The organism is Streptomyces sp. NPDC048254 (assembly GCF_043201895.1).
GTDB lineage: Bacteria > Actinomycetota > Actinomycetes > Streptomycetales > Streptomycetaceae > Streptomyces.
In genome coordinates this window covers 1-57,506 of record NZ_JBICZJ010000009.1, presented here as the reverse complement: position 1 = coordinate 57,506, position 57,506 = coordinate 1, and the positions used below count along the sequence as shown (strand labels likewise).

Genomic DNA, 57,506 nt, shown 5'->3' with positions numbered 1-57,506 from the left:
CCCCGCGCACCACCCTCGCCGCGATCTCGGCCACCTTCGCCGTCGGCACCGCGGCCATGGCGCTGCCCGGCCTCCCGCCCGGCGCGCTGCTCGCCGCCGTCCTGCTGCTCGGCCTCGTCGCCGCGCTCGGCGGCGGGGTCCGCTGGGGGCTGCTGAACGAGATCCTCGCCAAGGACGGCTATCTGCCCGGGCGTTCGATGTTCAACATGATGAGCGGCCTGGTGCAGATCACCGGTTACGCCGCCGGTGGCGCCCTGCTCGCCGCCGTCTCCCCACGCACCTGCCTGCTGCTCGCGGCGGCCCTCTACCTGACGTCCGCCGTCGTGGTCCGCGTCGGCCTGACCGACCGCCCACCCCGTGCCGCCGGCCGCCCCTCGGTCGCGGAGACCCGCCGCACCAACGCCCTGCTGTGGTCGTCCCGCCCGCGCCGCCTCACCTATCTCGGCCTGTGGCTGCCCAACGGCCTGGTCGTCGGCTGCGAGTCGCTGTACGTGTCGTACGCCCCGTCCGCCCCAGAAGCGGCCGGCACCCTCTTCGCCTGTGCCGCCCTCGGCATGCTGGCCGGTGACGTGACCGTCGGCCGGCTGTTCCCGCCCGCCGTCCGCACCCGCATGGCCACCCCCCTGCTGCTGCTCCTGGCCACGCCCTACCTGCTCTTCTTCCTCCACCCGCCCCTGGCACTCGCCGCGGTCTGCGCCGCCGTCGCCTCCGTCGGCTTCGGCGCGAGCCTGGTCCAGCAGGAGCGGCTGATGAGCCTGACCCCCGACGAACTCGGCGGCCACGCCCTGGGGTTGCACTCGGCGGGGATGCTGACCGTGCAGGGCGTGGGTGCGGCACTGGCGGGCTCGGTGGCCCAACTCACCTCGCCCGCCAGTGCGATGACGCTGATGGCGCTCGCGTCACTCGCCGTGACGCTGACGCTGGCTACTGCCGGTCGGCAGGAGCGGAGGATCCCGGCGACGGTTCCCGCGGATCCCGCGGGGCGGTGACCTCGGCCGCCGGCCCGAACCTGTCCGCGACGGCGGCGATCTGCTCGATCCCGGCCTTCAGCGCGGCCTGCCCCTCCGGTGCGTCCAGCTCCCGCTCGTTCTTCTCGACCTCCTGGTCGAGCCGCTTGGTGGCGCGCTCGAAGTAGCGCAGCAGCTCGACCGGGAAGGGCATCACCAGCGTGGAGTTCTTCTCGGCGGCCACCTCGACGACGGTCTGCAGGAGCCGCAGCTGCATCGCCTCGGGCGAGTCGGACATGATCCGGGAGGCGTTGGCGAGCTGCTGCGCGGCCTGGAACTCACCGTCCGCGGTGATGACGCGGGCCCGCCGCTCCCGTTCCGCCTCCGCCTGCCGGGACATGGACCGCTTCAGCGACTCCGGCAGCTGTACGTCCTTGATCTCGACGCGGTCGATGTGGATGCCCCACTCCGCGGCCGGGCTGTCGATCATCAGGGCGAGCCCCTCGTGCAGCCGCTCCCGGTCGGTGAGCAGGTCGTCGAGGTCGCTCTTGCCGATGATGGACCGCAGCGACGACTGGGCGACCTGCCCGACGGCGAAGACGTAGTCCTGCACCTCGATGGCGGCGCGGATCGGGTCGGTGACCCGGAAGTAGACGACGGCGTCGACCTTCACGGACACGTTGTCCCTGGTGATGCCCTCCTGTGTGGGCACCGGCATGGTGACCACCTGCACGTTCACCTTGCGCATCCGGTCGGCGAAGGGGATGAGGAAGGTGATCCCCGGGTGCCGGTAGGCCGGCAGCGCCTTGCCCCACCGGAACACGACCCCGCGCTCGACCTGGTTGACCACCCGCATCCCACTGCGCAGCACGAGCAGGACCAAAACGACGACCAGTACGACCCCTACGACGGCGCCGTCCATCGGCACTCACTCCATTCTCCGACGAGATCCGGACAACGATCCGGCAAGGATGAGGACACCGGCGGGAGCTCACGGGATGCGGGGGCCGGCGTCAGGAGTGCGTAAAGAAAACGAGCGGGATCGTGCCGGGCCTAGAGTGACGCCGGACGGTACCGGTGGGGGAGATCGTCCGGACGGCCCGGCGACGGGCCGGCGAAGGGGGCGGACGAGTCGTGGCGGCGCAGACGAGAACCCGGACGGGAAGCCGGTCGGAGATACGCGGGGCACGGTTCACCGGCGTTCTGCTGCTGGCCGGTTCGGTACTCGCGGCAGTCGTCTGCGCCTACCTGGCCACGGTGATGCTGCCGACCACCCTGGACCAGTACAGGGAGTACAAGGCGGCCGCGGCCTGCCCCGACACCCGGCCGGCCCGGGGCTCGCAGAACTGCGTCCGTACCGTCACCTTCACCGTGCAGCACACAGTGGTCCACGACGGGGGGCGGGGCGCACAGTACCGCGCGACCCTGTCGAGCCCGTCCGGCGGAAGCAGCCTGGTCGCGTTCGGCGACCCGGGGCCGGTGCTGAGCGAGCTCCGGGCCGGGGACCGGGTCAGCGGCACGGTGTGGCGCGGTCACGTGATGCGGATCGCCCGGGACGGCGAGGAGCAGGCCACCGCCGACGAACCCCGTGACGAACCCCAGATGTACGCCGGCCTCGCCGTGACCGTGGGGCTGCTGGCGGCGCTGAGCCTGTGGTTCGGGGTGGTACGACTCGTCCGGCCGCGGAACCCGGAGCCGTACACCTGGCGGCTCCTGGGCCGATGGCTGCTCGCGACCGTCCTGGTCGCCGGGCTCGTCTGGGGCTACGCCGCCCTCTGGTTCCACATCCCCTGGCAGGCCGTGCCCCCCGTCGCCGTGGCCCTCACGGCCGTCGTCGCCCGGGCCCTCGTCACCGCCCGCCGGGCGGAACCGTGACCGGAGCAGCCGCCGCCGAACCCGGCGGCGGCCCTGGCACACCTAGTCGACGTCCACCGGACCGTCGTCCGACTTCCGCGCCTTGCTGGAAGGCAGCTGGAGCAGGCTGCTGCTGCCGTTGCCCTCGCTCTTCTCGGGGCGGTGGCCGTCGGACTCCTGTCCGCCCAGGTTCTGCCGGACCGAATCGAGGATCGTCAGGCCCTGGGAGACCAGCCCTGCGGCGATCTCGCCGAGGCCGTCCGCGCCGTTGAGGACGTTCACGTTGGCGCCGGCCAGACCGCCGGCCGCCTCCTTGACGATCTGCGGAAGCTGGTCGATCAGCATCCGGTCGAGCGCGACGCGGTCGTACGACGCCGCGGCCTCCGCCTGGATCTTCATCCGCTGCGCCTCGGCGGCCGCGAGGATCCTGACCCGCTCGGCCTCGGCCTCGGCGGGCCTCACGACCTCGGACACCAGCTGCTGCTGGCGCAGCTTGGCCTGGCGCTGGGCCAGCTCCGTCTGGGCGGCGAGCACCTCCTGCTGGGCGTGTGCCTGCGCCAGCGGTCCGGCCTGCGCGGCCTGCGCCTGCGCGCGGTCCACCTCGGCCGAGTACTCGGCCTTGACGATCGCGGTCTGCCGGGCGTACTCGGCCTGGTTGCGGGCCGCCACCTGCTCCGCCTCGACCGAGGCCTGGGTGGCCTGCGCCTGGGCGATCTGCGCCTGCCGCTGGATGGCCGCCTTGTGCGGGGCCGACATCGCGTCGATGTAGCCGACGTCGCCGTCGTCGATCGACTGGATCTGCAGCGAGTCGACGATGAGGCCGATCTTCGCCATCTCGGTCTTGGAGGTGTCCAGGACCTCCGCGGCGAGCTTCTGCCGCTCGGTGACGATCTCCTCGACGGTCATCGAGCCGATGATGGCCCGCAGGTGCCCGGCGAAGATCCGGCCGGTGAGCACCGACATCTGCTCCTGGTCGGAGAGAAAACGCTGGCCCGCGTTGATGATGCTCTCCTGGTCGTTGCCGACCTTGAAGGCGATGACCGCGCGGACGTGCAACGCGATGCCCTGTCGGGTCACGCAGGTCTCGGTGACCTCGGACTCACACATGGACAGGGTGAGGAACCGGACCTTCCGGAAGACCGGCAGCACGAACTTGCCGTGCCCCGTCACCACTCGGAACGGCGCGCCCCCCAGTCCCCGCCTGCCCCCCGAGATCAACATCGCCTCGTCGGGAGCGGGGACGCGGTATCCGAACATGCTTGTACTCCTCAGCCGGCCTCGGCTCTGTCGCCGAGCGCGTCCAATGGATCCACCCATTCGATGACACAGACCTCGCGGCATCCACGTGATTCGATCACGAGCACCGTCGCGCCCACCGGCAGGGGATCCTCCGACCAGGCGAGGAAGGTCTCGGAGCCGCCTCGGACCCGTACCAGGACTTCGCCGGGGCCGGCGGAACCACGGGTTCCTATGAGTACCTGTCCCAGGCAGCCGATCACGGCATCGTCCCGCGGCATCACCGGCCGCCTTCCTCGTGCTGGCCCATGATTCCGACGATAGACCCACTCGGCCCGGGACCCAACGCCCAGGTAACTTCGGCCTCCTCACAGGAACGCCGACGGCTTCGGCACCGGCCGGGCCGCGCCCTACCCGCCGGCCTCGTCCTGGCTGTCCTGGCTGTCCTGGCTGTCCCGGCCGTCCTGGCCGTCCTCGAAGACGAAGAGCGGTTTGGCGCCGTGCGCGGGTGCTTCGGCGAACGCGATCGCCTCGGTGAGACGGTCGAGCGGGAAAGGCCGGCCCTCGGGGATGCTCAGCACTCCGTCGGCGACGAGACCGCGCACCTCGGACAGCGCGCGCAGCGCGTCCACGGGTGACGTGGTGCCGAACCAGCGGTTGAGCCAGAAGCCACGGACTGCGTCAGGAAGGCCCGCGCCCCGGCCTGCAAGGCGTCCAGGACCTGCCGGTCGTCGGCCGTCGTGGTCAGCACCACCACGGCGACGTCGGGGTGTTCGGCGGTGATGCGGGCCGTCGCGGTCACCCCGTCCATGCGGGGCATGCTCAGGTCCATGAGGACGGCGTCGGGCGCCAACTCGGCCACCAGGGCGACCGCCTCCTCGCCGTCGGCGGCGCCGCCCACGACCTCCATGCCGGGCATGAGATCCAGCAGGGTCATCAGGCCCTCGCGGATGACGGCCTGATCGTCGGCCACCACGACACGCGTACTCACCCGGCCACCTCCGCGTGCACCCGCCAGTCCCCGTCCACCGGCCCGGCCGTCAGATCCCCGCCGATCAGCAGCAGCCGCTCCCGCATCCCGGCCAGGCCGTAACCGCCGCTGACGGTTAAGTTGCCCGCATGACTGACAGGGATCCGCTCGTACCGGCACTCACCGGCCTGCTCGTCGACGTCGTGTGGTGGCTGGAGAGCTGCGGGGATGAGGAAGTGGATCCCGACTCCGCGGTGAAGATGATGGAGGGCGTGGGAGGGGTGCTCCTGCAACTGCCCTCAGACCTACGGCGGAGGCTTGTGCAGGTGCTTGCGGACTTGGCCGAAGCGGAGCAAGACCCTGCGCGGCGCGAGTTCCTGGAGTTGTTCCCGTTCTCCATCGGCATGGCCGAGGAACAGGAGAGCTGAGGCGTCCGGCCCGAGGACGGCCCGAGGACGGCCAGGGAGGGCACTCGTGCGTGAGCACCGTATTAGGGGTTCGATCCACTCGAGTTCGGATTCGACTCGCGAACCCGCTGAGACGGTGTCTGCTCGAGACTCATGGAACAGAAATTGCGAGACCATCAGAAATCCGTGTGGTGACGCACTTCGAACTTTCCTAGACGCGCACGCGGAAACGGCCGCGCCAACGGAAGAACACTCCGTGCGACGCTCTCGGAGATCCCCTCATCGAGCAATTTTTGGTACGCCACGAGTGCCGCGCGATACCCTCGCACTAGATCCACCTGAACTGACCTTGCGACCTGTGGCAAAATGTAGCAGCGGTCAGCACTGAACTCTACAAAAGTCAGTCCCTCGCGAGATAGGTAGTCGTCTCCCGTCAATGCTGCGAATTTCAGCTCAAAACCTGTTTGTGATACAGGGGTCATCCAAGAGGCGCGGATCGATTGAATCTGATTGTCATCAATCATGATGCCGTCAGCCCCCGTAACCGCATCAAGAATCGGCTTCAGGACATTGTCGAGGTCAGCCACTAGATGGGTCTGGTAGCGGCGAGACTCCTCAATGAACCACACCAGGGACGCTTCGACATCGTGAGTAAATACACCTGTTGTGGCCTTCTGGACAGCTGAACCGAGCGCGTCCTTGAAGCTGGCCTTCCGGACAGGATCAGCCTGGAGTGAAATGGGGTCTACCGCGCTACGAATGTCGACCCGGCCATGATCGCGAAACTCCTGCACATCGAAGTCGCCCTCGGTCACCACTGAACTGGACATGGACGGCATTTTCCCAACGCCGGGCGATCATCACAAGCGCCGAGGACCGTGGGCAGCGGAAGCCGCTAAGCCCGGCCAGCCGACGCCGCCGCCGCCAGTGCGACTACCGGAGTCGGCACGCGCAAGCGTGGGCGACTGGGAGCCTCCCCACGAGTGGTGGACACGCTGATACTTGTCTTCGGCCTGTAGGGACCGGCGAGTCTCCCCGCGGACAAGTCGGGCGTGATCCCCTCAGGAGCCATCGGTATATCGTCCCCTTGGAGGTTTTACAGAGATGCCGCGGGTAGGGGCGCCGTCGCGAACACCACGATACCGCCGCCCGGACCAGCGGAATCTCTTAGTGATCGAGCGATGATCGGTCGTGGCGACGGACCCGCGAGGGCGGTTTGCCGTCGGAGGGCTGAGTAGTGCCCCACGCGCTCGGCTGAGAATTGACAGTTTGTTACTCGCTACCACTGGGTTCTCTGGTACGCCTGGCCGAAACGGTCGAAACCTGACAGGGCGCACATGCCACACGCCTCCGAATTCCGGACCGAGACGTATTTGCGTTAGAGCGCACTCCAACTCCTAGGTTCGGAAGCATGCGATACATCAAACTCGGAACCACCGGACTGGAAGTCTCCGCCATCACCCTCGGCTGCATGAGCTTCGGCGAGCCGGACCGGGGCGGCGAGCCCTGGTCGCTGGGCGCGGACGCCAGCCGGGACATCATCAAGCAGGCCCTTGAGAGCGGCGTCAACTTCCTCGACACGGCCAATGGGTACAGCGCCGGAAGCAGCGAGGAGATCGTCGGCCAGGCGGTCAAGGACTTCACGCGGCGCGAGGAGGTCGTTCTCTCCACCAAGGTCTGGATGCGGATGCGCCCCGGCCCGAACGGCGCCGGGCTGTCCCGCAAGGCGATCTTCGCCGAGCTCGACGCCTCCCTGAAGCGACTGGGGACCGACTACATCGACCTGTACCAGATCCACCGCTGGGACTACGACACCCCTATCGAGGAGACCCTCGAGGCGCTGCACGACGCGGTCAAGTCCGGGAAGGTCCGCTACATCGGAGCCTCTTCCATGTACGCCTGGCAGTTCGCCAAGGCCCTGTACCTGGCTGACCTGAACGGCTGGACCCGGTTCGTGTCGATGCAGGACCACTACAACCTCATTCACCGAGAAGCAGAGCGGGAGATGCTCCCGCTCTGTGCCGACCAGGGCGTCGGCGTGATCCCGTGGAGCCCGCTGGCGCGGGGCAGGCTGACGCGGGCCAGGGACACCGCCACGGCGCGTGCCGAGACCGACGAGGGCGGCAAGATTCTCTACCGCGACGGGGACCAGGCGGTGGCCGAGCGCGTCCACGAGATCGCGGGCAAGCGGGGTCTGTCCGCGGCCCAGGTCGCCCTGGCCTGGGTCATGCGCAACCCGGCGGTGACCTCGCCCATCGTCGGGGTGACCAAGCCGGCCCAGCTGGCCGACGCGGTCGCCGCGGTGGACGTCGAACTCGGCGAAGACGAGGCCGCCTACTTGGAGGAGCCCTACCAGCCGCACGAGGCCGCCTACCTGGAGGAGTCCTTCTACAAGTCGCGGCCTGTGGCGGGCTCCCGGTAGTCCGCCTTCGACGAGTCCTTGGCCTCGGCTTCACAGCCCTGTGGTCGGCCCGGCGGTGCTTGCGGGCGGTCGCGCAAGGAGCCTCGACGCGCAGGCGTCTGGACGGGGTGAGCCGTAGCGTGTGAGGCAGCGGGGGAGGTGCAGTCGCAAAGGCGGAGGGTGATGGCGGGGATGGATTACGCGGCGCTGTTCGCGGCCACGCCGAGCCCGTATCTGGTGCTGGGCCCGGATCTGGTGATCGTGGAGGTCAACCGGGCCTATCTGGAGGCGACCGGCCGCACCCGGGAGGACCTGCTCGGGCGGCACATCTTCGACGCCTTCCCGGACAACCCGGCGGACCCCGAGGCCGACGGGGTGCGCAACCTCAACGCCTCCCTGCACCGGGTCCTGGTGTCGCGGGAGCCGGACACGATGGCTTTGCAGAAGTACGACATCCCCGTCGCGGGCCGGGCCGGGGCGTTCGAGGAGCGATGGTGGTCGCCGATCAACACTCCGATCCTCGCCCGGGACGGCAAGGTGGAGTGGATCATCCACCGGGTGGAGGATGTGACGGCGTTCATCCAGGCCCGCATGGCCGGACAGCGGCCGCCGACCGGGCAGCAGCTGACCGAGCGGGAGGCGCTGGAGGCCGAGCTGTACGCGCGAGCCCGCGAGCTGCAGCGTCTCAACGAGGAGCTGCGCCAGGCGCACACCCGCGAGCGCCAGGTGGCCGTCACCCTGCAGGAGGCGATGCTGCAGTCACCGGACCTGGCCCACCACCAGGACGTCGCGGTGCGCTACCTGCCCGCGACGGGATCGCTGAACGTCTGTGGTGACTGGTACGACGTGGTCGACCTTCCCGACGGTCGCTTCGCGGTGGCGGTCGGTGACGTCGTCGGCCACGGCCTGGAAGCCGCAGCCGTCATGGGCATGCTGCGCAGCGCACTGAGCGCCGCCATCCGGGCGCTGGAGCGTCCGGCCCTGGCGCTGGAGGCGCTGGGGCTCTACGCCCGGTCGGTCGAGGGTGCGCTGAACACGACCATCGTCAAGGCGATGGTGGATCCCCGCAGCCACCTGATCGTCTACAGCAATGCGGGTCATCCCCCGGCGATACTGGTGCACCCGGACGGGGACTGCGAACTGCTGGATCAGGCCACCGACCCGCCGCTGGGCGCCCGCCTCCAGCACGTCCCCCGCCCCCAGGCGGACGTGTCCTACACGCCCGGCGAGACCCTCGTGCTCTACACCGACGGGCTGATCGAACGCCGCGGCGAGGACATCGACGCGGGCCTGAAACGCCTCACCGACTCCCTCGGTCGCTGCGCCACCCTCGCCCCGGAAGCCCTGGCCGACGCACTGCTGGCTCGCCTCGGCCTGGCCGGTGGAGCCCGCGACGACATTGCTCTGGTCGTCGTCCGGCTCTGACGGGATCCCCGATCATTTCGGGGCCGGTTGGCGCGCTGACCTGAGCATACGGCTGGGGATTCCCCTCGTCGGGCCCGGCCGGGGGTGTGACCGCGGCCTGCTGCATTGGCATCACCGACGTCACCGGGTCGGGGGGTTGCGCCGCCGACCGGCGGGCCGGACATCCCGGATAAATGCGATCATCACGCCAGGTGACACGGCAACTCCGAGCCGTCACCACACCTGGCGGGAGAAGCGATCGATGAACCTCACTCTGAAGCGCCTGCTCGGCGCTACCGCGGCGGCCACGGTCGCGGCGGCCCTGCTCGGCACCGGCGCCGGTACCGCCGGCGCCGCCGACAGTGCTCACTGCGACCGCGCCGAACAGGACATCTGGAGCGACGGGCTCAGCCGCAACGTGACCGGCCACCGCTGCAGCATCCCGACCGACAGGAACCGCTGGTACACCATCGAGATCGACACCCTCGTACGGACGCGCTACAAGGGGAGCACTCCGGACGGAGGGGTCGACCGGACCGAGACCCTGCACGACAGAACCATCAGGTGCCTGGGTTACACCTCCAGCAACGGCACGGTGAACTGGTTCGGATGCCCACCCGCCTGACGCACCCGCCAATGGCTCCGGTGCCGACGCCCCGCCCCTCGGCCTGGTCGGACCTTCCCGGACACCGTGGTGCGCACTCGCCGGCAGTCGCTTCGACGACTGGTCTGTGTACGCGGCTGCAGCTGGCTCCGAGCCAGGGGCGGCGGACGCGGCGGCCTCGGCGGCTGCCATTCCGCGCGTCGAGGCCTCACCGGGAGCGGCGCAACCCTGGCACCTGAACCGTGAACATCGCCCACCCCCGCGTCCGTCGGGACCCGGCCGACGGCAGTCGCCCCACAGGCAGGGCCGCCTGCGGACGGGCCGTCCACGGTCCCGCGGGGGCGGGCATCGAAGTATCGGACTGCTGGCCGGAGTTGGACGTCCGCCTCCTGCTCCCCGGGTGGTGCAGGACGCCGGCGATCCGATGGGGCAGGAGCTGAGATCCAGGTCACATTGACGATCGACTCACCCCACTTTCATAATGCGGTTATGCATAACAGCGTTATGGACCCCGGTGGCTCCGGTGAAGAGCTCGTCGTCGCCTTGGAGCAGCTGGTCCGGTACGTGCGTCAGGTCAGCACGGCCGGAGGTCTGAGCTCGGCGGCCTCGTCCGTGTTGGGCCGCCTCGGTCGCGAGGGACCCCAGCGGCTGACCGAGCTGGCACGCGCAGAGGGCGTCTCCCAGCCCGGAATGACACAGCTGGTCACGCGTATGGAACGCGACGGGCTGGTACGCCGCATCGCGAGCACCGACGATCGGCGCGGCGTGCTGGTCGAAGCGACCGACGCCGGAGCCGACGTGGTCAGAGAGCGGCGTGCCGAGCGTGCGGAGGCTCTGCGCGAGCTGGTGGAGCGGCTTGCTCCGCAGGAGCAGTCCGCGGTGGTCATCGCCCTCCCCGCGCTCGCCCGATTGATCCAGGCCGAGGCCTCCAAGTGACCGCCGGCATCGATGAGGGACAACCTTCGGACAACCTTCCAGGAGAAAACAGTCAATGAGCGCAACGCATGGGACAACAGCGAGCCTGTTCAAGCAGCCACGTGCTGTTTGGGCCGTGGCGTTCGCCTGCGTCATCTCGTTCATGGGCATCGGCCTCGTCGACCCGATCCTGCCTTCGCTCGCGAAGAACCTGCATGCCACACCGAGTCAGGTGTCGCTGCTGTTCACCAGCTACCTGGTCGTGACCGCGGTCGCGATGCTCGTGGTGGGGTGGGTCTCCAGCCGGATCGGCGCCAAGCGCACGCTGGTCATAGGCCTGGTGCTGATCGTCGTGTTCTCCGCGCTCGCCGGCGCCTCCGGCTCGATAGGCGGCATCGTCGGCTTCCGCGCCGGCTGGGGCGTGGGCAACGCCCTGTTCATCGCCACCAGCCTGGCGGTCATCGTCGCCTCGGCCAGCGGCGGCTTCGGCGGAGCGATCATCCTGTACGAAGCCGCACTCGGTATCGGCATCGCGGTCGGTCCACTGCTCGGCGGTGAACTGGGCACCATCAGCTGGCGCGGACCGTTCTACGGCGTCGCCGTGCTCATGGCCGTCGCCCTGATCGCCACGATCGCGTTCGTCCCCGCGCTGCCCAAACCCGAGCACCGCACATCGCTGGCCGCCCCGCTCAAGGCATTGCGGCACCGCGGACTGCTCACCATGGGCATCATGGCGCTGCTGTACAACTGGGGCTTCTTCACCATGCTCGGCTACGCGCCGTACCCCATGGAACTCGACGCCGAGCAGCTCGGCCTGGTCTTCACCGGCTGGGGCCTGCTGGTCGCCGCCTTCAGCGTGTTCGTCGCGCCCCGCCTGCAGGCCCGATTCGGCACCGCCCCGGTGCTCTACGCCAACCTGATCGGGCTCGCCATCGTCATGACGGTCATCGCCGTCGGCGTCGACACACCCGTCGCCGTGATCGTCGCGGTCATCGTCAGCGGCGCGTTCCTCGGCATCAACAACACCCTCACCACCCAGGCCGTCATGCTCGTCTCACCTGTCGAGCGATCGGTCGCCTCCTCGTCCTACGGCTTCGTCCGGTTCATCGGAGGCGGCCTGGCCCCGTTCGCCGCCGGCAAGCTCGCCGACGCCACCGACCTCAGCGTCCCGTTCTACCTCGGCGGTGCCGCCTTCATCCTCGCGGGCTTCGTCCTTGCCTCAGGCCACAAACTGATCACCGCCGCGGAGAAGAACGAGGCCCACAGCGAGACGGTGCGCCCGACCCTCGAGCGCGTCGGGGCCACCCCGGAGCCCGGGTACCGACCGGTCATCGTGGCGGTCGGCGCCACCGAGGACGCCGCCCAGGTCGTCGACGCGGCCGCCGCCATCGCCCGCGACACCGGCAGCGCACTGGAGGTCGTCCACGTCCGTGAGACCGCCGTGATCGAGGAACAGGCCGTCGACACCGAGGACGCCGACCACGCACGCTCCGCGGTACTCGCCCACCTCGACCACCTCGCCGCGCACAGCATCACCGCCACCGGACAGGTACTCACCGCCATCGGTGACCACGCCACAGCCGGCAGGGTCCTCGCCCAGCACGCCGACGACGTCGAAGCACACACGATCGCGATCGGCCGATCCCCGCGCGGACCGGTGGCACAGTTCGCCGACGGCAGCTTCACCGCCGCACTCACCCACGCCGCGGCCTCCACCGTCGTCCTGGTCGAACCCGGTCGGACACCACACCGGTTGACGGCAGCGTCACTGGAGGAACTGCGCACCAGGAGCGCGTAGCGGCGCATGGGACAAGTCGACGCGTCCCTACGTCTTCGAAAACCAGGGCGGCCAGTATCGGTTCGGCCTGCCGCAGAGCTGAGACGGGAGGAGGTTGTCGTGCTGATCGCCGTGTCACTGGCCTGCGCCGTGCTTGCGGCCGCGAGCAACGCTCTGGGAAACGTGATGCAGCGTCGGGCCGCCCTGATCGTCCCGCAGTCCGACAGGTTCCGGATCGGCCTGATGTGGGACCTGCTTCGTACGCCCGTCTGGCTGCTCGGCATCGGAGGCGTCATCCTCGCGGCGCTCTTTCAGGGCGCCGCACTGGCCACCGGCCCCCTGGCCGTCGTACAGCCGGTCTTCCTGCTGGAGCTGCCGTTCACCCTGCTCGTCGCAGGTATCGCCTTCCGTCACCCGATGCCCCGGGCGACCTGGCTCTCTGTCGGCACGATCGTCGTCAGTCTCTGCCTGGGGCTGTTCGCGGCCGCACCCAAGGGAGGCACCCTCCAAGCCCCCGCCTCGCGGTGGACAGCGGTGATGACCTGCTGCCTGGGAGCCATGGCGGTGCTGTGCGCCCTCGCAGTCAGGCGCCGTGTGGGCCCAAGCCGCGCCGCCTGCATGGGTCTGGCCGCTGCCATCGGCTACGCCCTGACCGCCGCGTTGATGAAGTCCTCCACCGACACCCTCAGCCGTGAGGGTGTCGCCGTCTTCTTCACCTCCTGGCAGACCTACGCCTTCGCCGCGACGGGGGTGTGCTCCTTGTTCCTGCTGGAGAACGCCCTGCAGTCCGGACCGCTGATCGCCTCACAACCGGCCCTGACCCTCGGAGACGCCCTCGTCAGCCTCGCCCTGGGCATCACCCTCTACGGCGAAACCCTGCGCGGCGGCTGGTGGCCGGCGCTCCAACTCCCGTGCCTCGCGCTCGCTGCGGCGGGCGTGACCCGGCTGTCCCGTAACCCGACCTTGTCCGGCGACCCGGCCCGCACGTCGGACACGGCCACGCCGACGGCCCACGAGACCGCGACGACGAGCGCCCCGGACCATACGGCGGCTCATGCCCGCGACGGCCATCATGCGCTGGGCGACATGGGCACGGTCACCACCGTCGTGTCCTCGCCCGTGTCCTCGGTCCGCGAGCCAAGGCCGATCACACCACCTGGATGAATCAGGGCGCCCCTGCTCAGTACGGCAACCGATGCCCGGCCGGGCGGGCCGAGCGCGTGTCATGCAGCAGCCGGTGGACGGTGGGTCGGAGCCCGGCCGACGGAGCAGACGAGGGCTCGCGCGGACCGGTTGGTCAGCATCCCACCCCCCGCGCAACCGGAACGCACTTGCAGTGAGTCGAAGGAGGAAACCATCGATGCCCGTATCCCTCACCGGTCCCCTCGTCAGCGCTCCGAGCGGGAGGTCGACGGCAGACGGCAGTACCGGCCGGCACCGGGAACAGCGCACCGACGAAGACCAGCTGCCCGATGCCGCATGCGTGGCCGGCTTCGAATGCGCCCTGGAATTCCGCCGTCGCATGTACTCAGGCGCGTTGCGCATGACCCGTAATCCGGACGACGCCGAAGACCTGGTGCAGGAGACCTACGCCAAGGCGTACGCGCACTTCGACCAGTTCCAGCAGGGCACCAACCTCAGAGCCTGGCTCGACCGCATCCTGATCAACACCTTCCTCAACACCAAGCGCAAGGCACGGTCTGAGCCGGCACGCAGCCGCATCGACGAGATCGAGGACTGGCAGCAGGCCCACGCCGAGTCCCACATGCCGCGCGGACTGCGCTCGGCCGAGGCCGAGGTGCTGGACCGCCTGGGCGACCCACACGTCCGGGCAGCCCTCCGCGCCCTTCCCACCGATCAACGGGTGACCATCTACCTCTGTGACGTCGAGGGCTTCACCTACCAGGAGACCGCCGACTTCACGGGCGTGACCAAGAACACCGTCGGTTCCCGCGTCTACCGGGCCCGACACCACCTGCGGCAACTGCTGCAGGACTACGCAGGCGAGCAAGGACTCGTTCAGAAGCACACCACGCGCCGGCATGGCCAGGCCGCCTGAGCCCCGGTGGGGGCCGACCCCCGAGTCGATGCCTGTACGCGGAAGGGCAGGGCGACCGCAACCCGGCCGGGCGGCATGGTCGGACCGCCCGATGGTTCCCGGCGGGGCGGGCCTCGCCGCGTGATGAGGAGGGCTCGCCCACCGGGCCTCGGCGGACATGAGCGCGTCGGCGAACGTCTTGACCATCGCGCGCAGCAGATCGGGACTCGCCGCGGCGAGGTTGTCCTCGGCGAGGGCGTGCAGGGGCAGACTGTCGGGTGCGGTCATCGTGCTGATCTCCTTCGGGCTTCGACACCTCGAAGATCAGCCGGTGGCCGTTCGTCTATGCGGGCCTCATCCTGATGCCGGAGCAAACCCCCGGATCAGGTCGAACCCGTACACCACTTCCCTGGACGCAACCCGGCCGGGGGCCGCTCATTCCGGGGAACCTGCAGTTACTCGTTGCGGCTTCTGCTGATCAGGGCTGGGGTGTCACCGCAGTCCACTGAGACTGAGGCGTCGTTCCCTGCGCCGGAGCGGGACATACGAGCGTGGTGCCGTTGGCCGCGCAATGCAGCGTGTAGACCGAGCCGCCCTGAGTGATGATCTTGTAGAACGCGTCACTGCCTTGAGAGTCGACCGAGACGCCGCAGACCGGGGAATCCGTGGGAAATCCGGTGATCGTGCTGAGATCGGTCCAGCCGGCCGCGTTGGCCGGGCCCGAGACGATGTTCGGGTTGTCCGGGTTGGTGTTGGTGTTGGGGCGCCTGCCGGCGAATGGCACCCCATCAACGAGTGCGGCGAGGAATTGCTCCATGCCGTCCGGCTTCGTCGAATCGACACCGGTGCCACATGCAGTCGCAGTTGCGGTCGCCGTGGTGGTCGCGGTCACCGTCGCGGTCGCGGTTGCGGTCTTCGTTACGGTGACGGTGGGTTTCGGGTGGGTGGTGTCGCAGTCGTCGCCGCCCCCCTGTTGGCGAGGCTTGTGGTGGTCGCAGTGGGGATCGGCGGCGTATGACACGCCAGTCTGGGACGCTACGCCGGCGGCCACCGCCACCGCGGGGGTCCCTACCGTGACTGTAACCGCCGCCGCGATCGCGGCGAGCCTGCGGACCCTGTTGGAGCGGCCGTGACCGGCCGGCCCGAGTTGCGAGGTCGTTCTGTGTTCAGGACTCATGTGGGTGCTCCTTGCTACTAAGTCCCGGGTGATCCCCGAGGCCACATGCGGAGCTTCGCCTGGGTGCATCGGAGCACCGGTCTGATAGCGGGAAACACGCTTGTAGATCAATAAATCGGACTAGCTGACATCTTCCGAATGGGGCGTTTTCTGTGGACGGTCTGTGTGCGACGGACCTGGCCGGTGCTCCGCCATAAACGCCCGCCACTATGTCTTCACCACCCGCACGAACCGGCCGGTCGAGCCGCGCAACGTCTGCCGCTCCTTCACGCGTGTCGCCCAGTCCGCCGGCCTCCGCGTGATCCGGCTGCGCGACGCACGCCGTGCAGGACACCCGGCGCGAGGCCGCGAGCCACATGGATCGGTTGCTGAGGAAGAGGTGTCCCGGTCGTCAGTGACTGCCCTCGTTGCTGTCAGACGTAGATGTCAGAGACCCCCCACCCATCAAAACTGGTATGCGGGGGCCTCTGAACTGGTGCCCCCGGCAGGATTCGAACCTGCGACACCCGCTTTAGGAGTTTTCCTTGGGTGGGGCTGTTACATGCGGAAACGTCGGCTTCGGGGTATCTGGCCTGGGAAAACACCCCTCCGTGGTTCTCGCGTGTTCACGGGGTTTCCCGGCCTCATGTGTGCTGAATCCGTTCCGGTAGGCCACTGGGTTGGGTGTGGGTGCCGGATGCTAAGCCTCATCGACGCGGAGGACCGGGCGCACTCCGTAAGAAAGTGTCGCTGTCGCTCGGCGGGCAGGGTGACGGATGCCCCGCTCTCGTTCCAAAGCTGTGAGCGGGCAGGCGGGAACCCGTAGCCTGGGGCCAGCAGCAGTACGCAGCCTGTTCAAGCGGACGGGATGCCGATGACCACAGCCCCGAGCGGCGTGCCTCACCCGCCGCCCCCGTCGTCGCACCCGCTGCGGACCATCCGTGACATCCGGGAGTCCCTGCCTGAGGATCAACGGCGGCACTTTGACGCAGAGCTCGCCGACACGGAGATCGAGGCACTGCCCGAAATGCTGCACCGCTGGGTGGCACTGAGCAACGACGGCTTCGAGGAGTTCCTGCTCTCCCGGCCCTTCGAGGGGCTGGAGTTCGGCGCCCGATCCTACGACGAGCAGACGGACGCCGAGTGATCTACCTGTTCGACACCAACGTCGTTGCCGAGCTCACGACGCGGGCGAAGCCCGACCCCCGCGTCCTGTCCTGGTTCAGGTCCACGGCCCGACCCAACCGCTTCCTGAGCGTGATCACCGTGGCCGAGATCGAGGCCGGCGTTGCCGCCACCCCGGATCCCGTGCGGCAGGCCCGCTACGCCCAAGCTCTCGCTGTGGTACGGCACGAGTACCGTGACCGCATCGCGCCGATCGGCGAGCCGGAAGCGGCCGCCTACCTCACGATCCACAAGACCCTCAAGGCCGCGGCACCAGCATTGACCCGCCGGACGCCCTGATCGCCGCCACTGCCCTGGCCAACGGCTGGACAGTGGCCACACGCAACATCAAGCACATGGCCCGAACCGGGGCTCTGGTGGTCAATCCGTGGGAGCAGCAACTGTAGGTCGCCGCGGCGTCGGTGCCGAATGTGGCGCTGCTATTACCGAGGCCCTTCCGCCCCCCGAACGGAAGGGCCCCTGACCAGGTGTTTCTCTGTGCCCCCGGCAGGATTCGAACCTGCGACACCCGCTTTAGGAGAGCGGTGCTCTATCCCCTGAGCTACGAAGGCGGGGATCTGTCGGAAAATGTGTCTGAAATTCGCCCGAAGCTGGACGAATGTCATTCTGCTGGATCCCGACAGGCCTGCGGCAGCGCGGCCTGCGAGGGCTGCGCCACCGCCGCCAGTGTAGCGGGTGGCCTGGTGATGGCAGGCGACTCTTGGACGGTGAGGCCGGCTGCCCTGGTTGGGTAGGAGGTCGGGCGGGCGGGGCTCGGCCGCGACAGGGTCTTGGTGGAGTGTTGAGGCCGAGCCCCGGCTGTGTGTCAGGCGGCGCGGCGTCCGGTGATGCGCGCGACGCAGCGGGCGACGGAGTTGCTCACCCAGGCATAGCCGATGTAGATGAGGAGGGCCGCCTTTGCGCCGTATGCGGGGACGCGCTCGTGTGGATATGACTGGTCAAGCCGGGAATGCTGGGACTCACTGTCCTGCCGGAATCCTTTGAGGCGCCGCCCTGCCGGAGTTTCGGGTGCGATTTGACGCAGGTGTTCGGTGCGATTGAATCGCTTTCGCTTGGTGGAGGGGTCGGTTTCCCGGTCTTCCTTGGTCTCGTCGACGCGGATACGGACAGCGTGGGGTCCGTGCGGGCAGGGGATTTCCAGACGCTGGTAGAAGCGGGCCTGTGCGCCTTTGCGGAATTCAAGCTCGCGGACCGGAAGGGGCGTGTAGAGGGTTTCGCCTTCTACGGTGATGTGCCGCTCGCAGAATCGGCCGGCGGCGGCGTAGAGATCGTGGTCGGGGCGACCTTCTTCACATTTTTGCTTCTGGAGTGGCTGGGGTACGAGGCCGCTGTGCTGCCCGGTGAAGACGACGAGTCCCTCGGCGATGAGCGGTGCGCGGTGAACTCCCCGCAGGGCCTTGTCATAGGTGATGGCGCGTACGCCGGGGGCCTTGGCGAGGATTTCCTTGACGAGTCGCACTGCGGCTTTCCCTTCGTCTTCTCGGTGGGGGTCGTGTCTGCGCGCTTTGTGGCGTACGGATTCCAGGGCGAGGATGACGCGGCTGTGTGGGATGTTCGCGGCCCGGACAGCGATGGAGAGGAATTTGTTTCCGTAGACCGGGCGGCCGCCGCCCTCTGTCGTGTGGTGGGCGTCGGGGTCTACGCGGTGCCGGCGGATTTCGCCGGTCTTTTTGTCGGGTTCTTCCAGCATGGTGTGGTCGGACGGTGGAGTAGCGACGGTTGCGTCACCGTGGAGAACTTGTTCGCGGGCTGGGTAGATCCAGTTGCCTCGCGGGCTGACGGCGAGCATTCCTTGGGCGACGGCCTGTTCAATCCATTTGCCCCGGCTGATGTCGCGTACGGCGTCTCCGGCTGCTTTGAGGTGGCGCTGGAAGAAGTAGTTCCACTGGCTGCGGGTAGGACCGGTCGGTGGGAGTGCGGCGGCTTCCTCGGGGTCGATGAAGTCATGGATTGCGCGCCGGATGGGATCCCACCAGAGGGGGCGGGCGAGGTGCGCGGCGGTGCTGCGGGCGGAGCCGAAGACGGAGATCGCGCAGAGGAATACGAAGTAGATGTACGACGGGTAGACGGGGGGTCGGCCGACTTGTCCCTCTTCGCGTGGTGGGAGGGCTTCGAGCGCGGTGGCGTAGAGGTCGGGGTTTCGGATGAGGTACTCGAAGCGCAGGTCGATCGTGAGGGGCGGGGCTTCGGGGCTACGTGGTGGCGGGGCATCGGAGGCGGAGCCGAAGGCGTCGTCGGGGATGGGGCCGAGTACGTAGCTCGGGCCTTCGGTGGTCTTCTTCTTCGCCGTGCGGCGTCGGCGCTTGGGGGCGCTCATGCCGTGTCCGCTTCGTCGGACTGCCAGTCCAGGGAGGCGAGGGCGGCGGCGCTGTCGAGGGAGGACAGGCCCAGGCGGCGGGCGACTTCCGAGAGCTGCCCGGTCTCCTCGATGATGCGCCGGGCGACGTAGCGGGTGACGTCCTTGGGCTCGATGCGGCGCTGGGCGGTGGCCAGTCCGCTGCGCCGGGCGATGTCGCCGAAGCCGGAGCAGACGCTGGCCTGCGACCGGTAGGCGGACGACGCTGCGGTGACCAGTCGCCGTGGAGAGCCGGTTTCGGCGCCGCGCAGCAGGTGGGCGCGGCGCAGCCACAGCACGCGTGCGCCCCATTCGTCCAGGGGGCAGCAGCGGCCGCGGGTGCGGGTGGCGCCGTCGGTCCATACCTCGGCTTCGAAGAGGTCGAGGAGGTTGAGCTCGTCGGTGGTCGCGGCGGCGATCTCGGCGCTGTGCAGGCCCGCCAGCAGCAGGGCCAGGAGGGCGGCGTGACGGGTGTCCGGCATGCCGCGCTCCGAGTGGAAGCGGAGCAACTGCACGTCAGCGTCGCTCAGCTCGTTTCCCCTCTTGCGCGGGCTGCGCGGAATCGGCGGGAGATCCACGAGCGGCGCGGCCGTGGTGATTCCGAGCGCCCGTGCCTCGGCGAACAGGGCCTCGAGCGCGGAACGGCGCTGCCTGCGGGTGCCGGCGGCCGGGTTGAGGATGATGCCCTGATGGCGGTCGTGGCCCGGCGCCTGGATGAAGTACAAGGCGAGGTCCGCTGTGATGTCGTCGAGCCGGGTGACGCCCTGCGCGGCTGCGAAGCGCAGGAGACGCTCGACGATCTGGGTGTAGAGAGTGACGGTCTCGAGACTGAGTTCTCCGGCTGCGGCGCGCTGCTGCCAGACGCGGGCAACGCACAGGAGCACATCTTTGATCTTCGTTTTGGCCACGGAAGCCTTCCCGGTTCGTGACCGTGCCCGGATAACGGCACGGTGGATCACTGACATGAGGCGGCGCGGGCCCGCTACCGTGGGCGGTGCCCCTCGCCGTGTGTGAGGGCATGCCGAAGCCCCTCGTACGCGCGGTCCGTCCGCGCGGCGTGGTGTGGAGGCGGGGGTCCGGCAGCGCCACCCGGCCAAGGGAATGAGGCGCTGTCGGACCTGCTCTTTCCCGCGTTGGTCTTCTAGGGCATGGGGGGCCTCCTCAGCTTGGCGAGGATCACCGCCAGGTCCCGGATGTGGCCGTGGAGGGCTGTTACCTCCTCGGACGACAGGCGTGCCAGGTCGGCCAGCAGTACCGGTGGGCTGAGCAGGTTCATCAGGTCCTCGCCCGTCGGGGGCGCGGAGTTGTCGGCATGTGGGCGCGGTGCCGGGATCCCGCCCGCCGGTGCCACCGGAGCGTGAGCCTCCTCAGCGTCCGTACCGGCCACCTGGTCCTCGTTGGGCGTGAGGGCCTGGGTGCGCGGCTTGGGGACTGCGGGATTCTCGTGCCAGCTCAGGTAGCCGCCGTCTTCTGGGAGAAGCATGCCGACTGCCACCAACAGGTCGACCAGCACCTCGACGTGCCGGCGTCGTGACTCGCCGACCTGCGAGAGTGCCATCAGTTTGCTGACGAGACCGACCCGCAGCGCGGGCCCCTGTGCAAGCCGGGAGCGGGCGCACCGGGTGAACCAGGCCTTCTCCCAGACCTCGCGCAGCGCTCGCCGCCCGTTGCCTTCGCTCTGCCCCCAGGCCTTGGCCACGGCGGCGGCCGCCTTCGTCGCCCGGTAGGCGCCGCGACCCGGTGCCCGTTCGACCAGGCCGCATGCGGACAGGAAACTCATGACGAGTCCGCAACGCTGTGCCGAAATGCCGGTGAGCGCCTCCAGGTCGCGAGCGGTGAACGGGCCTTGGGCCGAGCAGGACGCCCGGGTGATCGCCAGATGCTCACCCGCCAGCACACGGTCCGTCGGCACCGGCTTCGCGGGCGACGCGGAGGCACCCTTGCGAGTGCTCACCACCACGCACCTCCTTCCTTGCCGGCCCGGCTGATGACGTCGCGGGACAACTTCCGCGTACGAACGCGGGCGTAGTCCCCAACAAGCCATTGCAACTCAAGTAGCATGCAGGGTGGGTGGACGCACCTCGGCGACCACTCCGTCACACTGGTCGCATGCCTGGAGGAACCAGACGTGGCAAGAAGCCCCGTGAATACGTCGAAGACGGCGTCTGGCCGTACGCGGTGATGGACGAACTGCTCGGAGCGCGGGTCGCGCAGGCTGTCGCCCGTGCGCTCGCCGAAGCCATGGAGCGCCAGAAGATCAGTGCCAACGCGCTGGCCCAGGTGAGTGACGTCAACCGGCAGGTCATCGCGAACGTGCTGGCCGGTGCCGTATGGCCCGATCTGCTGACTGTGGCGAGCCTGGAAGGGGCCCTGGGGGAGCGGCTCTGGCCCGATCATCTGAGCTGGCCGCGAGACGACAACGGGAAGCGGGCGCAGCCCCTGCCTGAGAAGATCAGGCGGCAGCGCGACCTGGAGACGGTCGAGCGCGAGGAGCGCCGACCGCACACGAGTTAAGTGAATGGGCATGGGTGTTCGACCCTTCGGGGGGTGAGGTTGGCCGAACGCCCGACGAGCGCCACCGGAAGCCGGTAGCGTCGAAAGCGGCGGCCTGAGGGGCGCCGACCACCGCCGTGTCCGAGGCCGATAGGGTTCCAATCCACGGGCCAAGGCGCGGCGGCGGTCATTTATGGGGTTGTGGGCTGGGCGACGGCTTCAGGGCCGCAGGGCGGTAGTCGTCAAGCCGCCTGCCAGGGGGCCGCTAGCTGGTAGAAGACCTTCTTCTTGCCCCGCCGGTCGTTGTCGTCGCTCTCCTGGCGCGCCAGCGCTCCCCGGTCGCACAGGGTTTCGAGGACGGCGCGATTGCGGCGTACCGCGTCGCGGGGCTCACCGAGTTCCTCGGTGACGGCTTGTACGCTCCAGTGCCGGCGCGCGTCAGACGAGATCACCTTCATGATGGTCACGGACCGCTCGCCACCGATGAGTACGACCGGATTGCCCTCGGGCGGTGCCGCCGCTTCGCTCGCGCTGCCTTCCGGAACGGTGGGCGCGGCGGAGGCATTCTCCCCGTTGGGGACCACGTGCAGGTGCGCGTTCGGGGACCGGCCGCGGGCGGCCCGCAGCTGTTGCCCTTCCCTCACCGCCGAGTGCAGTGAGTCGAGCACCTGTTGGGCCTTGTCGCGGTTGTCGCACGCGCATTGACGGTCCGACTCGATCTGGGCGATCGCAGTCCGGAGCCTGTGCAGTTGTTCGTCGTGGGACTCGATGAGGGCATTGCACTCGCGGAGCATCTGCTCCATCTCCTGAGCCACCCAGTCTGCCGAAGGCGGGCGGCCATCGTGCTGACTCATGCTGCCACAGTAGCGGTGAGGCAGGCGCGCCGTCTGCCCTTCGCGGAAGTGGAAGGCTGACACGGCCTCCGCGGCTCCGGAAGCCGGCGTAGGCGGGAAACCACGGATGGTTTGGCGCCCTGCCCCTTCAACACTGTTGGTCTTAAGCGTCATTCGTCATTGGGGTTGCTCACCCAACCTGGTCTTTTGAGCCACACACTGCCTCCCTGCCTGACACATGGGAGCAGCGGAGCGGACCTGCTTACACAGTGATGAGTTCGAGGTTCTGCTCGGTGATCTCCTCGTTTCCGGTGAGGATCGCCTCGATGGCCGCGGAACGCACGAGGTGGGCAAGGGCTCCTGGCCAGCCGCCGGTTATGGCGTGCAGCTCCTGTGCCAGCCGCACCAGAGAGCCAGGCTGGTGGTGGCGCAGATCCAGGGCCTGGTCCAGGGTCTCCACCATCCGCATCCAGCCTGTCCCAAAAGGGACAGGGGCTGCCCGCAGGCGAGTCAGGCGACCCTGGCTGGTTAGGAAGGCGCTGCCGGGCGAGTTCCCCTGCTCTTCGACTCCCGCATACACGAACGTGGCCGGTACCTCATCGGCCAGACTGCGCAACTGGTCAACTGGCCCTGTATGGCGGGGAGATGAAGGCATTGCAGTGAAGGCGTCGTCCACCAGGACCACGCTGGTGCCCGACGAGAGCAAAGCGTTGCGCACGCTCTCGGAGACCGAGGCCGTGCTCGTCCTTTTCGGCAGGCGGGGGACGGACAGAAGCTCTGCCAGTTTGAGGAACACCGTGCGGGTGCTGTCACTGGGCTGGATGCGCAGGTAGACGGCCGGGACGCGGAGGAAGTGGTCAGGTTGACGGGAACGGTCGGCTTGCTCGAAACGCCGCCCCAACTCCTGCAGTGCAGTTGTCTTCCCGCTGCCGGGCGGCCCGGTGATCAGGAGGCCGTGATGGCCGCCGACTCTCGCCTGGTTCATCACGACAAGCCGCTGTCCCAGCCTTAGAGCGTCCTGAAGGAACGGTGTCAGCAGCAAGGGGAGTTGGGCGTGGTAGGCCAGACGCTCCTGGTCGTGGTCCAGGAGAGGATGTGACGGTGGCATGAGGTTGATCGGAGGGCTCCAGCCCGTTCGGTAGACCGCGCTCTCGTCGCTGGTGCGCAGAGAGTGACGACCACTGAGCTCAGCCCTGGCCAACGGAACCCGGATCCACCCCGTGTCCCCGGTCTGCACCCACACCTGGTGCACGTCGTGTGGATCAAAACGCACCTGTACCTCGGGAGTTGGGGCACCCGATGCGCGCGCGACGGCAGCCCGCAAAGGGTCGAGGTCAGGGCAGTCGTAGCGATGACCCCCGACATATACGCCGTTCAGGGAAACCCGCCGCTTCACACTCGGCAGGAAGGAGCGGACGGCATTCGCGTCGGGAGGCAGGTGCACCCACCCCAGACGCGCGACACACGCGTCGTACGCCGCACTGGGGGTCGGCTGTGCACCTCGGCCGGCCACGGTACGAAGCTCGTGTTGGGGTCGGTGTTGCCAGAACGACTCCACCCACCGTTCGGCACGTGTCTGAAGCCAAACGATCAGTGACGCCTCATCAGAGATCCGGTCGGCTTCAAGGAGCGCCAGTTCCGCGTTGAACAGGGAGACGAGCTTTCCGACAACGCGTTCACCCCGCGCTTTTCCCGTGGGTTCCGGGGTCCTGACCGTGATCCCCAAGTGGCGGCAGGCGTCTGTGAACGCACGTGGCCGACGGAGCAATCTCCGGTCGAGCAGCAGCGATTCGGGCATGATCAGAGGCATCGCCTCCTCGCGCATGCCCGGATCGGAGTCTCGCAGAGTGGGTGGATCGCACAGGCGAGCCAGAAGGAGGGCGCCGTCCAGCGGTCGTCGAGACGAGTGGACCATCACCGTGCAGACAGACATGGTCAGTTCGTCCACCGCGACCGTCATGAGCACGGGCTGTGAGGCAAGGCGAGCGAGAGGTTGGGGGATTCCGAGGGCGACGGTGTCGACGTAGATCCGCTCACCGGGGCGGGAGCACCGGATCCCTTCCTTGCCCGCAACTGAAACGCCCCTTACCCGGCCGTGCTTCGAGGTAAGTTCCTTCACCAGCCGCTGGAACGTCGAACGAGACGGCAGCTTCACAACCCCCGGGCCGTAGAGCGACGCCAGCATGGTGCCGGTGGCCCGCCGGTAGTCCTCCGCCGAAGTGGTCCGCCGGTACCAGGTGTCGTCGACGACGATCATCGTCAGTACTTCCAGCACGCGCGGGTCCTGCCGAGACCCCGGGGCACGCTTCCTGACCGCCCGTCCGTCGATCAGCCCCTCGATGCCCAGTGCCTGGTAACGCTGACGCCGACGCCTCACGGTGCGCGCCGAAGCCCCGGACACGTCCTCCGTGGCGAGTTCGGCCGCCTTGGCCGCCTCCCGCTCCCCCAATGGGTGGACGGCCGGGTCGAACTCCGGACGAGGCCTGGCGTGGTCATCCGCCCCGGGCGGCAGGCCAGTGATGACCTCCACGATGTGCCGTTCCCACCACCGAGCCCGTTCCAGCACTTCCCCCGTTGCCGGCAGGGTGCGTAGGGAACGAGAACGAGGGCCGCGCTCCAGCACCTCGAAGGTCTTGGACGACACCAGTCGCGGCACCGTAAGCCAAGCCAAGTCGCCTAGAGGGTCGGCGATTTCGACGCCTCCGTGGCCGAAGCCGGACACCACCCAGGCGCGGTCCTCGAACCGCACCCGGTCCCCCACGCCCAGACGTGGAGGCCACGACACATCCATCGTCCTTCCTCACCGGGTGCCAGATGGACTGACGGCCCGCACCCCACCATGTGCCACCTTGTGCACAAGGCGAGGGTGCAAGAATAAAAAGAATTAAGCAATTTCGTCGACGCAATTCTGACGGTGCAACGGCCGCGATGTGCGTTCCACCGCCGTCCTGTCCGAGAGCGGCCGAGGCCGGAACTGCGGTCGGGGTCGGCCGCCTTCCCGTCACGTCGACCGAACCGCGAGCACACCTGCGAGACCGAGACCGGTCCGCGCGAGGAGGTGAGGGAGGCGGTCCCCAACTCGAGCTTGTTCGCTGCCTCCTTCCGACCTGGATCGGTTCAAGATCTCTACCGAAGCCGGAGTTGTTCAACGTGCCGGGTCAGACGTTGCCTCGCGAGCCAGGCAACGATTTTTGGGTCGTGGTGATCGAGGAACAGCGAGGCGCCGGTGTCTAGGGCGGCGATGGATGCCATCTGGTCGTCGGTCAGCTCGAAGTCGAAGACGGCGATGTTCTCCACCATGCGCTCGGGTCGCACGGACTTGGGGATCGCCACGACGCTGCGCTGGACCAGCCAGCGCAGAGCGACCTGGGCCACTGACTTGCCGTGCTGCTTGCCGATCTCGCTCAGCAGCGGGTGAGTGAACAATTCGTTCCTGCCCTCGGCGAGGCCGCCCCAGGACTGGATCTGTACTCCGCATTCGCGCATGAGCCTCTGGTCGGCGGTGCGCTGGAAGAATGGGTGGGTCTCGATCTGGTTGACTGCGGGCGTGATGTCGTTGTTGATGACTAGATCGACGAGGCGGTCGGGGTAGAAGTTAGCGACCCCGATCGCCTTGGCGAGGCCCTCGCGGTTCAGCTCCTCCATGGCGCGCCACTGCCCGTAGACGTCGCCGTAGGGCTGGTGCATCAGATAGAGGTCGAGGTAGTCCAGGCCGAGCTTGGCGAGTGAGGCCTCGGCGGCGCGCCGGGTGTTCTCCTGGGCAGGGGCATCCTGGACCCACAACTTGGTGGTGACGAATAGGTCCGTGCGGGGGATGCCGCTGCTCTCGATGGCGCGGCCGACGGCTTCCTCGTTGCCGTAGTAGGCGGCGGTGTCCAGCAGCCGGTAGCCGGCGGCCAGGGCCTCGGAGACGGCCTGCTCGGTCTGTTCTGGCGGAATCTGGTAGACGCCGAAGCCGAGGACCGGCATCTCCACGCCGTTGCTCAAGGTCACGTTCTGCATCAGGTTGTCCTTCAGTTCGGGAGTGGTCAGCGTTCGAGGAGCCGCATGCTGGCCTCCGTGTGGGTAGCCCCGGCCACAGCCGGGAGGCTGCTCAGCCTGGCGAGCTGATCGGCGGTCAGCCGGAGGGCGTCGTCGGCGGTGTTCTCCTCGACCTGGTGGGCGCGCTTGGTGCCCCGGGATGGGGACGATGTCCTCACCCCCTGGGCTAGCAGCCAGGCCAGGGCGACCTGGGCGGGCGTGGCGTCGGCCTCGGTGGCGACGTGCCGGATGGCGTCGCCTAGGTGCAGGTTGCGCCGGAAGCTCTCGCCGGTGAAACGGCGGTCGACGCTGCACAAGTCGCCCTCCGCGCAGGCGGCCTCGCTGCGGATAGCGCCGGTGAGGAAGCCGCGTCCCAGGGTGCGAGTGGGACGAAGCCGATGTTCAGTTCGCGCAGCGTCGGCAGTACCAAGGATTGGCGAGGTCGGTGGGGTCGATCAGTTGGGCGGGAATCGGTTCCGGATGGTGGCGCAGGTCGTCCAGGAGGGGGCGGCCCTGCTTGATCAGGGCTCTGATCTGGTTCTCGCGACGCGGAAGAGGTAAGCGGTCAGGTGCGCAGCGCCACTTCCTGCCCGACCCACCCGCTTGTCCGCGGTGCGGTCCTGGCTGAGGTGACCTCGGTTCATGGAGTGACCGGACGGCTCCGGTGGCGGCTCAGCCCCGAATGAATCCCTTGGTGCGCATGAGGAAGTGCGCGAGATATCCGTCATGCGGGATACCGGTGTCCGTCCAATAGGTCGGGTGGTCACCGACGTAGACATTGGCGATGGACGGCTCGTCCACGAGCGCGTCGATGAGCTGCTCGTCCTCGGTGTGAACGCCCAGAACAAGGGTGTCGCGCAGAGGAACGATTCCCGCCTCACGTGACCAGGGGGCGACCCACACGCAGGGGAAGGGCAACTCGACACCCGCCCTCGGGTCGTCCGGGCGCTCCAGCTGATGCACCACCGGGCGGAGCACGGCGCTGCCGTCACTGAGTTCCTCCACGAACCCGGCTCCCCCCAGATGAGCCCGTGCACCCGCCGCCTTGTCCAGCACGAACTTCTCCAACGCCAGCGCGACAGGGGACGCTTGCACCGGGAGCACAGCCTTCTCGTCCTCGGGGGGAAGGTTGGGCAGGAGGGCAAGGCGGTCGGCGATGGCCTCGGCCACGGGCACCGGGTCACCCTCGACGAGAACAGCGGTGGCGTTCACACAGCCGGTGCCCCCGTGGTGGCTGATCGAGTCGACGATGGTGTCCAGGCGCTCAAGCCAGTCCGTCGCCGCGGTGAGCAGGATCTTCGAGCGGCCGGGATTCAACGGCAGAACGAGCGGGTCATCGGCGTACTGACGGATCACCTCGTCGCTGCCGTAGGCCAGGTCGGCGCCGCGCAGCAGGCTCTCGGCGGCAGCGTGGTCAGTAGGCAGCAGCACTACGTGGTCATCGCCGAACCCGGCCATGCGCAGGGCCGTCACCAGCCGGTGCGGGGTGAACGGCTCGCGTCGCGATGGCCGCACCGCCACCCGATAGCCCAACGCCAGGGCCTCCGGCCACAGCGTGTGGGTGCCGGGGTGGTTCCCGGCGGCATGCACGGCGAAGACCTCCCCGCGCCGGGACCACACGGCCCTGCCCACGCGGGTGAGCGGATCGCGCCAGTCGCCGGCCGCGCCCCAGGGCCGAGCATGCTGCAGGTTGTTGTACAACTGCTCGGTGCGGCGCATCGCGGTCGCGGTGGCGGCCCGCACTACCTGGATCGGTACGCCGCCCACCCGGCTCACCGCGTGCTCGTACTCCGCGACCGTCTGACCATTGATCGTACCGGTGGCGAACAGCCGCCCGGCGTGGGCAATGGCGGCGACCCGCTCATCGAGCGGAAGCGGCGTCGCCCTGCGCAGCGCCGCCATGGCGCGGTCGACGTACACCGTCGGCGCCAGGCTCAGCTCAGCCACGGGCCGTCCACTGACATCCGCCACCGTGGCCCGATTGCGGGAGCGGTAGGGGCCGGCGGGGCCGAGCACATCCAGCTGAAGCAGTTCCGTCATCAGTAGACCCCCTCGACAACCGCCTCGTTCTCGAAGTGGGAGACGGGCGCGATGTCAGCGACGGCATCGCCGATGTTGCCGGGCAGCGACTCGACGCGGGTGGCCAGGTCCCGTTCGAGATTATTGGGGAGGAAGAGCGCCTTGGAGACGTGGTTCATCACTACCTGCCCCCGTTCTCCGTAGGGCACCGGTCGGCGGGTCCGCGGGTCCACCACCGAAAAGTTCACGTACGGCGAAAAGGTGTCGAAGACGCAGGTGTCCTCCTCGCCCGCAGGCACGCGCTGACCGGCAATACCGAGGATCATCGTGCTGCCGTAGTGGCCGTACAGAACGAGGCCGGGGAAGATCTCGGCACGGTACAGGTGATGGGTGTCCGGGTCGAGCTGGGTGCCGCCCCAGCGGATCGCACGTACCTTCTCATTGACGAGCGCAACGAGCTCGTCGCGCCGCACCAGCCGCTCCAGCAGCGGGGGAGTGATGGTCAGTACGCCGATGTCCTGCGTGCGCAGCACGAACTCTGCCTGGTCGATGACGTGTTCGGCGTAGGAGTCGGCCTGGTCCTTCTTGCCCGTCGCGATCAGCTTCTTTACCCAGCGTGGGTCCAAGTCGACCTGGAAGCCGTGACGTCCGTGCGTGGCCGCCGAGCGTCGGAAGATCTCCCCGACGATGTGCGGGCCGGACGGTATGAGCCCGAGCCAGTCAACGCCGCGCGGGAAGCCGTGTTCGTCGAGGTTGGCGTTGCTCCAGGCGATCAGACGGTCCAGCCAGTCCTGGGGGCACACCACGCGCTTGGGCGCCCCGGTGGTGCCGCCGCTCTCGTAAACGCCTGCGATCTCGGGAGTCGGTCCGTACCCCCGGGGGATCAGCGCCTGGGCCGATACCGTGCGCATCTCGTTGGCGACGTTCGGGAAGAGCCGCAAGTCGTCGAAGGTCCTGACATCCCGACGCGGATCGAAATCAAGTGATTTGGCCCGCTCGAGCCAGTAGGGCGATCCGGTATCCGGGTGGAAGTGCCACTCCAGAACGGCCTGGAGGTACTCCTCCGGATCGGGCCGGGTGTCGTACGGGAGGTCAAGTACCGGGTTGGCTGTGGTCGACACAGTTTCTCCTTGGGATGGCGCGATATGGGAAGCGGCCTCACCACATCACTAAACGGGGGGAAACCCCCAGTGCTGACTTAGCGCGGATGATCGCCCTGAATTCCGTGCACGATCTTGGGCACCGCGAAGCTGACACGGATGTCGGCCGAGCGCCCGATCAATTGCGCGGCCCGGTTGATTGGCAGGTCGGCCGCCGGACGCCGTTCCCACACCATGACCCCGCCCCAGCGATGGTGTTCGTGGTCGGCCAACCAGTACTTGGATAGCAGACCGGGACAGGACGCCCAGTCGTCGGTGCCTTGAAATATGTCAGTCTCCATGTCCTGCACGGACGGATCACCCGGACCCAGGTTCCACCAAGAGACGATCATGATCGGTGTGCCGCTCATAACGCCAGGTGCGTCAGTCTGCATTACCAGTCGCCTTGTCGGTGATTAGCGATTGACGAAGCTAGTGGTTCGGCGGTGGGGACGAGGCCGCCTATTGCTCAGCGCCGATGACGCCGGCAATGGTCATTTCGGTGATGAAGACCGGGGAGGGCGGCTCGAATCCGTTGCGCTCGAGATGCGCGAGCAGTTCCATGATCTGGAGGGAGTCTAGAGGATCGTTGTCGGCAGTGCCGGGGAATAGCTGCCGAGCGAGATGGAGCGCGGCATCAGGGCTGTGCGATTCACTCATGCGATCTCCCTAAATTCGATTATGGGTGGTTCGAACCCTCTTCCAGAGCGGATAGCAGAGCATGATCGATCTTCGTAGTCAAGAGCGGGCAGGGCGATGAATTTTCTCGGATGACGAGACGTCACATTCTCGCCGGGATGGGCGCGTTGCCCGGTCTGTGGGGTTGATGAAACGACCACCTGTCGGACGACGGCACATACGGCACCGGTAAACCCATAGGGCTTGAGCTTTACCAAACGTTCACAACCTGTCGATTTGAAAGACATCGTTGACAAGCGCTTTCCACATGGCTTAGCTATGTCCTGTCATGGACTGTGCGGCCGAAGGGGTGTTTCGGAAGTTGCAGGAACTGGAGGGGTTAGTACTGCAGCCGCAGTTGCGGGGGGCGGTGGCCTCGGCGGCGGTAGTGGCTGAGGCGGGCAGCGTTGATGGCGGCGTTGCCATCGTGACCAGTGCAGGATGTAACCGGCTTCGTGCCGGACAGCGTGGGCGAATCTGCCCAGCAGGCGGCGGATCTCGTTCACGCTCAGTCGGATCAGAACGCGGCCGTCTTCCCCTTTTCCTGAGCGGTGGTCCGGACCGCGCTCAGGTACGCGGCAGTCGTCATGGCTATGGTGATGTGCCGGTACCAGGTCGGGTTTCGGCGTACTTAGTGGTGGCCGAGGCCGGCCTCGTTCCTCGCCGCCTGGAAGCACTCCTCGATCGCCCAGCGGGCTCCGACGGCTCGCACGATCTCAGCCAGCGCCGTGCCTCTTGGGACGTGGGTGAGGTGGTAGGCGCGCTCGCCGTCGGCGAGGCTGCGGCGGATCAGTAGGGCGTCTTCGAAGTTGTCGTCGCCCGCGCGGCCCTCATCGATGCTTGTAGGAGAGGGCCAACATGTAACTCACCGCTGCTCGGCCAGCCGGCCGCGCAGGATGGCGTCCTGGCCGTAGACCTCATCGCCCGTCACCCAGCGAATCCGCAGCTTTGCGGCAAGGGCCCGCTTCTGCTTTGCGCGGGCCAGCGCGGGCTTGGTGTGGAAGGTGACGTCGGCGCCGAACTTCGCGTCCGCCCTGCGGGCCGGATTCTCGATCCACGAGATGGGCAGCTACTACTCCCGGTTCGATCAACACCCGCCCCTTCGCGGAGGCATAGGCCAACAACACCCCCAGCCGACAGTTGTCGATCTTCCCGGAGATGCCGTTGTACTGCCTCTGTACTCCGGCCGACCGGGCGCCCTTCTTGATGAAGCCGGTCTCGTCCACGGCCAGTAGGGCGTCCTTGGCGCCCAGATGCTCCAGCACGAAACCGCGAACCTCGTCACGGACTGCGTCGGCGGACCAGTAGGCCTGGCTCAGCAGCCGTTGCGTGCCGTCCGGGCACAGCTCTCCGGCCTGCTCGGCCAGCGTCTAGCCGTTCTTACGCTCCAACGGCGTGAGCAGCCCGTGCAGATTCTCCCTCGCCCGCCGACGCGGCTCCGACCTGCGGAAATCCCCACCGATCCGAGCATGCAGAGCATCCAGGCCGGCTACCCAGCGGTGCACCTCATCAACCGTGACGTCCCCACGCACGCACATCTCAACGAACAGCCGGACCAACCGTCACATCAACTGCGGCTGCAGTACTAAGGGGCAGAGAGTGGACAAAATCACTATTGGCTTCGAAGGTGAGCGCGATGCGATTGCCCCTCTCACGTGGGCGCAGTGGAGGACTTGGCAGGGTTCGCGCCTCAAATACCGATCGTTCGTGTACGTCCAGCCTCTTCCGCAGGGAAAGACTCTTCGTGAAGTAGGTGACGCCGTCAAATGGGCCTACGAGGAGTTCGAGTCGCTCCGGACGATATTTCCAGCGGATGCCGACGGGGAGCCTTATCAGAGAGTGAGTAAGAAAGGGTTGGTGGACATTCTAATTGTCAAGAGCGAGGAGTCCGCTATCGAAACCGATATAGAAAGCATCACGCGACAGTTCCGTGGCGAACGCTTCGATACTACGACGGACTTCGGGGCTGTGTTTGCAGTGGTGACCTCCGCAGATGATCCAACTCACCTTATATGTGCAGCTTCACACCTTGCGGTCGACGCTCACGGGCTCATGGCACTGAGGAGAGCGCTCGATGTTTATTTTTCTGGGGAGCACGTCGAGCCGTTTACATCTCAACTCCAACCAATAGAGCGCGCGAGGCTTGAACAATCGGAGAAGGGGCAGCAGAAGAGTGCCCGTGCCCTGGCATACTGGAGGGAAGTGCTGGAGAGGTTCCCACGGGACGGCGAGACCAGTCGGTCGGCGGTGATGAATTCGTCTGCTCTGAAGGCCGCTGCTTACGTCATCTCGAAGAATCATAGGGTGAGTACGTCTGCCGTATATCTGGCCTCAGTTGCGATAATTGCCGGTACGCTTATTGGCCGAAGTAGGATTTCTTTCCTATTGCCATCTTCTAATCGTTGGACTCCTGAGGAGCAGTCGTTCGTCGGTGAACTTGTGCAATTCTCCCCTGGGGTAATGGAATCGCTCGGTGGCGCCTTCGGGGATGTAGTCCGTGATGCTTCGCAAGCAAGTATCAGGGGTTACATGTCCAGTCATTATGACGAACGGGCCCTTGCGGGGATGCTTCAAGATATGGATGAATCCAGAGAGTCCAGGAGGGCCTTCGATTTCACATTCAATGATCTAAGAGGCTCTACGGAACCGGAGGATTACTCCGGGCTGGCAGGTAATCTCCGCGACGCCATGGGCCAGACGCAATTCGAAATCCGGGAGCAGCTGTATCGAGGGCAAGGGCGTTTTCTGTCAGTCGCCCTCGATGGAGCGGGAGCAATCTCGATCGTTATTCATGATTCGCACTTCGAGGAGATGTCCGCCCGGCGAATATTGCTGGCGATTGAGGACCTGGTGGTGGGAGTAGCCATGGGGGAAGCCGAGCCGATCGAGTGCCCTATGGATTTCGCCAAGAACTACCTCGAGCGATCAGGTGTCACCCCGTAAGGCATGCCTGTGAACGAGGCGGCAAAGAACTGAACGACCGCCATGGCTTCAGTGGCCGGTTGCGCGGATTCACAGCTGATTCAGATGAGCGGAACGTTCGGCTACCTGTGATTCCTGAACGCCGACATCTACTGCTGAAACACGACCAAGTTCGCCGCTGCCGGCCTCGAAGTGAAGAGCCTGACAAAGGCATTCGATGAGCTGCGCGCGGTCGCCAAGCCAAGGTGACGCACGAGAAGGCCGGCCGCGCGGCGTACTCGAAGAGTCGTCGGCATTTCACCCTAACGCTGAATCAACCAATCCAGGCTGACGTATCTGCTAACGGCCGCTGACCTGTATATGCCTAGCGTCTCGTGATCCTGCTCATGCCAGTTCGAGTTATTGACGAGTTCCTGTCACCGCATTCTGGTGCGGCCTACGCTCATGCTCGAATGCACCGTTCTCGACTCACCGCTAATCCGAATTGGAGATAACTAGCGAAATGTCAGGCTACATTCTTGGGCTGAGCGGCGGCCCGTTCCGCGGGCATGAGACGTATGGAATGCCCGATATCTACTTCCATGATGCGAGTGCTGTGATCCTGGCTCCAGACGGCGAGGTGCTGTGGGCCGCTGAGGAGGAACGGCACAGCCGCGTCAAGAAGACCACCTGGTTCCCCGCGAACTCGATCGCCGTCGGAATGCGGACGCTCGGGCTCTCCGCGAGTGACATCGATGCCGTCGGCTACTACTTCGATGAGCGGTTCTGTGATCACAGCCTGAACGACATCTACTTCTGGCGTTCCGACGTACCCCGCCGCGCGGCGCGCGAGCTGCTTCATGAACGGCTCTCCGAACTCGGCATCGCGGTCGCCGAGGCGGACCTGCAGTTCGTCGATCATCACTCCGCGCACGCCGCTGCGACTCTGCACGGGTCCGGTTGGACCGAGGACTCGCTGGTCGTCGTCATGGATGGTGGCGGCGGACGGGACTCGACGACTGCCTTCCATCAGCGCGACGGCAGTTTGCACCGTGTGGGCCGACTGCCTCTCGAGAAGTCGTTCGGCATGATGTATGCGTACGCGACGCACGCGCTGGGTTATCGCTGGGGTGACGAGTACAAGGTCATGGGCCTTGCGCCGTACGGCGATCCGGCGCGATTCACCCACCTGCTCGAGAGGGTCGCGCCGATTGATCCTGTCAACGGCGTACGGCTCAACGCCGAAGCGTTCCGGCACGGGTTGGTTGAAAGTGGATGGAAGCTGCGGGCTGCTGACGATCCGTTCGACCAGATCCACAAAGACTTCGCCGCCGCCGTGCAGCTGTGGCTGGAGACCAACGCCCTTCGGCTGATCAGGCACTGGCGCGACGAGACACGCACGACACGCCTGGCTTTCTCCGGCGGCGTCGCGCACAACTCAACATTGAACGGCCGGATTCTGAGCTCTGGACTCTTCGATGCGCTGTATGTACATCCAGCCTCGCACGACGCAGGCGCGGCGCTCGGGGCCGCGCTCATCCGGCGAGGCGACTTCCGCTCACCGTCCCCGAGGCCGTTCAGCCCATACCTCGGGACAGCATATGACGTCGCGGACATCGAGCGCGCGGCGGAAGCGTTCCGCCCGCTCATCACGGTTCGGCCGGCCACCGACGCGGTGCGCGAGGCAGCGGCGCTGCTCGACGACGACAAGATCATCGGCTGGTTCCAGGGGCGCAGCGAGTTCGGGCCACGAGCACTGGGCAACCGCAGCATCCTGGCCGATCCGCGGCCGGCGGTGAACCGCGATCGCGTCAACTTCGCCATCAAGAGTCGCGAGGGATTCCGGCCGTTCGCCCCGGCGACCACACCCGAGGGCGGCGACAAGTACTTCGAACTCGGCGGAGCCGACACGTCCTTCGCCTACATGTCGCACGTGGTGCCGGTGCGGCCGGAGTTCAGGACGTCATTGGGAGCCACCACCCACGTCGATGGGACCGCGCGCCTGCAGATCGTGGACGCTCAGCAGAACCCGCGATTCCACGCACTGATCGACGCCTTCGCGGAGCTGTCCGGGGTGCCGGTCGTGCTCAACACCTCGATGAACAACAGTCACGAGCCCATGGTCGAGACACCTGTGGACGCGATCCGGTTGCTGCTCACAAGCTCGCTCGATGCGCTGATCCTCGAAGACCTTGTCGTCACCCGGTCGGCGACGACGGACTTGGCGGACTTCACGATCGAGCTACCGGTGCATGTTCGGCTCGAATGGCGGCTACCGGAGCGGCAGTGGTTCCTGCTGGACACCGCGGCACGCACCTATCACCGGCAGCGGCGGATCAGCTCCGCGACGGCCGCCGTGATCTCGGAGCGATCGGCGATCACTACCTCGGTCACCGACGAGACCCGCGAGTTGTGGCGGCTGCGCTGGATCGACGTCGTGAAGACCAGTGCCGCGAAGGAGGGAACGACCGGCGCCAGGTAAGGAACGACGCATACTCATGGAGGAACCAAGCTGATGGTGCACGGACTGATCGACTGGCCCGCGGAAGCCGCCTCGAAGTACGTCAAGGCCGGCGTGTGGCGGGACGAGAATCTCTACGAATGGCTGGTACGGGGTGCGGACAGCTACCCGGAGTCGCTGATCTGCGACGGCGAGCTGCGGCTGACGAGACCCGAGTTCGTCGCCCTCGTCGACCGGATGGCGAACGCCCTGCATCGGGCCGACGTCCGGGCCGGCGAGCACGTGGTGCTGCAGATGTCGAACCAGATCAGTGGACTGGCCTGCATATTCGCCTGTACGAAGATCGGCGTCATCCCACTGCTGGCCATTCCTCAGCTCGGAACCCATGAGCTGCTGTCGTTCATCGACAGAATCGGTGCGACCACGCTGGTGGCCACGCCGGACTGCCTGGAGACCTGTCGGGCCGCCGGAGCGTCGAGGCCGGCCGTGCGCAACGTTCTGAACACCGTCTCGCTGCTCGAAGAGCCGGACACCGAACCAGAATCCGGTTTCCGACGCACAGCGCCGGACTCGGTCGCGGTACTGCTCGTGTCCGGAGGAACGACCGGCCTGCCCAAGATCGTCCCTCAGGTCCACCGGGCCTGGCTGTACCTGGGGCGGTGCGTGGCAGATCGCTGTCGCTTCGATCCGCGCAGCGTCTATTTGGTCGCGATGCCTCTCGCGCACGGGTGGGCGATGTGCAACACACTCGCCGTCCTCGACGCGGGCGGCTCCTTGATCATCTCACCGACACCGGCTCCGACGGTCGCTTTCAGCCTAATCGCGCAGTACGGCGTCACACGCACCGGCCTGATCCCGCCTCTGGCGGCGCTGTGGACCGACGCGGCTGTGGGAACGCCCCATGACATCTCGTCATTGCAAACGGTGCTGATCGGCGGCAGCAAGCCGTCGGCCGACGTGCTGAACGGATTCCGCAAGGCCTTGAACTGTGGCGTCCACCAAGGGTTCGGGATGACGGAAGGATTGTGCGGCGTTCAGCCGCCGGACCTGCCGCACGACCAGATGGTTGCCAACCAGGGTGTTCCCCTTTCACCCCTGGACGAGCTGATGGTGATCGACGAGGCCGGGGATCCGGTCGGGCCCGGCCAGGTCGGCCAGTTGCTCACCCGCGGGCCTTACACGATCCGCGGATACTACGCCGACGGCACGAGCAACTCCACGGTGTTCACGGCGGACGGCTGGTACATGACCGGTGATCTCGTCCGTCTGGACCGTGACGGTGCGGTGTCCTTCGAAGGACGCATCAAGGATCAGATCAACCGCGGTGGCGAGAAGGTGTCGGAGCGCGAGGTCGAGGAGCTGCTGCGCCGGCATCCCGGTGTCCGCGACGTTGCCGTGGTGGGAGCGCCGGACGACCGGTTCGGCGAGGCGGTGGTCGCCTTCGTCGTCGGTGACGAGTTGCATCAGTCCGACGTCGCGGAGTTCCTCGTTGCCGCAGGGGCAGCCCGGTACAAGATCCCGACGACGATCCATCCGCTGACCGAGATTCCCCTGACGCCTGTCGGCCGGGTGGACAAGTTGGAGCTGCGGCGCCGAGCAGCATCCCCGAAGCCTGTCGGCGGCAACCGCGAATGACCCGAACCACGACCTGGTCCGGGAGCCACGCCGCCTGATCGGCGTCGCCCGCGGAATCCGGAATCCGTACTTCGGCGATATCCCGACCACCTGGGTCGATCCCTTGCAAGCGCACGACGGCTACCTGTCCGAGTTTCTCATGGCGACCCGCGGCTATCGCGAGTCATGACATCTGACGAAGGAAGACGACATGCTGCCTGACGAAGAGCGCGCTCGTAACCGCGACGTCGTACGACGTTACCTCGCCTGTAAGGGCGAGGAGCAGCGACGAGCCCGCTATGAATTGTTCGCGGCCGACGGCCAAGCCGGCCTCTGGACGAGCGACAAGCCTGATCCGATCGCCACACACGGAAAAGAGAAACTGCGGGACCACGGCGTCTGGTCCCTGCAGTGCTTCCCGGATTGGGAGTGGTACAACGTACAGATCTTCGACACTCAGCACCCGACATTCTTCTGGGCCGAGTGTGACGGGCGCGGTGCCATCCGGTTCGAGGGTTATCCGGACGGCCACTACGAGAATCACTTCCTCCACTCGTTCGAGTTCGACGCCGACGGCTTGATCCTCCGGCAGCGCGAGTTCATGAATCCGCTGCGGCAGTACGAGGCACTCGGCATCGCCGTACCGCAAATTGTCCGGGCCGGTATCCCGACCTAGAGAGGGAGTGCACAGAATGCAGCCCATTCCAGCCTACGAGCTGCCACGATTCCGGTCCGGTGGTCCCGGCGACCGGTGGCAGGTGGAGTCGCGGAGCGCCGCCCTGCTCGTCCACGACATGCAGGATTACTTCGTCAACGCGTTCGAGCCGCCACTGCGCACGGCATTGGTCGACGGCGTCGCCCGGGCGATCGGCTGGGCGCGCCAGGCGAAGGTCCCGGTGATGTACACCGCGCAGCCCGGCAGCATGTCTCCTGATGAGCGTGGACTCCTTTCGGACTTCTGGGGCACCGGTATGGCTCGGCGAGCCAACGACATCTCGATCGTCGACCGGGTCCGGCCGGACGGCTCCGAGCCGGTCTTCACGAAATGGCGTTACAGCGCGTTCGTCGGGAACGGGCTCGAATGGGCTTTGCGTCGACAGGGCATCCACAATCTGGTGATCGCGGGTGTGTACGCCAGCGTCGGCATTCTCGCGACTGCTCTCGACGCGTTCAACAAGGACATCCGGCCGTTCGTGCTGTCCGACTGCGTCGCCGACTTCGACGCCGACGGCCACACTGCCGCACTCGACTACGTCGCGCGGTATTCCGGCCGGGTGATCAACCTGAACGAGTTGAGCGCCAGTGCCAACTGACATCGCCGCAGTCGTCTCCGGTCACGACTACGCGCTCCTGCACCGGCCGGAGTCCGGTGACGACCGAGTGACCTGTCTGATCGGCAGCGCATCCGTACATGAGTCGGTGAGTTCGGCCGCGTCGGCCGCACAGGCCCGGGACCTGCCGAGTCTCCTCCTGGTGCCGTTCCGCCAGCTGACCGAGCGCGGCTTCGACGTACTCGATGACGACGAGAATCTGCTCCTGCTGACCGCCCGCGAGCTACACACGTTCTCGCCGGCCGACTTCGAGAGCCTGTCTGGCGGGGCGAAGCCCAAAGCCGAGAACGGCACGTTCCTGGACACCGACGCGGAGTACCGCGCAGTGGTGCAACGGATCATCACTGAAGAAATAGCCCACGGCGCCGGCTCGAACTTCGTCATCAAGCGCACCTATTCGGCCGACCTCGACGGGGTCGACGATCTCGCGATGCTGACGGCGTTCGCTGATCTGCTCCGGAACGAACGCGGCACCTACTGGACCTTCCTGGTCCGGACCGGCGACCTGTATCTGATCGGCGCCACCCCCGAGCGTCATGTTTCAGTGAGCCGCCGGCGGGTGACGATGAACCCGATCTCCGGAACTGTCGCGCGGGGCATGGCCGACCCCGACACCGAGAAGGCGCGGCTGCTCGGTTTCCTTGCCGACCCCAAGGAAGCCGACGAGCTCTCCATGGTTCTGGACGAAGAGCTCAAGATGCTGGCGTCCTTGTGCGAACCGGGTTCCGTGGCGGTGACCGGTCCGGGTCTGCGGCACATGTCGCGGGTCACCCATACCGAGTTCACGATCGAGGGTACGACCGGTCGTCCGCTGGCTGACGTCCTCGTAGACACCATGTTCGCGCCGGCCGTGACCGGGAGCCCGATCCGTAACGCGTGCCGGGTGATCGCTCGGCACGAGCCGCACGGACGGTCTTACTACGCCGGCTATCTCGGACTTGTCGAGCCTGCGGGCGACTCGACGTACACCTTCGACTCGGCCATCAACATCCGTTCGGCACAGGTGCGGTGGCATGGTGACGCGTGGAGGATGCGCACCGACGTGGGAGCGACACTCGTACGCAACTCGTCCCCGCAGCGGGAACTTGCCGAGACACAGGCCAAGGCGGCCGCCATCCTGAGTGCTGTGTGTGCCGAGACGGTAGTACCTGGGGATCTGGGACCGCGCCGGTTCGATCGCCCCGAGCCCCCCGCCGCGGACGATCCCGATCTGGTGCGAGCCATCGGCCAACGACGCAGCGACATCAATCCGTTGTGGTTCGGCGGGGCCACCGCCGAGTACGGTGTCGCCGCCCGGCGGGCGGTCATCGTGGACGCCGAGGACGACTTCAACAGCATGCTGGCCCATCAGCTCAGCGCGTTTGGATATGCCGTCGACGTCGTGCCCAACGAGCACGCTGTCAGAGCGCTGGACGACGACACACTTCTGATCTTCGGCCCTGGCCCCGGCGATCCGTGCGACGAAAGTGATCCGAGGGTCGCCGTCCTGGAGCAGGCGCTGACGAAGGCCCTGACGACTTCGAGGCCGTTTCTCGCGGTGTGCCTCAGCCATCAGATCCTCTGCCGCATCCTCGGCTTCGGCATCCACCGGCTCGCGGTGCCGAACCAGGGAACAGCCAGAAACGTGGACTGGTTCGGCAGCCGCAGACGCCTCGGCTTCTACAACGCCTTCGCGGCCACGCCCGGGAAGACGACCGACCCGCGATACCCCGTCGAGGTCGCCACGGATTCTGCCGGAGACATCACCGGATTGACCGCGGAGACCTTCGTATCCATGCAGTTCCATCCCGAATCCGCCTTGAGTGTCGACGGTACGACCGTCCTGGCTGATGCCCTGGCCCGGCTGGAGCGCCGATGATCCGTCACCCCTACCTCCTGATCGACGTCTTCGCGAGATCGGCGTTCCACGGCAACCCGGTCGCGGTCTTCTTCCCCGAGACCGACCTGTCGGACCGGGTCATGCAGGCGATCGGGACCGAACTCAACCTGTCCGAGGTCGCCTTCGTGACGCCGACCGGGTTGCCAGCCTGTTTCCGGGCGCGGATCTTCACGCCAACCCAGGAGCTGCCGTTCGCCGGCCATCCGATGATCGGCATTCTGGCCGCTCTGCACACCCAGTTCGACGTTGCGGGCGATGTTACGGTTCGCGTTCCGCGCGGCAAGGTGGCCGGATGGGTGGAGCCCCGAGGCGAAGAGCTCTGGGCCGGATTCACTCTGCCGGTACCGCGGCCGTCTCCGGCGGAGATTCCCGCGGCCGAGATCGTCGCGGCACTGGGTGCCGCGAACATCGCTCCGATCGAGCTGTACGACGTCGGTGCCCGGCACCTCGTGGTCGCGCTCGACAGCCTGGACTCCCTGCGGGACCTACAGCCGGATCACACCAGGCTGGCGAAGTTCCCCGATGTTGCCTTCAACTGCTACGCCGGCTCGGGGACGACGTGGCGCAACCGCATGTTCTCTCCGGCGTACGGCGTCGTTGAGGACGCCGCGACCGGGTCGGCCGCGGGTCCGCTGCTGGCGCACGCCCACACCTACCGGGATGCGCCGACCGGTCGTCCGTGCCGGATCGAGCAGGGCGTCGAGCTCGGCCGACTCGCTGAGATGCACGTACAGCTCGAACCCGTCGGCGACTCGCTGCAGTCACGAACCTGGGGCCAGTGCGTGACCGTCGGCAGCGGAACACTTGAGTATCCGGAGGACTGGTGAGCGCACGGCACGAGAGCCTGTCCGGCCTGCACGACGTTGCCTTTCCGGAGTGGGACAACGATCCGCCGCCGGAACCGTTCGAGTTGCTCTCCACCTGGCTCGACGAGGCCGAACAGCAGGGTTGCGCGGAGCCACGCGGCGCTGCGGTCTCCACCGTGGACGGGAGCTTCCGCCTGTCCTCACGAATGATGACGATGGTGGAGCTGACCGCTCGCGGGGCGGTCTTCGCCACGCACACCACCAGCCGCAAGGCACACGACATCCGCGCGACGAAGTCCGGAAGCGCCTTGTTCTACTGGCGCGAGATTGGCCGGCAACTGCTCGTCGCGGGGACCTTCGAGCTGGTCGACGAGCAGAAATCGGAGTCGCTGTGGCGCAACCGGCATCCGGCTCTGCACCCGATGAGCAGCTTGTCCCGGCAGAGCGAGGTACTGACCGACCCCACTGAGCTGCGCGATCGGGTCCGCCTTCTCGAGGCCGACGCGCCACAGCGACCGGCCGTGATCGCACGACCGGCCAGGTATGTCGGATATGAGCTGTGCGGCACGCACATGGAGTTCTGGTCGAGTGCCTCCGACCGCCTCCACCGGCGACTTTCGTACAAGTGGAGTGGAGGTCAGTGGTGCGTGCGCAGACTCCAGCCGTGACGACGGGAGCACTCCCGCTGCGGCTCGACACCAGCCGCACCTGCTACCTCTACGCGGCGATCGCTTCGTCCGTCATGGGAACTCTCGGACATGTCACGTGGCTGGAGGAGCGCATGCTGGCGACACGTGGCTGGTACAACGACCACGGCGAGGCCTACACCGACTTCCCGCGGCTGGGTGAGTACCGTGACGTCCTGACCGAGGAGCTGTTTCGTCAGCACGAGATACCCGACAGCGAGAGCGCGGCGGAGCTGATCGTCGAGTCGATCCGCGCTGGTCGGTACCTCACAGTGTTCCTCGACCGATCACAACTCGGCCCGTTCTTCGGCCGACAGTTGCCGAGCTTCCCGCACGAGATCCTCATCTTCGGAGTGGACGCGGACCGCGAAGTGGTTCATTCGGTGGATTACGACGCCGCCGGACGCCTCGCCATATGCCGGTATCCGCTGGGAGCGGTGGCTGCCGCCATGCCGGACGTACAGCGCCTCAGCGCTCCCGGTGACGTCCTGTATGTCGCACAAGCCTTGTCGCCTGGTGAGCCGCCTGTCCCGCGCGACGTCACCCGGGCGGCCGCCGCGGTTCAGGCGTTCGCCGAGGCGGCGGTCGTCCATCCGGGGGCGGTGCAGTGGTGGCAGCCTGCCGACCTGCACCCTGTCCAAGACGCCGAGTATCTGTACGGGTGTGATGTCATCGACCAGCGGCTGTGCCTGGACGATGCGTTCTCCAGCGCCGACATGCACCTGCAGAACGTGCAGCTGGTCCTCGAACAGGCGGTGGCCTGCCGGAAGCTGATCGCCAGATACATCGGCGCGGCGTCGTGCCCGGTGCTCGCCGCACACGATCAGGTCGTCCAGGAGATGCGGGCGCTCAAGATGTCGGTGCTCGCCCATCGCCTCAAGGGCCTCCGATTGCGCAACGATCCCCGCCCCGATCGATGGAAGGCGGCGGTCCAGCGCTCGTGCGCGCACTTCGCCGAGGTCGTCGAAGCGGCCGCGGGCGAGAACGACCCTGCTGCCTTGGCCAGGAGCCACGCGCTCGGTTGCCGGCCAGGTGTCGCGGGTCAGGACGTTGGTGACGGCGCATAGTGATGGGCGAGATCGATGGCGAGGTTGCGGAGGTGAGCCCTGGCTTCGGCGGGGCCGTGCACAGTGATGGCGCTCCCGAACGGCAGCAGTGCGCGTACGTCCTCCAGATGCAGAAAGCGGATGGTCACCTTGCGGCCGGTGGCGGATTCTTCCTGGTCGTCCCGGACAAGTCGTTGGCCGAAGATCCGTTGCGCTCGCTCGATCTGGGTCCGGTCGATGGTGGCGCTGACCTCTGTCGCGTGGTCGTGCTCCCACTCGTCGATGAGCGCTGCGGCGACGGTGGCCAGGGTCTGGCTCTCGCGGATCCGTCGTGGTTGGTCGACTTCGTTCCACGTCGTGATCCGTTCGAGCCGGTACATCCGGGGCACTCGGGCACAGTCGGCGACGAGGTACCAGCTGCCGGCCTTGGCGAACAGCCCGTAGGGATCCACGACCAGGGTGCGTGGGCATGACGCGCGTGGGCTGTCGTACTCGATCCGTAGTCGGCGGCCTCGCCGCACTGCGCCGATCAGCGAAGCCGGAGTCGTGCCGGAGGCTCGTGCCTGACGCCAGGGACGGCTGTCCACGTGTACGACGTCGGTGAGCGGCAGAAGTTCATGAACTCGACGTGGCTGTACGGCGGCGATCTTGGAGAGCGCGCGTCGGCTTTCGACCGATGCGTCGAGCTCCGCACGTTGCTTCTCGTCCAGCCCGGTGAGCGACAGATGATCGCGCTCGTCCGGTGTGAGCCGCGTGGGGTCGAGTCCGGACCCGGGCAGCATGGTCACGCCTCCGAGGCGGCCCCGGTGTGCGGTCACCGGCAGACCGGCGTCGCGGAGCCAGTTCAGGTCGCGGGTGATGGTTCGAAGGGACACGCCGAGCGCCGAGGCGAGTTCCTGTGTGGTCACGCCGTCCCTCGCATTGAGGAGCAGCATCAGGTTGAAGAAGCGATCTGGGGTCACACACCCGATCTTTACAAGAATTGCGACACGATGCGGCGCATATTCCGGTCAGGCTGGGGGCTGCGTACCTTCGACCTGCCTGTTCGCCGAGTGGGCGCGCACGCACCCCGATCCAGAAAGTTGCTCGCGATGAGTGCCAACACGACCGACGCCGCATCACCGGTGGCGTACCACCCAGGCTCTGCCGAGTACGACGAGCACCGTGCCGGCTTCCAGTTGCGGGACAAACATCAGCCGGCTCTGGTGGTGGCGGCACGGGACGCCGACGACGTCGTGGCGGCCGTCCGGCACGCCGCGGGGGCGAGTATGCCGATCGCGGTCCAGGCCACAGGACATGGACTCGCCGACCCGCTCGCCGGTGAAGGTGTATTGGTGTCGACGCGAAGGATGGACGACGTCGATGTCGACCCCGACGCCGGCACCGCACGGGTGGGCGCCGGAGCGCGGTGGAGCGACGTGATCGAGGCCGCTGCACGCTACGATCTGGCACCGCTGTCCGGGAGCTTGCCCGGTGTCGGCGCTGTCTCTTACACGCTCGGCGGCGGCATCGGGCTGATGGCTCGTCGCTACGGCTTCGCCGCGGACCATGTCACGCGCTTGGATCTGGTCACCGTCGACGGCTCCCTGCTGACAGTTTCGGAGTACGAGGAGCCGGACCTGTTCTGGGCGCTCCGCGGCGGTGGCGGGAGCTTCGGCATCGTGACCGCGCTGGAGATCGCTTTGATGCCGGTCGCCAAGCTGGTCGGCGGCGGTCTGATGTTCGACCTGGGCGAGACGCCGGACGTGGTCGCAACCTGGTTGCACTGGACGGCGACAATGCCTCCGGAGATGACCTCGGCGATGACCACGCTTGCGTTTTCGAATCGGCATATGGCACATGTCCAGATCGCCTACCTGGGTTCGGCTGCGGAGGCCGACGAACTGGTGGCCCCGTTGCGGGCGTTGAACCCTGCGTACGACGCTCTGCGGGAGATCCCGTACCAGCAGTCACATACCGTCTTCAGCGAACCGGATCAGCCGCATGCGTATGTCGCCGACAACGTCTTGTTGCGGGCGATCGACGAGGAACGCCTCCGCGACGCCATCGCCACCTCGGCGCCAGGCCGGTCGGTTCCCTCCATCATCTCGGTTCGTCATCTCGGTGGGGCGCTGTCCACTCCGCCGAGGGTGCCGAACGCGGTCAGCCACCGCGAGGCGAATTACCTGCTGTGTGCGGTAGCCCCGACGAACGAGTCGAACGCGGCAAGTGCGCGGGCGCTGCAGGATGAGCTGTTGGCCGGCTGGTCCGAGGCCGCCGTGGGCAGTTCGCCGAACTTCACTCTCGGACGACCCGACCAACGTACCGCCGCGGCAGTGTTCGACGCCGAGCGTCGTGACCGATTGCTGCAGCTGGCCCGTAAGTACGACCCTGCCGGACTGTTGAAACCCAGCTTCGTCATCGCCTGAGCACCTCCTACGAAAGGTTGACCGATGCAGCTGGTCCTTGCGCAGTTCGCCAAGCACCGATGGTGGTTCTCCGGCTTGATCGTCTTTCAGTTGGTCAGCGTCACCGCCACCTTGTATCTGCCGACGATCAATGCGGATCTGATCGACAACGGCTTACTGCGCACGGACGTCGGGTACATCTGGACGGCCGGCGGGTGGATGGTCGTCGTCAGTATCGTCCAGTTGCTGGCAGCGGCGATCTCGTCCTATGCCGGAACGTGCGCGGCCACAAACGCCGCGCACGACCTGCGGTCGGACGTCTACGACAAGATCGCGACTTTCTCCAGCCGGGAACACCAGGACTTCGGCACGCCGACGCTGATCACTCGCAGCACCGACGACGTCCAGCAAATGCAGGCGTTCCTGCTCACCTTCGGCACAGTGGCGGCCGCCGCACCGATCACGATGCTGGGCGGGGCCTATATGGCGTTGCGCGCGGATGCTGGCCTGTCCCTTCTCATCGTCGTGGCAGTCGTCGTACTGGGTGTGGCGTTGACGGTGATCCTTCGCTGGATGACGCGGGTGTCGCGCCGGATGCAGGACCGGCTGGATGCGATCAACCGGGTCCTGCGCGAGCAGTTGATGGGTCTCACGGTGATTCGCGCGTTCACCCGCGAGCGCTTCGAGGCCGAGCGGTTCGGGCAGGTGAACCATGAGCTGGCGGCGGCAACCCGGTCGATGGGGCGGCTGAACGGGACGTTCGTTCCGGCCGTCATGCTGATCACCGATCTGTCGATCTTGGCCGTGGTGTGGTTCGGTGGCCACCGGGTCGAGTCGGGACATCTGCTGATCGGCGGTCTGACCGCCTACGTCACCTACCTGGGCCTGATCCTCGGGGCAGTCATGATGGCCGCCTCGGCGGTGATGATGTTGCCAAGAGTGATGGTCGCGGCGGAACGTATTCAGGCGGTGCTCAACTCCACCCCTGTGCTCCGGCCATCGGGCGTACCCGCCAAGTCGGTCCCGATCCGCGGTGAGTTGGAGCTGCGCGGCGTTGCGCTGCGGTATCCGGGCGCCGATGCTGACGTCCTGTCCGGCATCGACCTACGGGTCGAGCCCGGCGGCACGGTGGCGATCGTAGGATCGATGGGCGCCGGCAAGACCGCCCTGCTGTCGATCGTCGCGAGACTTCAGGACGCGACATCCGGATCCGTCCGGCTGGACGGCGTCGATCTGCGCACCATCGATCTCACGGTGCTGCGCGGTCAGCTCGCGATCGTTCCGCAGCGTTCGCTGCTTTTCAGAGGTACGGTCGCAAGCAATCTGCGGCTGGCCAGGCCGGACGCCACTGACGCCGAACTCTGGAAGGCGCTGGAGGTCGCGCAGGCCCGCGAGTTCGTCGCCGCGATGGACGACGGACTCGAATCACCGATCGTCCAGGGTGGAACGAACGTCTCCGGCGGCCAGCGGCAACGGTTGTGCATTGCCCGCGCACTCGTTGCCGCCCCACGGGTTCTCCTCCTCGACGATCCGGTCTCGGCGCTCGATTCCGAAACATCCGCACGACTACTGGAAGCGCTGCGCACAGCCACGGCCGACGCGACAGTCTTGATGGTGTCGCAGCGGACTGCCGGTATCCGCGGTGCCGAACGGATCGTGGTGCTCCACGAGGGCGGTATCGTCGGCGACGGGACACATGAATCACTGATGGACAGCTGTCAGACGTACCAGGAGCTCGTGGCTTCGCAGGACGCGATCGGGGCGTCGGCATGAGCCGCCGGGAGCGTGTTCAGCTCGAAGACGGCGCGAGCTTCGCCGCGACGTCGCGCCGACTGGCAGGCCTGTTCCGCCAAGTCCGGGTGTCGGTGATCGGTTCGCTCGCTCTGGCTGTGTTCGGCGTACTGGCCTACCTGGTCGGCCCGCGGATCTGGGGCCGTGCGATCGACGCGGTGTTGGCCGGCACCCTGGGCGCCGGTTTGCCGACAGGACAGACCAACGAGGCTGCCGCGCAGGCGCTGCGCGACAGCGGCCGAAACAGCTTCGCGGACATTGTCGAGAGGCTGAACGTCACGCCCGGGTCCGGCATCGACTTCGGCTATGTAGGACATCTATTGCTGATAGCCGCCAGCATATATGGCCTCGGCGCCCTGGCGGGATTCGGCCAGCAGTACATCCAGAACAGCGCGATCGCTCGCATCATGCAAACTCTGCGGAACGACGTCGAGGCGAAGCTCAATCGGCTTCCGGTCCGCTACCTCAATGGCTCTTCGCGCGGCGAGCTGCTGTCACGGATGACCAACGACATCGACAACATCGCGACCTCGCTCAGCCAGACGCTGACCCAATTGCTCTTCGGTCTGCTCACCGTCGTCGGCGCACTGGCCATGATGCTGAGCATCTCACCCCTGCTCACCCTGCTCGCGTTGATCTCGATACCGCTGACCTTCGCCATTGGGGCCGTGATGGCGAAGCGAAGCCAACGGCTGTTCGGCGACCAGTGGCGACTGACCGGAGAACTCAACGCGCATATCGAGGAGTCCTACTCCGGCCACGAACTCGTCACCGTCTTCGACCGTGGAGGGGCGTTCCGCGAGACGTTCGCGAACAGGAACGCCGAGGTGAAGAAGGCGAGCCATCTCGCGCAGTTCGTGTCCGGCCTGATCGCCCCGCTGGTGCTGTTCATCGGAAACCTGAGTTACGTCCTGCTCTGCGTTGTCGGTGCCTTCAGGGTGATCAGCGGGCAGCTGACCCTGGGCGGAGTCGTTGCGTTCGTCCAGTACTCCAGGCAGTACTCACAGCCACTCGGATCACTCGCCTCGATGTCCAACCTGTTCCAGTCGGGTATCGCGTCCGCCGCCCGCGTGTTCGCCCTGCTCGACGAGCCGGAGGAGGACCCTGGCAGCCAGGGACAGCTGCCGGCCGTTCGGCCGCGCCGGGTAACGTTCGAGCACGTATCGTTCGGCTACGACCGCGAGTTGACCATCAAGGACCTTGACCTGGTCGTCGAGCCGGGGCGGACCGCGGCGATCGTCGGCGCGTCGGGCGCCGGGAAGACGACCCTGATGAACCTGCTGATGCGGTTCTACGACGTTGGCAGTGGACACATCCTCGTCGACGGCAGAGACATCACCTCGGTGTCACGGGACGCGTTGCGCTCCGAGATCGGGCTCGTTCCCCAAGAGCCGTGGCTGTTCGGCGGGACCATTCGCGACAACATCGCCTACGGGCGGCCGGACGCCACACTTGAGCAGATCGAGCAGGCCGCTCAGGCCTGCGGAGTCAGCCACATCGTGCACGCTCTTCCACAGGGCTACGACACGGTGGTCGACAGTGGTGCGGACGGACGCCTGAGCGAGGGCGAGCGACAGCTGATTTGCATCGCGCGCGCGTTCATCGCTGATCCAGCCGTGCTGATCCTCGACGAGGCCACCAGTGCGGTCGACGCCCGCACCGAACTCCTCCTGCAACGGGCGACCTCGCGGCTGCGGCACGGCCGCACATGCCTGGTGATCGCCCATCGGCTCTCCACCATCCGCGACGCCGACGTCATCGTCGTACTGCAGGACGGTCGGATCGTGGAGAAGGGAACGCACACGCAGCTGTTGCGAGCCGGCGGTGCGTATCACCGGCTCAGTCAGTACCAGTTCCACGAGCCGAGCGCCTTGCCGATTCCGGAGGAGACAGAGCGATCGCGTCGCCTCTCCCCATGAGCAGTCGAGCCGTGGCGGGGCCCTGGGCGGCCAGGTCTCCTGAGCCGTCCAGCGGCTTCCCTGTGACAGCCATACCCAGAGCCCCTGGGCCCGCAGATCTTACGAATGACCAGCTCAGGCCCACATCAAAGAAGGTAGGACCTGTGAGTGCACAGCCGATTCCCCCCGCTGACGGTGCCACGGACACCGAGCGGGTCCTGGCCGTCATCTGGTCCGAGGTGCTGCAAGTACCGCACGTCGGCGTGGAGCAGAACTTCTTCGACCTGGGTGGCCACTCCGTCCTCCTGCACATGGTCCACGATCGGATCGTCGCCCGTCTGGGCATGAACCCGCCCCTCATCGAGCTCTTCCAGTATCCGACCGTCCGCGGCCTGGCGGCATACCTCGACGGGCAGGCCGCCCCGGGCGCGAAGCTGAGCGTCGGCCGTGGCGAGGCTCTGCGCACCGACGGCCGGGCCAGGCTCGCCGGGAGGCGGGACGGGCGCATCCGCCGGTCGACCTTGTTCGGGGAGGGCGACGACAATGAGTGACCACGTCCGTGGCGAAGTGGCGGCCCGGCAGGGCAGCGGGCAGCAAGAGGATGGCGGTTCATTCGTCGCCGTCATCGGCATGGCGTGCCGTTACCCCGGGGCCGCCGACTCGGATGAGTTCTGGTACAACCTGGTCCAGGGCCTGGAGACCGTCACTCGCTTCCCCCGTCGGTCTGTTCCCGGGCCTGCCGGGCAGGCAGGTGCCGGGGAGTACGTCCCGGCAAGGGGCCTGCTCAAGGACCCCGAGTGGTTTGATGCCGGATTCTTCGGCTTCTCGCCCCGGGAAGCCCGCATCATCAGCCCTCAGCACCGGATCTTCCTGGAATGCGCGGTAGAGGCGCTGGAGAACGCGGGCTGCGACCCGGAGCGCTTCCCGGGGGCCGTCGGCGTCTACGCGGGCAGCACCGACACCTCGTACGCGGATGTCGTCCGTTCCCGCCGCGATGAGCTGCCCTTGGTGACGGACATGGAGATCCTGGTCGGCAACGCGCCGGACTACCTCGCCTCCAGGGTCGCCTACAAGATCGGTCTGCGCGGCCCCGCCGTGGTTGTCCAGGCGGCGTGCGCCACCTCGCTGGTCGCGGTCCACACCGCCGCGCAGGCGCTGCTGGCCGGTGACTGCGATGTGGCCCTCGCGGGCGGTGTGGCGGTCCACGTTCCCGCCAAGGAGAGTCCCTACATCGAGGGCGGCATCCTCTCCCGCGACGGTACCTGCCGCGCCTTCGACGCTGAAGCGGGCGGGACGGTGGGCGGCGATGGCGTTGGCATCGTCGTGCTCAAGCGCCTGTCCGAGGCGATCACGGATGGCGACAGCATCCGCGCGGTGCTGCGCGGCTCCGCGGTGAACAACGACGGAGCCAACCGCATCGGCTACACCGCGCCCAGCATGGAGGGGCAGGCAGCGGTGATCCGTGAAGCGCAGCTTGTCGCCGATGTCGATGCGGCGACTGTCGGCTACGTGGAGGCCCACGGCACAGCCACACCGCTCGGCGACCCGATCGAAATCGCCGCACTGACCAAGGCATTCCGCCAGGACACCGACGGCCGCGGCTTCTGCCGGATCGGCTCGGTCAAGACGAACATCGGCCACACCGACGCGGCCGCCGGCGTCGCCGGACTGATCAAGACTGTGCTCACCCTCCAGCATGGCGTCATCCCGCCGAGCCTCAACTTCACGGCCCCGAATTCGCACATCGACTTTGAAGCGAGCCCCTTCGTGGTAGCCACCAGCACACGGGAGTGGCGGACTGATCAGGGCATTCCACGCCGTGCAGGGGTCAGCTCCTTCGGTATCGGAGGCACCAATGCCCACGTCCTGCTTGAGCAGGCTCCCGAGCCGACAACCACGGACCTCGTGCAGCCCTGGCAGCTGCTTGTGCTGTCGGCCCGTACGCCGGGAGCCCTGGATGCGATGACCGACCGGCTCGCCGCCCATCTGCGGGCGCATGCTGGGGAGCTGCCGCTCGCCGACGTTGCCTGGACGCTGCAGACCGGGCGCCGCGAACACGCCTGCCGCCGATTCGCGGTGGTGCGCGATGCCGACGACGCCATTCGCGTCCTGACCGGCTTGGACCCGGGCCGGTTGATCGACTTCGAAGAGCGAGGGCCGGACCGGTCGGTTGCCCTTGTCTTCCCCGGCACCATCGACTCCTCCCGGACGCGCGATCTGCGCGCGACGCAGCCGGTGTTTCTCCGGGCCTTTGAGGAGTGCTTGAGTGTCGCCGACGCCGAGGAGGCCCCTGCGGAACTCGACGTCTTGGCCACCGAGCTTGCGCTCGCCCGACTCTGGCAGTCCTGGGGTTTACGCCCGGCGGCCGTCGCAGGCAGCGGCGCTGGGGCCGTGGTGGCGGACGTCGTAGCCGGAGTCTGCACAGTGGAGGAGGCGGTCCGCCGGACCGTCACCGGAGCCACGGTCGAACTCCGCACCCCCAGGATCCCCGTGCTCAAGCAGGCACCCGGGCCCGGAGAGGCAACGGACCACCTCTGGATGCCCGTGTTCCCGGAAAGCGGTCGGCAGGACGCGCTGCCCGCCCTGCTGGATGCCGCCGGTCGTCTCTGGCTCGCCGAGACCACCATGCGCTGGGAAGGGCTCCATGCAGGAGTGAGGCAGCGCCGAGTCCCGCTGCCGTCCTATCCGTTCGAACGGCAACGGTACGTCGTGGAACCGCACCCATTCGCACCGCCCCGGACCGGGGTTCCCGTGACTCTTGCCGCCGGTCCGCCGACCGGGAGGGCAATCGGGGCGTCGTCCGACGGCTCGGAGGGCTCCGTTTACCAGGTCGTCGCGGATCTGTTCGCCCAGACGCTGGGCCTGGAGGCTGTCGAGCTCGACGAGAGCTTCTTCGACCTGGGTGGCGATTCGCTCATCGCCACCCAGCTGCTGAGCCGCGCCCGCGAACTCTTCCCCACTGCCCAACTCGACGCCGCTGTCATTTACGAGGCACAGACCCCCGCGGAGTTCGCAGAGTTGATCGACAAACAGACGGCTCCGGCACCCTGAGAAGGATTTGATGATGGAGAAGACATCGCGGCGTACCGGTGCGTCGCAGGGAGGCCGCTGGATCGTCGCCCGGAGGCAGCGCCCGGACGCCGCAGCCGATCTGTTCTGCTTCACCCATGCCGGGGGATCGCCTGGCGAATATCTTCGTTTCGAGGAGGAACTGCCGGAGATCCAGGTGTCCGGCGTCCAGTTGCCCGGCCGAGCATCCAGGCTGCGTGAGCCGCCGCTGACCTCCATGGCCTCGGTGGTCGACGCGGTCCTGGAGGTTCTGCGCCCCGAGCGGCCGTTCGCGTTCTTTGGGCACAGCCTCGGCGGCCTGGTGGCCTTCGAGGTGGCCCGCGCACTCCGCGATGCGGGCCGGGAGTTGCCGCGGCAGCTGTTCTTGTCATCCAGTCCCCCGCCGCCCCTCGGCCGCGGCGGGCAACCTGTTCACACCTTGAGCGACGACCTGCTACTCGCCGAGATCGAGCAGCGCTGGGGTGAGTTGCCGGCAGAGATCCGTGCTGATCCCCGGCTGCTGCAGATGGCCCTTGGCGTCTTCCGCGCCGATATCACGATCTACGAAACCTACCGTTACCAGCCTGGGCCGTTGCTGGACATCCCGGTCACGGCGTTCGTCGGCGACCTGGAATGCGACAAGCTGCGGGTGGCCGAATGGAGCGCCCATACCAGCCGCGCCTTCGAGCTCTTCTGCTTGGCCGGGGGCCACTTCCCCTTCCGGGACGCGGAGCAGCGGCGCCTGATGCTCAAGCAGATCCGGCACGTCATGGCGGCGCCGGAGCCCGGGCTGAGTCCGGGGAACGCGCAGGACGGCTCCCACGACGGCGTCGCCGTCTGGGGTCGGATGGGTGGCCACCGCCTCCTTGCCCTGGCTGCCGAAAGCGCCGAGGGCCTTGAGGAAGCGGTGCGACGCGGCCGGGCGGAATTGACCGGTCAGGTGGGCGCGGCTGCCCCGGACGCCGCGCCGTCGGCCGGGGACATTCCCCTGCTGTACCGCCGGCTCGTCTTCGGCGGCGACCTGAATACGCTCGTGGACGCCCTGGCCAAGCCGGCGATCCCCGCGTCTCGGAACACTGCGGAGCGGCCTCGGGTTGCGCTCGTCCTTCCCGGCCAGGGATCGCAGTACGCTCGCATGGGATTCGCCCTGTGCCAGGAACTTCCCAGCTTTGCCGAGGAGTTCGAGCACGGCCTGGATCTGCTGCGGGAGGTCGCCGGACTGGACCTTCACCCGGTGCTGGCCGGCACTGACAGGGAGGACGCGGAAGCGCTTCGACAGACCGTCGTCGCCCAACCGGCCATCTTCCTGCTGGAGTACGCGCTGGCGAGCACCTGGCAGAAGCTGGGGGTGGAACCTGTGGCGATGATCGGGCACAGCCTGGGTGAGTATGTCGCCGCCACGCTCGCTGGGGTCATGACGCTGCCCGACGCTCTGGAGTTCGTCTCCCTGAGGGCTCGGCTCATGCAGCAGGCCCCGACCGGAGTGATGCTCGCCGTGCCACTGGCGGAAGAAAAGCTGGCGCCGTATCTGGAGATGGGCGCGGACCTGGCCACTGTCAACGCCCCTTCGTCCTGCGTACTGGCTGGAATCGAGCAGGACATCGTGCGGATCGAGGCCCGACTCGCCGCAGCCGGGACGCCGGGCCAGCGGCTACGCGTCTCGCACGCCTTCCACAGCAGGCTCATGGAGGGCTGTATTGAGCAGCTACGCGCGGCCGCCACGCGGCTCACCCTGCGACCGCCTACGAGGGAGTTCGTCTCCTGCATCACCGGCCGGTGGATCACTGCACAGGAGGCAACAGACCCCGACTACTGGGCCCGGCATATGAGGCAGACAGTGCGCTTCTCCGACGCGGTCGGCACGGTGCTGGCCTCCTCGCCGGACGTGCTGCTGGAATGTGGGCCCGGCCAGTCGCTGACGAGTCTCCTCAAGCGCCGTCCCGACCTACCCGCAAACCTGCTGGCGGTGTCCTCGCTGCCGCATCCCGGCGGCCGGATTTCCGAGCCGGCCGGTCTGCTGTCCACGCTCGGGAAGCTGTGGGAGGCCGGTGCGCCCCTCGACCTGGCGGCGCTCACTGGCCCGGCGCCACGCCCGATGTCTGGGCACCACGTTGGTCCCGGTCACTGGGCCGCGTACCCTCGCGCAGCTCGACGACTACTTGACCGCGATCCGGATTGCCCTGAGCGTTGATCAGTTCACCAGGCTCTCCGTTGCGGGACGTGTGCCTGGCTCCGACGTTGTTCAGCGGCCCCTCGATATTGATCACTTGGCCCCACCTGGTCGGCGAGCGGCGCGGGACGCCTCCAAGCGGCCCCACTGCCGCTCGCCTGTGGGTATGGCCACAGGCTGGGGCCACCGCAGACCGTCATCGAACGCCTGACGGCGCCAGCGATGGCCAATTCGGTGGGGCTGATTGCCGACGTCGAAGCCAGTGTGCCGCTCGGCCCACCGCACGAGGTAAATGCCCTGGCCCCAGACGGGTTACTCGGCGGCGACGCGGGCCGCGTGGCCCTGCCCGCCGTTCCCGTCGCGTAGCGCAAGGAGTGAGAACTGTGCCGAGACCCACGACACCATCCGTCTCAGGCGATGAACTTGCCGGAGTCTGGCGGCTCGTGTCCTATCACGACCTGGACGAGCACGGCGCCCGCCACGCAGGCCCGCTCGGGCTCGCGCCGGACGGGCTGCTCTTCTACGCACCGAACGGTCGCCTGTCGGTCACCATGATGCGCACCAGCGCCGCGCAGCCGGGCGACCAAACCTTCAACAGCTACGCCGGGACCTGGCGGCGGGAGGGAGACCGCGTTATTCACGCGATTCACCTTGCCCCCGATCCCGCCTGGGTTGGCACGGAGCAGATTCGGGAGCTGGTCCTGGAAGGGGATCGGCTCCGGCTCTACGGCACCGCCCTGATCGGCCCACCACGACGCCGCGTCCTGGAATGGCACCGGATCGGGTGGGGCGTGGTGGATTGATGCTGGCGGTGTGCAACTGCCGTGGAGAGAAGACTCCTGCACACCGTTCCGGCGATGTAATTAAACCGTGGCCGGGTGCGGTGCCCTGACTCAAATCACGGAAATGAAGTCGTGAGGCCGCGCAAACGCGAAATGAAGGCGATCGTCCGGCAGTTGGCGGGAGCCCCGGTGGCAGTAGTGATCCACCGGCTGAACTTGATCATCCGGAGATGGCCGACTTACTGTCGCGGCGTCGTCTCCAAGGAGTCGTTCGGAAAGCTCGACAGCTACATGTCGAAACTGCTGTCGCGGTGTGCTATGGCGGGCGTCGAAGAATGACCCGAGCATAACCACGTACTCGGCGGGCAGGCGACATCATCGCCCGCATCCGCATCCGCATCCGCATCCGCATCCGCAGGCGGACAGCAAGCACCGAGCACTCCTCCGCAGTGCGGCAGAAAGGTCTGTGCCCCCGCAGTGGGTCGCCTGGTTCACGGCGTCGACGGGGGAAACACACGTCCACCGCCGTCGTTCACCGCAGCCAGGGCGGCTTGGACGACAGGAAGAACCTTGAACTCATCCACGCGGTATGCCACGCCAGCGAATACCGCCAACCCCGGAAACTGGAGCAACAACCATGACCGAACCCGCTGATAGCCCGCTTGAGCCGGATGCGTTGAGAGGCGCACGTCCGCTTCTGAGGGGGGTCCGGCCTGGGCAACCGGCTGGTCCTACCCGACCCGATGACGTGAGCGCGTCCCTGGTCGCGCCCCGCGACTCCGCTACCGCCGGGGAGGTAGATGCGCTGACCGTGGCCGTTCAGGGACCGGTCCTGCTGCCCGGTAGCGAGGGCTATGACGCCGAGAGTGCTGGCTTTCAGGCGGCCTATCAGCACCGTCCCGCCGTTGTGGTGGGAGCCACAACCGCGGACGACGTGTGTGCCGCAGTGCGTTTCGCGGCCGAGCGGAGGTGGCCCATCGCGGTCCAGAGCACTGGCCACGGCATCTCCACGCCACTGAGGGGGGAGGGCGTCCTGATCACCACTCGGCGCATGAACCGCGTCGAGGTCGACGCCCGAGCCGGCACGGCACATATAGAGGCGGGAGCCCAGTGGAAGGACGTGATCCGGGAGGCGGCTCGGCACAGGCTGGCCCCGCTCAACGGTTCGGCGCCGGGCGTCGGTGTGGTGGGCTATCTGCTAGGCGGTGGAACCCCACTGCTCGGACGGGAGTTCGGCTACGCATGCGATCACGTACGCAGCATTGACATCGTCACTGCCGACGGGACGCACCGGCACATCACCGCGGACTCCGATTCGGAGCTCTTTTGGGCGCTGCGTGGCGGTGGCGCAAACTTCGGTGTCGTCACGGCCGTTGAGACGGAGCTTGTGCCGGTCGCTGGGCTGTACGGCGGAGGGCTGTTCTTCGAAGCGGCGGATGATGCCATCGATATCCTGCGCGTTTATAGGAACTGGTCGCTCACGGTGCCGGAGCAGCTGACCTCATCCATTGGGCTGATGGTCTACCCGCCCATGCCTGCCTTCCCCGAGCCACTGCGCGGGCGGTACGCCGCTCACATCCGGATTGTGTTCAATGGTGATCCGGCGGAGGGGGAACGGCTGATCGCTCCGCTGCGGGCAATCGGGCCGCGTCTTATTGACACCGTGACCGAAATGCCGTACGCGCAGGTCGGTTCGATTTACGGCGACCCGGACTTCTCCCATTCCTACTACGGCAACAACATTCTGCTGCGCGAGCTGGATCCTTCCGCTCTGCAGATGCTGTTGGACCTGACCGGCCCGGACGCCTTTCCGCCGTGTGTCGTGGACCTGCGTCACCTTGGCGGTGCGATGTCGCGCCCTCCGGCCGTGCCAAGCGCTGTGGGTGGCAGGAAGGCGCAATACGTCCTGCGTGTGCTCAACGGAATCGTCGGCACGATTCGCGAGGACCCGTTCGCCGACGCCCGCCCCGTACATCAGCGACTCATGCGGGCCTTCAAACCGTGGTCGGTCGGACGCAGCCTCAACTTCGTGTACAGCGACGGCAGGCCGTCCGCACCAGATGATGTACGGGAGTTCTATGATCCAGAGGCATTCGACCGTCTTGTCCGCTTGAAGGCTCAGTACGATGTGGACAACTTGTTCCGTTGCAACCACAATCTCTCGGCCTAAGGGCGTACAGATCTTTAACCTCGATCTTTGGTGACGGTCCGTCGGTTCTTCCGGTGGGCCGTTTCGGCTTGCCGCGTGGATTGTGGGCAGGGTGGCAGCCCGGCTGTCGTGCCGGGTGGACGCCG

General features: G+C 67.1%; 50 protein-coding genes, 1 tRNA gene and 3 pseudogenes (1 of these 54 running past the window's edge). 32 read left to right on the top strand and 22 right to left on the bottom strand.

Features of this window, described 5'->3' with window-relative positions; translation table 11 throughout:
* Positions 1-989, top strand: partial view of an MFS transporter gene (locus ACGFZQ_RS24835; protein WP_393842147.1) — the 3' portion only. The gene continues 223 nt to the left of window position 1, outside the view; the window shows 989 of its 1,212 coding nt (coding positions 224-1,212); the start codon falls outside the window, past its left edge; the stop codon is at positions 987-989.
* Here the strand turns inward: ACGFZQ_RS24835 and ACGFZQ_RS24830 are convergent.
* Positions 925-1,869, bottom strand: coding sequence for a slipin family protein (locus ACGFZQ_RS24830; protein WP_393842146.1), 945 nt, complete (start codon positions 1,867-1,869; stop codon positions 925-927). The two genes, ACGFZQ_RS24835 and ACGFZQ_RS24830, sit on opposite strands and share 65 nt — an antisense overlap.
* Before the next feature lie 212 nt (positions 1,870-2,081).
* Between ACGFZQ_RS24830 and ACGFZQ_RS24825 the strand changes: the two genes are divergently transcribed.
* Positions 2,082-2,822 carry a hypothetical protein gene (locus ACGFZQ_RS24825; RefSeq protein WP_393842145.1) on the top strand — a complete coding sequence of 247 codons (741 nt, stop codon included), beginning with the start codon at positions 2,082-2,084 and terminating at the stop codon, positions 2,820-2,822.
* A gap of 42 nt (positions 2,823-2,864) precedes the next feature.
* On the opposite strand, the gene ACGFZQ_RS24820 is transcribed toward ACGFZQ_RS24825, so the two are convergent.
* The 4 genes and pseudogenes from ACGFZQ_RS24820 to ACGFZQ_RS24805 form a co-directional block, all read right to left on the bottom strand.
* Positions 2,865-4,058 carry an SPFH domain-containing protein gene (locus ACGFZQ_RS24820; protein ID WP_351737401.1) on the bottom strand — a complete coding sequence of 398 codons (1,194 nt, stop codon included), beginning with the start codon at positions 4,056-4,058 and terminating at the stop codon, positions 2,865-2,867.
* Positions 4,059-4,069: 11 nt separating this feature from the next.
* Positions 4,070-4,318, bottom strand: a complete 249-nt coding sequence (locus tag ACGFZQ_RS24815; RefSeq protein WP_351737503.1) for a hypothetical protein — start codon at positions 4,316-4,318, stop codon at positions 4,070-4,072.
* A 129-nt stretch (positions 4,319-4,447) separates the two neighbouring features.
* Positions 4,448-4,669, bottom strand: coding sequence for a hypothetical protein (locus ACGFZQ_RS24810; RefSeq protein ID WP_393842144.1), 222 nt, complete (start codon positions 4,667-4,669; stop codon positions 4,448-4,450).
* Positions 4,670-4,713: 44 nt separating this feature from the next.
* Positions 4,714-4,974, bottom strand: a pseudogene (locus ACGFZQ_RS24805) (response regulator transcription factor); the annotation flags it as partial.
* 182 nt (positions 4,975-5,156) lie between these two features.
* Here ACGFZQ_RS24805 and ACGFZQ_RS24800 point away from each other — a divergent pair.
* Entirely contained in the window at positions 5,157-5,435 is a 279-nt protein-coding gene (locus ACGFZQ_RS24800) for a hypothetical protein (RefSeq protein ID WP_393842143.1), read from the top strand.
* 155 nt (positions 5,436-5,590) lie between these two features.
* Here the strand turns inward: ACGFZQ_RS24800 and ACGFZQ_RS24795 are convergent, their stop codons facing one another.
* The gene (locus ACGFZQ_RS24795) at positions 5,591-6,244 is read right to left on the bottom strand and encodes a RusA family crossover junction endodeoxyribonuclease (protein WP_393842142.1); all 654 of its coding nucleotides are present in this window, start codon (positions 6,242-6,244) and stop codon (positions 5,591-5,593) included.
* 581 nt (positions 6,245-6,825) lie between these two features.
* Between ACGFZQ_RS24795 and ACGFZQ_RS24790 the strand changes: the two genes are divergently transcribed.
* From ACGFZQ_RS24790 to ACGFZQ_RS24760, 7 genes are all read left to right on the top strand, one after another.
* Positions 6,826-7,836: an aldo/keto reductase gene (locus ACGFZQ_RS24790; protein WP_393842141.1), complete on the top strand. Its 1,011-nt coding sequence runs from the start codon at positions 6,826-6,828 to the stop codon at positions 7,834-7,836.
* A 162-nt stretch (positions 7,837-7,998) separates the two neighbouring features.
* Entirely contained in the window at positions 7,999-9,240 is a 1,242-nt protein-coding gene (locus tag ACGFZQ_RS24785; RefSeq protein ID WP_393842140.1) for a PP2C family protein-serine/threonine phosphatase, read from the top strand.
* Positions 9,241-9,481: 241 nt separating this feature from the next.
* Positions 9,482-9,844 carry a hypothetical protein gene (locus ACGFZQ_RS24780; protein ID WP_393842139.1) on the top strand — a complete coding sequence of 121 codons (363 nt, stop codon included), beginning with the start codon at positions 9,482-9,484 and terminating at the stop codon, positions 9,842-9,844.
* A 468-nt stretch (positions 9,845-10,312) separates the two neighbouring features.
* The gene (locus ACGFZQ_RS24775; RefSeq protein ID WP_351737451.1) at positions 10,313-10,759 is read left to right on the top strand and encodes a MarR family transcriptional regulator; all 447 of its coding nucleotides are present in this window, start codon (positions 10,313-10,315) and stop codon (positions 10,757-10,759) included.
* A 55-nt stretch (positions 10,760-10,814) separates the two neighbouring features.
* Positions 10,815-12,536 carry an MFS transporter gene (locus tag ACGFZQ_RS24770; protein ID WP_393842138.1) on the top strand — a complete coding sequence of 574 codons (1,722 nt, stop codon included), beginning with the start codon at positions 10,815-10,817 and terminating at the stop codon, positions 12,534-12,536.
* Between the two features lie 99 nt (positions 12,537-12,635).
* Complete coding sequence (locus ACGFZQ_RS24765; protein WP_393842137.1) at positions 12,636-13,679, top strand: DMT family transporter; 1,044 nt, start codon at positions 12,636-12,638, stop codon at positions 13,677-13,679.
* A gap of 196 nt (positions 13,680-13,875) precedes the next feature.
* On the top strand, positions 13,876-14,574 hold the full coding sequence (locus ACGFZQ_RS24760) for a sigma-70 family RNA polymerase sigma factor (protein ID WP_393842136.1): 699 nt from the start codon (positions 13,876-13,878) through the stop codon (positions 14,572-14,574).
* Between the two features lie 457 nt (positions 14,575-15,031).
* On the opposite strand, the gene ACGFZQ_RS24755 is transcribed toward ACGFZQ_RS24760, so the two are convergent.
* Positions 15,032-15,730: a hypothetical protein gene (locus tag ACGFZQ_RS24755; protein ID WP_393842135.1), complete on the bottom strand. Its 699-nt coding sequence runs from the start codon at positions 15,728-15,730 to the stop codon at positions 15,032-15,034.
* 208 nt (positions 15,731-15,938) lie between these two features.
* On the opposite strand from ACGFZQ_RS24755, the pseudogene ACGFZQ_RS24750 reads away from it, so the two are divergent.
* The 3 genes and pseudogenes from ACGFZQ_RS24750 to ACGFZQ_RS24740 form a co-directional block, all read left to right on the top strand.
* Positions 15,939-16,128, top strand: a pseudogene (locus ACGFZQ_RS24750) (site-specific integrase); the annotation flags it as partial.
* 455 nt (positions 16,129-16,583) lie between these two features.
* Positions 16,584-16,856, top strand: coding sequence for a hypothetical protein (locus ACGFZQ_RS24745; protein ID WP_393842134.1), 273 nt, complete (start codon positions 16,584-16,586; stop codon positions 16,854-16,856).
* Positions 16,853-17,173 (top strand): type II toxin-antitoxin system VapC family toxin, encoded by a 321-nt coding sequence (locus tag ACGFZQ_RS24740; protein ID WP_393842133.1) that lies wholly within the window; start codon positions 16,853-16,855, stop codon positions 17,171-17,173. The genes ACGFZQ_RS24745 and ACGFZQ_RS24740 overlap by 4 nt, the downstream gene beginning before the upstream one ends.
* A 199-nt stretch (positions 17,174-17,372) precedes the next feature.
* Here the strand turns inward: ACGFZQ_RS24740 and ACGFZQ_RS24735 are convergent.
* The 4 genes from ACGFZQ_RS24735 to ACGFZQ_RS24720 form a co-directional block, all read right to left on the bottom strand.
* Positions 17,373-17,445 (bottom strand) — tRNA-Arg (locus ACGFZQ_RS24735).
* Positions 17,446-17,699: 254 nt separating this feature from the next.
* On the bottom strand, positions 17,700-19,211 hold the full coding sequence (locus ACGFZQ_RS24730) for a hypothetical protein (RefSeq protein WP_393842132.1): 1,512 nt from the start codon (positions 19,209-19,211) through the stop codon (positions 17,700-17,702).
* Positions 19,208-20,137 (bottom strand): hypothetical protein, encoded by a 930-nt coding sequence (locus ACGFZQ_RS24725; RefSeq protein WP_393842131.1) that lies wholly within the window; start codon positions 20,135-20,137, stop codon positions 19,208-19,210. Before ACGFZQ_RS24725 ends, ACGFZQ_RS24730 begins: the two co-directional genes overlap by 4 nt.
* A 233-nt stretch (positions 20,138-20,370) precedes the next feature.
* On the bottom strand, positions 20,371-21,183 hold the full coding sequence (locus tag ACGFZQ_RS24720) for a hypothetical protein (protein ID WP_393842130.1): 813 nt from the start codon (positions 21,181-21,183) through the stop codon (positions 20,371-20,373).
* Positions 21,184-21,338: 155 nt separating this feature from the next.
* Here ACGFZQ_RS24720 and ACGFZQ_RS24715 point away from each other — a divergent pair, with 155 nt between their 5' ends.
* Entirely contained in the window at positions 21,339-21,743 is a 405-nt protein-coding gene (locus ACGFZQ_RS24715; RefSeq protein ID WP_393842129.1) for a helix-turn-helix domain-containing protein, read from the top strand.
* A gap of 221 nt (positions 21,744-21,964) precedes the next feature.
* Here the strand turns inward: ACGFZQ_RS24715 and ACGFZQ_RS24710 are convergent, their stop codons facing one another.
* The 10 genes and pseudogenes from ACGFZQ_RS24710 to ACGFZQ_RS24665 form a co-directional block, all read right to left on the bottom strand.
* Positions 21,965-22,576 carry a hypothetical protein gene (locus tag ACGFZQ_RS24710; protein ID WP_393842128.1) on the bottom strand — a complete coding sequence of 204 codons (612 nt, stop codon included), beginning with the start codon at positions 22,574-22,576 and terminating at the stop codon, positions 21,965-21,967.
* A gap of 241 nt (positions 22,577-22,817) precedes the next feature.
* Entirely contained in the window at positions 22,818-25,346 is a 2,529-nt protein-coding gene (locus ACGFZQ_RS24705; protein WP_393842127.1) for an AAA family ATPase, read from the bottom strand.
* A 335-nt stretch (positions 25,347-25,681) separates the two neighbouring features.
* The gene (locus ACGFZQ_RS24700; RefSeq protein ID WP_393842126.1) at positions 25,682-26,557 is read right to left on the bottom strand and encodes an aldo/keto reductase; all 876 of its coding nucleotides are present in this window, start codon (positions 26,555-26,557) and stop codon (positions 25,682-25,684) included.
* Positions 26,558-26,583: 26 nt separating this feature from the next.
* Positions 26,584-26,925, bottom strand: a complete 342-nt coding sequence (locus tag ACGFZQ_RS24695; RefSeq protein WP_393842440.1) for an aldo/keto reductase — start codon at positions 26,923-26,925, stop codon at positions 26,584-26,586.
* Between the two features lie 322 nt (positions 26,926-27,247).
* Positions 27,248-28,615 carry an aldehyde dehydrogenase family protein gene (locus ACGFZQ_RS24690; RefSeq protein WP_393842125.1) on the bottom strand — a complete coding sequence of 456 codons (1,368 nt, stop codon included), beginning with the start codon at positions 28,613-28,615 and terminating at the stop codon, positions 27,248-27,250.
* On the bottom strand, positions 28,615-29,715 hold the full coding sequence (locus ACGFZQ_RS24685) for a phenazine antibiotic biosynthesis protein (RefSeq protein WP_393842124.1): 1,101 nt from the start codon (positions 29,713-29,715) through the stop codon (positions 28,615-28,617). Before ACGFZQ_RS24685 ends, ACGFZQ_RS24690 begins: the two co-directional genes overlap by 1 nt.
* Before the next feature lie 77 nt (positions 29,716-29,792).
* Positions 29,793-30,128 (bottom strand): hypothetical protein, encoded by a 336-nt coding sequence (locus tag ACGFZQ_RS24680; RefSeq protein WP_393842123.1) that lies wholly within the window; start codon positions 30,126-30,128, stop codon positions 29,793-29,795.
* A gap of 67 nt (positions 30,129-30,195) precedes the next feature.
* On the bottom strand, positions 30,196-30,393 hold the full coding sequence (locus tag ACGFZQ_RS24675; RefSeq protein WP_393842122.1) for a hypothetical protein: 198 nt from the start codon (positions 30,391-30,393) through the stop codon (positions 30,196-30,198).
* Positions 30,394-31,276: 883 nt separating this feature from the next.
* Positions 31,277-31,465, bottom strand: coding sequence for a hypothetical protein (locus ACGFZQ_RS24670; protein ID WP_393842439.1), 189 nt, complete (start codon positions 31,463-31,465; stop codon positions 31,277-31,279).
* Positions 31,466-31,556: 91 nt separating this feature from the next.
* Positions 31,557-31,730, bottom strand: a pseudogene (locus ACGFZQ_RS24665) (transposase); the annotation flags it as partial.
* Positions 31,731-32,010: 280 nt separating this feature from the next.
* On the opposite strand from ACGFZQ_RS24665, the gene ACGFZQ_RS24660 reads away from it, so the two are divergent.
* The 9 genes from ACGFZQ_RS24660 to ACGFZQ_RS24620 all read left to right on the top strand — a co-directional run bounded on the left by ACGFZQ_RS24660 (position 32,011) and on the right by ACGFZQ_RS24620 (position 43,156).
* Positions 32,011-33,354 (top strand): condensation domain-containing protein, encoded by a 1,344-nt coding sequence (locus tag ACGFZQ_RS24660; protein WP_393842121.1) that lies wholly within the window; start codon positions 32,011-32,013, stop codon positions 33,352-33,354.
* 541 nt (positions 33,355-33,895) lie between these two features.
* Positions 33,896-35,794 carry a carbamoyltransferase gene (locus ACGFZQ_RS24655; RefSeq protein ID WP_393842120.1) on the top strand — a complete coding sequence of 633 codons (1,899 nt, stop codon included), beginning with the start codon at positions 33,896-33,898 and terminating at the stop codon, positions 35,792-35,794.
* Between the two features lie 33 nt (positions 35,795-35,827).
* A complete protein-coding gene (locus ACGFZQ_RS24650) occupies positions 35,828-37,408 on the top strand; it encodes an AMP-binding protein (protein ID WP_393842119.1) in 1,581 nt (526 codons plus the stop codon).
* Positions 37,409-37,598: 190 nt separating this feature from the next.
* Positions 37,599-38,063 (top strand): PhzA/PhzB family protein, encoded by a 465-nt coding sequence (locus ACGFZQ_RS24645; protein WP_393842118.1) that lies wholly within the window; start codon positions 37,599-37,601, stop codon positions 38,061-38,063.
* 16 nt (positions 38,064-38,079) lie between these two features.
* Positions 38,080-38,700 (top strand): isochorismatase family protein, encoded by a 621-nt coding sequence (locus ACGFZQ_RS24640; RefSeq protein ID WP_393842117.1) that lies wholly within the window; start codon positions 38,080-38,082, stop codon positions 38,698-38,700.
* A 160-nt stretch (positions 38,701-38,860) separates the two neighbouring features.
* Positions 38,861-40,576: a chorismate-binding protein gene (locus ACGFZQ_RS24635; protein ID WP_393842116.1), complete on the top strand. Its 1,716-nt coding sequence runs from the start codon at positions 38,861-38,863 to the stop codon at positions 40,574-40,576.
* Entirely contained in the window at positions 40,573-41,424 is an 852-nt protein-coding gene (locus ACGFZQ_RS24630) for a PhzF family phenazine biosynthesis protein (protein ID WP_393842115.1), read from the top strand. Before ACGFZQ_RS24635 ends, ACGFZQ_RS24630 begins: the two co-directional genes overlap by 4 nt.
* Positions 41,421-42,071: a pyridoxal 5'-phosphate synthase gene (locus ACGFZQ_RS24625; protein ID WP_393842114.1), complete on the top strand. Its 651-nt coding sequence runs from the start codon at positions 41,421-41,423 to the stop codon at positions 42,069-42,071. Before ACGFZQ_RS24630 ends, ACGFZQ_RS24625 begins: the two co-directional genes overlap by 4 nt.
* Positions 42,068-43,156 carry a hypothetical protein gene (locus ACGFZQ_RS24620; protein ID WP_393842113.1) on the top strand — a complete coding sequence of 363 codons (1,089 nt, stop codon included), beginning with the start codon at positions 42,068-42,070 and terminating at the stop codon, positions 43,154-43,156. The genes ACGFZQ_RS24625 and ACGFZQ_RS24620 overlap by 4 nt, the downstream gene beginning before the upstream one ends.
* Here ACGFZQ_RS24620 and ACGFZQ_RS24615 read toward each other — a convergent pair.
* Positions 43,132-44,097, bottom strand: a complete 966-nt coding sequence (locus tag ACGFZQ_RS24615) for a helix-turn-helix transcriptional regulator (RefSeq protein WP_393842112.1) — start codon at positions 44,095-44,097, stop codon at positions 43,132-43,134. The genes ACGFZQ_RS24620 and ACGFZQ_RS24615 overlap by 25 nt on opposite strands.
* A 129-nt stretch (positions 44,098-44,226) precedes the next feature.
* Between ACGFZQ_RS24615 and ACGFZQ_RS24610 the strand changes: the two genes are divergently transcribed.
* The 9 genes from ACGFZQ_RS24610 to ACGFZQ_RS24570 all read left to right on the top strand — a co-directional run bounded on the left by ACGFZQ_RS24610 (position 44,227) and on the right by ACGFZQ_RS24570 (position 57,381).
* Entirely contained in the window at positions 44,227-45,543 is a 1,317-nt protein-coding gene (locus ACGFZQ_RS24610) for an FAD-binding oxidoreductase (protein ID WP_393842111.1), read from the top strand.
* A 24-nt stretch (positions 45,544-45,567) separates the two neighbouring features.
* Positions 45,568-47,295 (top strand): ABC transporter ATP-binding protein, encoded by a 1,728-nt coding sequence (locus ACGFZQ_RS24605; RefSeq protein WP_393842110.1) that lies wholly within the window; start codon positions 45,568-45,570, stop codon positions 47,293-47,295.
* On the top strand, positions 47,292-49,232 hold the full coding sequence (locus ACGFZQ_RS24600) for an ABC transporter ATP-binding protein (protein WP_393842109.1): 1,941 nt from the start codon (positions 47,292-47,294) through the stop codon (positions 49,230-49,232). The genes ACGFZQ_RS24605 and ACGFZQ_RS24600 overlap by 4 nt, the downstream gene beginning before the upstream one ends.
* Before the next feature lie 143 nt (positions 49,233-49,375).
* On the top strand, positions 49,376-49,762 hold the full coding sequence (locus ACGFZQ_RS24595) for a phosphopantetheine-binding protein (protein ID WP_393842108.1): 387 nt from the start codon (positions 49,376-49,378) through the stop codon (positions 49,760-49,762).
* A complete protein-coding gene (locus tag ACGFZQ_RS24590) occupies positions 49,755-52,262 on the top strand; it encodes a type I polyketide synthase (protein WP_393842107.1) in 2,508 nt (835 codons plus the stop codon). Before ACGFZQ_RS24595 ends, ACGFZQ_RS24590 begins: the two co-directional genes overlap by 8 nt.
* Before the next feature lie 10 nt (positions 52,263-52,272).
* Positions 52,273-54,450 (top strand): alpha/beta fold hydrolase, encoded by a 2,178-nt coding sequence (locus tag ACGFZQ_RS24585; RefSeq protein WP_393842106.1) that lies wholly within the window; start codon positions 52,273-52,275, stop codon positions 54,448-54,450.
* A 29-nt stretch (positions 54,451-54,479) separates the two neighbouring features.
* On the top strand, positions 54,480-55,232 hold the full coding sequence (locus ACGFZQ_RS24580; protein ID WP_393842105.1) for a lipocalin-like domain-containing protein: 753 nt from the start codon (positions 54,480-54,482) through the stop codon (positions 55,230-55,232).
* Between the two features lie 132 nt (positions 55,233-55,364).
* Positions 55,365-55,550 (top strand): group II intron maturase-specific domain-containing protein, encoded by a 186-nt coding sequence (locus tag ACGFZQ_RS24575; protein ID WP_393842104.1) that lies wholly within the window; start codon positions 55,365-55,367, stop codon positions 55,548-55,550.
* 409 nt (positions 55,551-55,959) lie between these two features.
* Positions 55,960-57,381 carry an FAD-binding oxidoreductase gene (locus ACGFZQ_RS24570; RefSeq protein WP_393842103.1) on the top strand — a complete coding sequence of 474 codons (1,422 nt, stop codon included), beginning with the start codon at positions 55,960-55,962 and terminating at the stop codon, positions 57,379-57,381.
* Positions 57,382-57,506: the final 125 nt, after the last annotated feature.

Excerpts from the sequence above, each read along its gene's own strand:
- ACGFZQ_RS24680 (WP_393842123.1), bottom strand. The coding sequence starts at position 30,128 with ATGCAGACTGACGCACCTGGCGTTATGAGCGGCACACCGATCATGATC.
- ACGFZQ_RS24790 (WP_393842141.1), top strand. The coding sequence starts at position 6,826 with ATGCGATACATCAAACTCGGAACCACCGGACTGGAAGTCTCCGCCATC.
- ACGFZQ_RS24605 (WP_393842110.1), top strand. The coding sequence starts at position 45,568 with ATGCAGCTGGTCCTTGCGCAGTTCGCCAAGCACCGATGGTGGTTCTCC.
- ACGFZQ_RS24830 (WP_393842146.1), bottom strand. The coding sequence starts at position 1,869 with ATGGACGGCGCCGTCGTAGGGGTCGTACTGGTCGTCGTTTTGGTCCTG.
- ACGFZQ_RS24755 (WP_393842135.1), bottom strand. The coding sequence starts at position 15,730 with ATGAGTCCTGAACACAGAACGACCTCGCAACTCGGGCCGGCCGGTCAC.
- ACGFZQ_RS24775 (WP_351737451.1), top strand. The coding sequence starts at position 10,313 with ATGCATAACAGCGTTATGGACCCCGGTGGCTCCGGTGAAGAGCTCGTC.
- ACGFZQ_RS24655 (WP_393842120.1), top strand. The coding sequence starts at position 33,896 with ATGCCCGATATCTACTTCCATGATGCGAGTGCTGTGATCCTGGCTCCA.
- ACGFZQ_RS24710 (WP_393842128.1), bottom strand. The coding sequence starts at position 22,576 with ATGAGTCAGCACGATGGCCGCCCGCCTTCGGCAGACTGGGTGGCTCAG.
- ACGFZQ_RS24780 (WP_393842139.1), top strand. The coding sequence starts at position 9,482 with ATGAACCTCACTCTGAAGCGCCTGCTCGGCGCTACCGCGGCGGCCACG.
- ACGFZQ_RS24585 (WP_393842106.1), top strand. The coding sequence starts at position 52,273 with ATGATGGAGAAGACATCGCGGCGTACCGGTGCGTCGCAGGGAGGCCGC.
- ACGFZQ_RS24705 (WP_393842127.1), bottom strand. The coding sequence starts at position 25,346 with ATGGATGTGTCGTGGCCTCCACGTCTGGGCGTGGGGGACCGGGTGCGG.
- ACGFZQ_RS24700 (WP_393842126.1), bottom strand. The coding sequence starts at position 26,557 with ATGCAGAACGTGACCTTGAGCAACGGCGTGGAGATGCCGGTCCTCGGC.
- ACGFZQ_RS24575 (WP_393842104.1), top strand. The coding sequence starts at position 55,365 with ATGAAGGCGATCGTCCGGCAGTTGGCGGGAGCCCCGGTGGCAGTAGTG.
- ACGFZQ_RS24770 (WP_393842138.1), top strand. The coding sequence starts at position 10,815 with ATGAGCGCAACGCATGGGACAACAGCGAGCCTGTTCAAGCAGCCACGT.
- ACGFZQ_RS24640 (WP_393842117.1), top strand. The coding sequence starts at position 38,080 with ATGCAGCCCATTCCAGCCTACGAGCTGCCACGATTCCGGTCCGGTGGT.
- ACGFZQ_RS24630 (WP_393842115.1), top strand. The coding sequence starts at position 40,573 with ATGATCCGTCACCCCTACCTCCTGATCGACGTCTTCGCGAGATCGGCG.
- ACGFZQ_RS24785 (WP_393842140.1), top strand. The coding sequence starts at position 7,999 with ATGGCGGGGATGGATTACGCGGCGCTGTTCGCGGCCACGCCGAGCCCG.
- ACGFZQ_RS24675 (WP_393842122.1), bottom strand. The coding sequence starts at position 30,393 with ATGAGTGAATCGCACAGCCCTGATGCCGCGCTCCATCTCGCTCGGCAG.
- ACGFZQ_RS24730 (WP_393842132.1), bottom strand. The coding sequence starts at position 19,211 with ATGAGCGCCCCCAAGCGCCGACGCCGCACGGCGAAGAAGAAGACCACC.
- ACGFZQ_RS24760 (WP_393842136.1), top strand. The coding sequence starts at position 13,876 with ATGCCCGTATCCCTCACCGGTCCCCTCGTCAGCGCTCCGAGCGGGAGG.
- ACGFZQ_RS24650 (WP_393842119.1), top strand. The coding sequence starts at position 35,828 with ATGGTGCACGGACTGATCGACTGGCCCGCGGAAGCCGCCTCGAAGTAC.
- ACGFZQ_RS24800 (WP_393842143.1), top strand. The coding sequence starts at position 5,157 with ATGACTGACAGGGATCCGCTCGTACCGGCACTCACCGGCCTGCTCGTC.
- ACGFZQ_RS24815 (WP_351737503.1), bottom strand. The coding sequence starts at position 4,318 with ATGCCGCGGGACGATGCCGTGATCGGCTGCCTGGGACAGGTACTCATA.
- ACGFZQ_RS24590 (WP_393842107.1), top strand. The coding sequence starts at position 49,755 with ATGAGTGACCACGTCCGTGGCGAAGTGGCGGCCCGGCAGGGCAGCGGG.
- ACGFZQ_RS24795 (WP_393842142.1), bottom strand. The coding sequence starts at position 6,244 with ATGTCCAGTTCAGTGGTGACCGAGGGCGACTTCGATGTGCAGGAGTTT.
- ACGFZQ_RS24715 (WP_393842129.1), top strand. The coding sequence starts at position 21,339 with ATGCCTGGAGGAACCAGACGTGGCAAGAAGCCCCGTGAATACGTCGAA.
- ACGFZQ_RS24820 (WP_351737401.1), bottom strand. The coding sequence starts at position 4,058 with ATGTTCGGATACCGCGTCCCCGCTCCCGACGAGGCGATGTTGATCTCG.
- ACGFZQ_RS24745 (WP_393842134.1), top strand. The coding sequence starts at position 16,584 with ATGACCACAGCCCCGAGCGGCGTGCCTCACCCGCCGCCCCCGTCGTCG.
- ACGFZQ_RS24690 (WP_393842125.1), bottom strand. The coding sequence starts at position 28,615 with ATGACGGAACTGCTTCAGCTGGATGTGCTCGGCCCCGCCGGCCCCTAC.
- ACGFZQ_RS24600 (WP_393842109.1), top strand. The coding sequence starts at position 47,292 with ATGAGCCGCCGGGAGCGTGTTCAGCTCGAAGACGGCGCGAGCTTCGCC.
- ACGFZQ_RS24610 (WP_393842111.1), top strand. The coding sequence starts at position 44,227 with ATGAGTGCCAACACGACCGACGCCGCATCACCGGTGGCGTACCACCCA.
- ACGFZQ_RS24645 (WP_393842118.1), top strand. The coding sequence starts at position 37,599 with ATGCTGCCTGACGAAGAGCGCGCTCGTAACCGCGACGTCGTACGACGT.